The sequence below is a fragment of the Streptomyces sp. NPDC001700 genome (assembly GCF_053596435.1).
The window spans coordinates 111132-167285 of sequence record NZ_JBSFGE010000020.1; the positions used below are offsets into that span (position 1 = coordinate 111132).

59 protein-coding genes and 1 tRNA gene (2 of these 60 running past the window's edge) are annotated in these 56154 nt (G+C 70.0%); 39 read left to right on the forward strand and 21 right to left on the reverse strand.

What is annotated here, in order from left to right:
• A protein-coding gene (locus ACWC5C_RS30940) for a styrene monooxygenase/indole monooxygenase family protein (RefSeq protein WP_450880737.1) crosses the window boundary here: on the forward strand, nucleotides 1-73 show its 3' portion. Its footprint begins 1172 nt before the window's first position; only the last 73 of its 1245 coding nucleotides appear in the window; its start codon lies off the left edge, out of view; the stop codon is at nucleotides 71-73.
• A gap of 5 nt (nucleotides 74-78) precedes the next feature.
• Here the strand turns inward: ACWC5C_RS30940 and ACWC5C_RS30945 are convergent, their stop codons facing one another.
• The 4 genes from ACWC5C_RS30945 to ACWC5C_RS30960 form a co-directional block, all read right to left on the reverse strand.
• Nucleotides 79-1350 carry an NlpC/P60 family protein gene (locus tag ACWC5C_RS30945; RefSeq protein WP_450880739.1) on the reverse strand — a complete coding sequence of 424 codons (1272 nt, stop codon included), beginning with the start codon at nucleotides 1348-1350 and terminating at the stop codon, nucleotides 79-81.
• 149 nt (nucleotides 1351-1499) lie between these two features.
• Nucleotides 1500-1763 carry a hypothetical protein gene (locus ACWC5C_RS30950; protein WP_450880741.1) on the reverse strand — a complete coding sequence of 88 codons (264 nt, stop codon included), beginning with the start codon at nucleotides 1761-1763 and terminating at the stop codon, nucleotides 1500-1502.
• A gap of 10 nt (nucleotides 1764-1773) precedes the next feature.
• Nucleotides 1774-2601: a TetR/AcrR family transcriptional regulator gene (locus ACWC5C_RS30955; protein WP_450880743.1), complete on the reverse strand. Its 828-nt coding sequence runs from the start codon at nucleotides 2599-2601 to the stop codon at nucleotides 1774-1776.
• A gap of 74 nt (nucleotides 2602-2675) precedes the next feature.
• Nucleotides 2676-3602, reverse strand: coding sequence for an AurF N-oxygenase family protein (locus ACWC5C_RS30960; RefSeq protein WP_385440338.1), 927 nt, complete (start codon nucleotides 3600-3602; stop codon nucleotides 2676-2678).
• Between the two features lie 119 nt (nucleotides 3603-3721).
• On the opposite strand from ACWC5C_RS30960, the gene ACWC5C_RS30965 reads away from it, so the two are divergent.
• Entirely contained in the window at nucleotides 3722-4831 is a 1110-nt protein-coding gene (locus ACWC5C_RS30965) for a ferritin-like domain-containing protein (protein ID WP_450880745.1), read from the forward strand.
• Nucleotides 4832-4837: 6 nt separating this feature from the next.
• Here the strand turns inward: ACWC5C_RS30965 and ACWC5C_RS30970 are convergent, their stop codons facing one another.
• Nucleotides 4838-5374 (reverse strand): hypothetical protein, encoded by a 537-nt coding sequence (locus ACWC5C_RS30970; RefSeq protein WP_450880747.1) that lies wholly within the window; start codon nucleotides 5372-5374, stop codon nucleotides 4838-4840.
• 37 nt (nucleotides 5375-5411) lie between these two features.
• The gene (gene speB, locus ACWC5C_RS30975; protein ID WP_450880749.1) at nucleotides 5412-6419 is read right to left on the reverse strand and encodes an agmatinase; all 1008 of its coding nucleotides are present in this window, start codon (nucleotides 6417-6419) and stop codon (nucleotides 5412-5414) included.
• A gap of 320 nt (nucleotides 6420-6739) precedes the next feature.
• On the opposite strand from speB, the gene ACWC5C_RS30980 reads away from it, so the two are divergent.
• The 4 genes from ACWC5C_RS30980 to ACWC5C_RS30995 all read left to right on the forward strand — a co-directional run bounded on the left by ACWC5C_RS30980 (nucleotide 6740) and on the right by ACWC5C_RS30995 (nucleotide 10113).
• Nucleotides 6740-7252 (forward strand): GNAT family N-acetyltransferase, encoded by a 513-nt coding sequence (locus ACWC5C_RS30980; protein WP_450880751.1) that lies wholly within the window; start codon nucleotides 6740-6742, stop codon nucleotides 7250-7252.
• Nucleotides 7252-8112 carry a polysaccharide deacetylase family protein gene (locus ACWC5C_RS30985; protein WP_450880753.1) on the forward strand — a complete coding sequence of 287 codons (861 nt, stop codon included), beginning with the start codon at nucleotides 7252-7254 and terminating at the stop codon, nucleotides 8110-8112. Before ACWC5C_RS30980 ends, ACWC5C_RS30985 begins: the two co-directional genes overlap by 1 nt.
• Before the next feature lie 480 nt (nucleotides 8113-8592).
• Nucleotides 8593-9819, forward strand: a complete 1227-nt coding sequence (locus ACWC5C_RS30990; RefSeq protein WP_450880755.1) for an MFS transporter — start codon at nucleotides 8593-8595, stop codon at nucleotides 9817-9819.
• Nucleotides 9820-9882: 63 nt separating this feature from the next.
• Nucleotides 9883-10113 (forward strand): hypothetical protein, encoded by a 231-nt coding sequence (locus ACWC5C_RS30995; RefSeq protein ID WP_385440321.1) that lies wholly within the window; start codon nucleotides 9883-9885, stop codon nucleotides 10111-10113.
• 122 nt (nucleotides 10114-10235) lie between these two features.
• On the opposite strand, the gene ACWC5C_RS31000 is transcribed toward ACWC5C_RS30995, so the two are convergent.
• On the reverse strand, nucleotides 10236-12527 hold the full coding sequence (locus ACWC5C_RS31000) for an MFS transporter (protein WP_450880757.1): 2292 nt from the start codon (nucleotides 12525-12527) through the stop codon (nucleotides 10236-10238).
• A gap of 149 nt (nucleotides 12528-12676) precedes the next feature.
• Here ACWC5C_RS31000 and ACWC5C_RS31005 point away from each other — a divergent pair, with 149 nt between their 5' ends.
• The 4 genes from ACWC5C_RS31005 (at nucleotide 12677) to ACWC5C_RS31020 (ending at nucleotide 14529) form a co-directional block, all read left to right on the forward strand.
• Nucleotides 12677-13156, forward strand: coding sequence for a MarR family winged helix-turn-helix transcriptional regulator (locus ACWC5C_RS31005; protein WP_450880856.1), 480 nt, complete (start codon nucleotides 12677-12679; stop codon nucleotides 13154-13156).
• 31 nt (nucleotides 13157-13187) lie between these two features.
• A complete protein-coding gene (locus ACWC5C_RS31010; protein ID WP_385440318.1) occupies nucleotides 13188-13571 on the forward strand; it encodes a DUF427 domain-containing protein in 384 nt (127 codons plus the stop codon).
• A gap of 80 nt (nucleotides 13572-13651) precedes the next feature.
• A complete protein-coding gene (locus tag ACWC5C_RS31015; RefSeq protein WP_450880759.1) occupies nucleotides 13652-14134 on the forward strand; it encodes a hypothetical protein in 483 nt (160 codons plus the stop codon).
• Nucleotides 14135-14181: 47 nt separating this feature from the next.
• Nucleotides 14182-14529 (forward strand): hypothetical protein, encoded by a 348-nt coding sequence (locus ACWC5C_RS31020; protein ID WP_450880761.1) that lies wholly within the window; start codon nucleotides 14182-14184, stop codon nucleotides 14527-14529.
• 17 nt (nucleotides 14530-14546) lie between these two features.
• On the opposite strand, the gene ACWC5C_RS31025 is transcribed toward ACWC5C_RS31020, so the two are convergent.
• The gene (locus ACWC5C_RS31025) at nucleotides 14547-16442 is read right to left on the reverse strand and encodes a DNA/RNA helicase domain-containing protein (protein ID WP_450880858.1); all 1896 of its coding nucleotides are present in this window, start codon (nucleotides 16440-16442) and stop codon (nucleotides 14547-14549) included.
• A 208-nt stretch (nucleotides 16443-16650) separates the two neighbouring features.
• On the reverse strand, nucleotides 16651-16920 hold the full coding sequence (locus ACWC5C_RS31030; protein WP_450880763.1) for a hypothetical protein: 270 nt from the start codon (nucleotides 16918-16920) through the stop codon (nucleotides 16651-16653).
• A gap of 445 nt (nucleotides 16921-17365) precedes the next feature.
• On the opposite strand from ACWC5C_RS31030, the gene ACWC5C_RS31035 reads away from it, so the two are divergent.
• The gene (locus tag ACWC5C_RS31035; protein WP_450880764.1) at nucleotides 17366-19282 is read left to right on the forward strand and encodes a DNA/RNA helicase domain-containing protein; all 1917 of its coding nucleotides are present in this window, start codon (nucleotides 17366-17368) and stop codon (nucleotides 19280-19282) included.
• Nucleotides 19283-19318: 36 nt separating this feature from the next.
• Here the strand turns inward: ACWC5C_RS31035 and ACWC5C_RS31040 are convergent, their stop codons facing one another.
• From ACWC5C_RS31040 to ACWC5C_RS31070, 7 genes are all read right to left on the reverse strand, one after another.
• Nucleotides 19319-20176, reverse strand: a complete 858-nt coding sequence (locus ACWC5C_RS31040) for a hypothetical protein (RefSeq protein ID WP_450880766.1) — start codon at nucleotides 20174-20176, stop codon at nucleotides 19319-19321.
• A 118-nt stretch (nucleotides 20177-20294) separates the two neighbouring features.
• Nucleotides 20295-20963, reverse strand: coding sequence for a lytic polysaccharide monooxygenase auxiliary activity family 9 protein (locus tag ACWC5C_RS31045; protein WP_450880768.1), 669 nt, complete (start codon nucleotides 20961-20963; stop codon nucleotides 20295-20297).
• 111 nt (nucleotides 20964-21074) lie between these two features.
• Nucleotides 21075-21527, reverse strand: coding sequence for a hypothetical protein (locus tag ACWC5C_RS31050; RefSeq protein WP_450880770.1), 453 nt, complete (start codon nucleotides 21525-21527; stop codon nucleotides 21075-21077).
• A 424-nt stretch (nucleotides 21528-21951) separates the two neighbouring features.
• A complete protein-coding gene (locus tag ACWC5C_RS31055) occupies nucleotides 21952-22365 on the reverse strand; it encodes a DNA-binding protein (protein ID WP_450880772.1) in 414 nt (137 codons plus the stop codon).
• Nucleotides 22362-22625: a CopG family transcriptional regulator gene (locus tag ACWC5C_RS31060; protein WP_385440304.1), complete on the reverse strand. Its 264-nt coding sequence runs from the start codon at nucleotides 22623-22625 to the stop codon at nucleotides 22362-22364. Before ACWC5C_RS31060 ends, ACWC5C_RS31055 begins: the two co-directional genes overlap by 4 nt.
• Before the next feature lie 101 nt (nucleotides 22626-22726).
• Entirely contained in the window at nucleotides 22727-24046 is a 1320-nt protein-coding gene (locus ACWC5C_RS31065; protein WP_450880774.1) for a 7-cyano-7-deazaguanine synthase, read from the reverse strand.
• Nucleotides 24043-24693 (reverse strand): hypothetical protein, encoded by a 651-nt coding sequence (locus tag ACWC5C_RS31070; protein WP_450880776.1) that lies wholly within the window; start codon nucleotides 24691-24693, stop codon nucleotides 24043-24045. The genes ACWC5C_RS31065 and ACWC5C_RS31070 overlap by 4 nt, the downstream gene beginning before the upstream one ends.
• 403 nt (nucleotides 24694-25096) lie before the next feature.
• Between ACWC5C_RS31070 and ACWC5C_RS31075 the strand changes: the two genes are divergently transcribed.
• Together ACWC5C_RS31075 and ACWC5C_RS31080 are read left to right on the forward strand one after the other, a co-directional pair.
• Nucleotides 25097-25732, forward strand: coding sequence for a DUF6879 family protein (locus ACWC5C_RS31075; RefSeq protein WP_450880778.1), 636 nt, complete (start codon nucleotides 25097-25099; stop codon nucleotides 25730-25732).
• Between the two features lie 220 nt (nucleotides 25733-25952).
• On the forward strand, nucleotides 25953-26453 hold the full coding sequence (locus ACWC5C_RS31080) for an AAA family ATPase (protein WP_450880780.1): 501 nt from the start codon (nucleotides 25953-25955) through the stop codon (nucleotides 26451-26453).
• A 51-nt stretch (nucleotides 26454-26504) separates the two neighbouring features.
• Here ACWC5C_RS31080 and ACWC5C_RS31085 read toward each other — a convergent pair whose 3' ends face one another.
• From ACWC5C_RS31085 to ACWC5C_RS31095, 3 genes are all read right to left on the reverse strand, one after another.
• Nucleotides 26505-26846: a helix-turn-helix domain-containing protein gene (locus tag ACWC5C_RS31085; protein WP_450880782.1), complete on the reverse strand. Its 342-nt coding sequence runs from the start codon at nucleotides 26844-26846 to the stop codon at nucleotides 26505-26507.
• A complete protein-coding gene (locus tag ACWC5C_RS31090) occupies nucleotides 26843-27226 on the reverse strand; it encodes a type II toxin-antitoxin system RelE/ParE family toxin (RefSeq protein WP_450880784.1) in 384 nt (127 codons plus the stop codon). Before ACWC5C_RS31090 ends, ACWC5C_RS31085 begins: the two co-directional genes overlap by 4 nt.
• Nucleotides 27227-27543: 317 nt before the next feature.
• Nucleotides 27544-27615 (reverse strand) — tRNA-Arg (locus ACWC5C_RS31095).
• 212 nt (nucleotides 27616-27827) lie between these two features.
• Here ACWC5C_RS31095 and ACWC5C_RS31100 point away from each other — a divergent pair.
• The 26 genes from ACWC5C_RS31100 to ACWC5C_RS31225 all read left to right on the forward strand — a co-directional run bounded on the left by ACWC5C_RS31100 (nucleotide 27828) and on the right by ACWC5C_RS31225 (nucleotide 54600).
• Entirely contained in the window at nucleotides 27828-28259 is a 432-nt protein-coding gene (locus ACWC5C_RS31100; RefSeq protein ID WP_450880786.1) for a response regulator, read from the forward strand.
• A gap of 114 nt (nucleotides 28260-28373) precedes the next feature.
• On the forward strand, nucleotides 28374-29291 hold the full coding sequence (locus ACWC5C_RS31105) for an ArgS-related anticodon-binding protein NrtL (RefSeq protein ID WP_450880788.1): 918 nt from the start codon (nucleotides 28374-28376) through the stop codon (nucleotides 29289-29291).
• Between the two features lie 17 nt (nucleotides 29292-29308).
• Entirely contained in the window at nucleotides 29309-30700 is a 1392-nt protein-coding gene (lysA, locus tag ACWC5C_RS31110) for a diaminopimelate decarboxylase (RefSeq protein ID WP_450880790.1), read from the forward strand.
• Between the two features lie 95 nt (nucleotides 30701-30795).
• Entirely contained in the window at nucleotides 30796-32088 is a 1293-nt protein-coding gene (locus ACWC5C_RS31115) for a homoserine dehydrogenase (RefSeq protein ID WP_450880792.1), read from the forward strand.
• A gap of 70 nt (nucleotides 32089-32158) precedes the next feature.
• A complete protein-coding gene (thrC, locus tag ACWC5C_RS31120) occupies nucleotides 32159-33265 on the forward strand; it encodes a threonine synthase (protein ID WP_450880794.1) in 1107 nt (368 codons plus the stop codon).
• A 430-nt stretch (nucleotides 33266-33695) separates the two neighbouring features.
• Nucleotides 33696-34610: a homoserine kinase gene (gene thrB, locus ACWC5C_RS31125; protein ID WP_450880796.1), complete on the forward strand. Its 915-nt coding sequence runs from the start codon at nucleotides 33696-33698 to the stop codon at nucleotides 34608-34610.
• 400 nt (nucleotides 34611-35010) lie between these two features.
• The gene (gene rho, locus ACWC5C_RS31130; RefSeq protein ID WP_450880798.1) at nucleotides 35011-37161 is read left to right on the forward strand and encodes a transcription termination factor Rho; all 2151 of its coding nucleotides are present in this window, start codon (nucleotides 35011-35013) and stop codon (nucleotides 37159-37161) included.
• A 317-nt stretch (nucleotides 37162-37478) separates the two neighbouring features.
• Entirely contained in the window at nucleotides 37479-38600 is a 1122-nt protein-coding gene (locus ACWC5C_RS31135) for an LCP family protein (protein WP_450880800.1), read from the forward strand.
• A 160-nt stretch (nucleotides 38601-38760) separates the two neighbouring features.
• Nucleotides 38761-38985, forward strand: a complete 225-nt coding sequence (rpmE, locus tag ACWC5C_RS31140; protein WP_385440252.1) for a 50S ribosomal protein L31 — start codon at nucleotides 38761-38763, stop codon at nucleotides 38983-38985.
• A 156-nt stretch (nucleotides 38986-39141) separates the two neighbouring features.
• Nucleotides 39142-40212: a peptide chain release factor 1 gene (prfA, locus tag ACWC5C_RS31145; protein WP_385440250.1), complete on the forward strand. Its 1071-nt coding sequence runs from the start codon at nucleotides 39142-39144 to the stop codon at nucleotides 40210-40212.
• A 46-nt stretch (nucleotides 40213-40258) separates the two neighbouring features.
• Nucleotides 40259-41104: a peptide chain release factor N(5)-glutamine methyltransferase gene (gene prmC / locus ACWC5C_RS31150; protein WP_385440248.1), complete on the forward strand. Its 846-nt coding sequence runs from the start codon at nucleotides 40259-40261 to the stop codon at nucleotides 41102-41104.
• 49 nt (nucleotides 41105-41153) lie between these two features.
• Nucleotides 41154-41801, forward strand: a complete 648-nt coding sequence (locus ACWC5C_RS31155) for an L-threonylcarbamoyladenylate synthase (protein ID WP_179936762.1) — start codon at nucleotides 41154-41156, stop codon at nucleotides 41799-41801.
• Entirely contained in the window at nucleotides 41798-42460 is a 663-nt protein-coding gene (locus tag ACWC5C_RS31160) for an arsenate reductase/protein-tyrosine-phosphatase family protein (protein ID WP_385440247.1), read from the forward strand. Before ACWC5C_RS31155 ends, ACWC5C_RS31160 begins: the two co-directional genes overlap by 4 nt.
• A gap of 67 nt (nucleotides 42461-42527) precedes the next feature.
• Complete coding sequence (locus ACWC5C_RS31165) at nucleotides 42528-43808, forward strand: serine hydroxymethyltransferase (RefSeq protein ID WP_450880804.1); 1281 nt, start codon at nucleotides 42528-42530, stop codon at nucleotides 43806-43808.
• Between the two features lie 44 nt (nucleotides 43809-43852).
• Complete coding sequence (locus ACWC5C_RS31170) at nucleotides 43853-44521, forward strand: O-methyltransferase (RefSeq protein ID WP_450880806.1); 669 nt, start codon at nucleotides 43853-43855, stop codon at nucleotides 44519-44521.
• Between the two features lie 134 nt (nucleotides 44522-44655).
• Nucleotides 44656-46008, forward strand: a complete 1353-nt coding sequence (locus tag ACWC5C_RS31175; protein WP_450880808.1) for an MraY family glycosyltransferase — start codon at nucleotides 44656-44658, stop codon at nucleotides 46006-46008.
• Between the two features lie 232 nt (nucleotides 46009-46240).
• A complete protein-coding gene (locus tag ACWC5C_RS31180; protein WP_450880810.1) occupies nucleotides 46241-46696 on the forward strand; it encodes a hypothetical protein in 456 nt (151 codons plus the stop codon).
• Nucleotides 46697-46957: 261 nt separating this feature from the next.
• Nucleotides 46958-47767 carry a F0F1 ATP synthase subunit A gene (gene atpB, locus ACWC5C_RS31185; protein WP_450880812.1) on the forward strand — a complete coding sequence of 270 codons (810 nt, stop codon included), beginning with the start codon at nucleotides 46958-46960 and terminating at the stop codon, nucleotides 47765-47767.
• Nucleotides 47768-47845: 78 nt separating this feature from the next.
• On the forward strand, nucleotides 47846-48094 hold the full coding sequence (gene atpE / locus ACWC5C_RS31190) for an ATP synthase F0 subunit C (RefSeq protein WP_450880814.1): 249 nt from the start codon (nucleotides 47846-47848) through the stop codon (nucleotides 48092-48094).
• Nucleotides 48095-48137: 43 nt separating this feature from the next.
• Nucleotides 48138-48701, forward strand: coding sequence for a F0F1 ATP synthase subunit B (locus tag ACWC5C_RS31195; protein WP_450880816.1), 564 nt, complete (start codon nucleotides 48138-48140; stop codon nucleotides 48699-48701).
• Nucleotides 48698-49513, forward strand: coding sequence for a F0F1 ATP synthase subunit delta (locus tag ACWC5C_RS31200; protein ID WP_450880818.1), 816 nt, complete (start codon nucleotides 48698-48700; stop codon nucleotides 49511-49513). The genes ACWC5C_RS31195 and ACWC5C_RS31200 overlap by 4 nt, the downstream gene beginning before the upstream one ends.
• A 90-nt stretch (nucleotides 49514-49603) precedes the next feature.
• Entirely contained in the window at nucleotides 49604-51175 is a 1572-nt protein-coding gene (gene atpA / locus ACWC5C_RS31205; protein WP_450880820.1) for a F0F1 ATP synthase subunit alpha, read from the forward strand.
• Nucleotides 51176-51177: 2 nt separating this feature from the next.
• Nucleotides 51178-52092, forward strand: coding sequence for a F0F1 ATP synthase subunit gamma (locus ACWC5C_RS31210; RefSeq protein ID WP_450880822.1), 915 nt, complete (start codon nucleotides 51178-51180; stop codon nucleotides 52090-52092).
• 5 nt (nucleotides 52093-52097) lie between these two features.
• Nucleotides 52098-53540 carry a F0F1 ATP synthase subunit beta gene (gene atpD, locus ACWC5C_RS31215; RefSeq protein ID WP_450880824.1) on the forward strand — a complete coding sequence of 481 codons (1443 nt, stop codon included), beginning with the start codon at nucleotides 52098-52100 and terminating at the stop codon, nucleotides 53538-53540.
• 112 nt (nucleotides 53541-53652) lie between these two features.
• Nucleotides 53653-54030, forward strand: coding sequence for a F0F1 ATP synthase subunit epsilon (locus ACWC5C_RS31220; protein WP_385440221.1), 378 nt, complete (start codon nucleotides 53653-53655; stop codon nucleotides 54028-54030).
• 120 nt (nucleotides 54031-54150) lie between these two features.
• Entirely contained in the window at nucleotides 54151-54600 is a 450-nt protein-coding gene (locus ACWC5C_RS31225) for a DUF2550 domain-containing protein (protein WP_385440220.1), read from the forward strand.
• A 31-nt stretch (nucleotides 54601-54631) separates the two neighbouring features.
• Here the strand turns inward: ACWC5C_RS31225 and ACWC5C_RS31230 are convergent, their stop codons facing one another.
• The gene (locus ACWC5C_RS31230; RefSeq protein WP_450880826.1) at nucleotides 54632-55294 is read right to left on the reverse strand and encodes a response regulator; all 663 of its coding nucleotides are present in this window, start codon (nucleotides 55292-55294) and stop codon (nucleotides 54632-54634) included.
• A 27-nt stretch (nucleotides 55295-55321) separates the two neighbouring features.
• Nucleotides 55322-56154 carry the 3' portion of a sensor histidine kinase gene (locus tag ACWC5C_RS31235; RefSeq protein WP_450880828.1) on the reverse strand. Its footprint extends 376 nt past the window's final position, so only the last 833 of its 1209 coding nucleotides appear in the window; the start codon falls outside the window, past its right edge; it ends in the stop codon at nucleotides 55322-55324.

Below are 56154 nucleotides of genomic sequence, written 5' to 3' on the forward strand. Positions count from 1 at the left end.
CGACCCGTCCGACTTCGAGCACTTCTTCTACGAGCCGGAGCAGGCGTCGGCCTATCTGGCCTCCCTGGCCTAGGGCTGTCAGCGGCGGGCCGCGCCCGGACGGACCACGCCCTGCACCGGGTTGGACGCGAGCGGGGACAGCCGCACGGTGGTGCCGGGCCGGGGCGCCTGCACCACCTGGCCGCCGCCCGCGTAGATCGCCACATGGCTCGCGCCCTTGTTGTAGATCACCAGGTCGCCGGGGCGCAGCTGGCTGAGCGAGATCCTCGGCAGCTGGCGCCACTGCTCCTGGCTGGTGCGCGGAATGGTCCGTCCCGCGTGCGCCCACGCCTGGGAGGTCAGCCCCGAGCAGTCGAAGGAGTTCGGCCCCTCGGCGCCCCACACATACGGCTTGCCGATCTGGTTGAGCGCCCACCGCAGCGCCCGCTGCCCGGCCGACGCCGAGGCCATCGGGAGCCGCCCGGGGGTCTTGGGTCCCGCGCCGGTGGCGGGCGTACCGCCGCCCGTGCCCTGGGCGGGGCGGCTGGGCACCGTCCCGGCACCTTGCCCGCCGCCGGTGTCCTGCCCGCCACCCGTGTCCGTGTCCGTCCCCGTGCCCTGGGCCGGACCGGGGCCCGGGGCGGGCGGCGGCGGGGCGGCGCCCTGGGCGCGTTGCGTGGCGCCGCCGAGCACCCCGGAGGCGACCAGCTTGCGCTGCGCCTTGTTGGTCTCCTCGCGCTCCCGCTCCGCCACCTGGGTGATCTGGCGGGCGGTCAGCGAGGCGAGCATCTTCTCGATCTTCGTGAGCCGCTTCTTGACCTTGTCGCGCTGTTTCTTCTTCTTCGCGCTCAGCGACAGCTGCTTGTCCAGGGCGGTCCTGGCCTTGGTGGCGAGGGCGTCGGCGTGCCGCTCGCCCTTGGTCAGCCGCTCCACCACGGCGGCCTCCCGGCCCGCCGCCCGGTCCAGCTCGCGCGCCTGGTCGGCGGCGTTCTCCGGATGCGGGGTGAGCAGCGTCAGCAGGAAGGTGTACGAGGAGAGCTGGGTGTGGCCCTGGTACTGCTGGCGGGCCAGCCGCCCCGCGTCCTCCCGGCTGGCGGCCAGGTCGGTGCGGCTGTCGGCGAGGTCGTCGGTCAGATCGCGGGTCTTCGCCCGCTGTCTGCGCAGCTTCTCCTCGGTCGCGTTGTACGCCTCGGTCGCCTCCTCGGCCTTCCGGTACAGCGTCTTGAGCTGGGTGAGCAGCCCGGCGACGGACCGGTCGGCGGGCCGGTCGGGCTGCGCGGGGGCGGCCGTGGCCGCCGGGACGGGCGGGACGAGCGCGACGGTCGCGGTGATCGCCGCCGCGCAGACCGAGCCTACGATCCGTCCTGACACGGGCTCACACCTCCGGCTGCGGGAACGGGGTCCGACGACCACCTCAGCAGGAACGCGGCGTGACAGTCGTACTTTCGGGAGAATGATGGGCAAGTCGGCCCAACACGGTCACCCGTCCGGAGGGCGGCGGAGCAGCCTCCGCGCACGTCTCAGCCCCGTTTGGACCACGGCCATTTCGGTCCGCCGCGCGGCGTGCCCTCCGGGTCGTACTCGTACCGCCAGCCCCGGATCAGGCCCAGTCGGGACGTGCTCGCCGGGGTGCGGCGGTAGATGTGGACGGTCGGCGGGCCGCCCGCCTCGTCCGGGACCGGGACCTCGTACGTCTTCGGCGGCTGGCCCGTGGCGCCGACCAGGACCGGCAGCACCCGGCCGTCCAGCGGCCCGCCGACGAACGGCGTCTCCTCGCTTCTCACCGCACCACCCTCACAGCAGGTGCCGCGCCTCGCCGAACACCGGTGCCACGCGCCGCACCAGCGCGCCCACCGGACCGTGCGCGGGCTCCGCGGCGAGGGCCGCCCGTATCACCCGGGCCGCCTGCGGATCGGTGGCCGCGGTGGCGGACAGCAGTGCCACGAAGTGGTCCACCAGCCAGTCCCGCAGCTCCCGGGCCGACGGCTGCTTGTTCTCGTCCAGCCAGATCAGCGAGGCCGCCTCGACCGCCGTGATCCAGGTGCGCACCATCATCCGCAGCCGGGCGCCGGGCTTCTCGGCGGGCTCGTCGGCCGCATCTGCCGCGTCGGCCGCCACGTGCAGCAGGATCTGCTCGGCCGCGGCCCGCCGCACCTCGTCCACGATGGCGCTCGTCCGCGAGGTCTCGGCCACGCTGCCGCCGTGCAGCAGCGCGCTGAACCCCGCGTCGTGCTCGTCGACGAAGGTGAGATAGCGGTCCAGTACGTTGCCCAGGCGGGCGCTGAGCGGGCCGGTGCGCGGCTCCTCGAAGCACCCCTCCAGCTCGTCGGCGGCGCTGCGCAGCGCCGCCTCGTACAACTGCTGCTTGCCGCCGGGGAAGTAGCGGTAGACGAGCGGGCGGGAGGCGCCCGCGGCCGAGGCGACATCGTCCAGCGACACGTCCTCGGGCGCGTGGTGGGCGAACAGGCCGAGCGCGGCGGTGATCAGTTCGGCGCGCCGCGCCTCGACACTGAGCCTGCGGTACGCCCCGCGGCGCACGGTGGCCGGGGGCGCCGCGGTCGCCCGGTCCGCGTCAGCGGGGACGTCCGCTTCCGCCGGGGCGGTGCCACTGCTCGTCGTCATGCCTGGCAGCGTAACCGCCCCGGGGCGCACACCGAGGGGCGGCCCGTTGACGAAGACGCCCGCACGGACCCGCGCTACAGCAGGCCGCTGCTCTGCCACAGCTTGCGTCCCGCACCGCGCAGCACCCCGACGTCGTCGAGGAATTCGGTCAACCGCCGGGCCCCGCCGCGCATCACCTCACGGCGGTGGCCGCTCGCCCGCACCTGGGCGACGGCCGCCCGCCGGTCGAGCCCGACGTCCGTATACACCCGCGGGTTGACGAAGGCGAGCGAGAACACCCGGGCGAACTCGCCCGAGCCGACCCGGGTCAGCTCCTTCTCCCAGCGCGGCGCCCGCACCATCTGGCGGCGCAGCTCCTCCCGGGCGTACCGCACATGGCGCGCCTCCTCCACCACATGGATCCGGGTCACGCCGCGCACCAGCGGCTGGACGCGCTCATCGGGGAACGTCAGCCGCTGCATCCAGTCCAGCACCTCCTCGCCCAGCAGGGTGGCGGTGAACGAACCGGGCGTGGTGGAGAACGTCTTGAAGAACCGGCCCAGGTTCTGGTGGAGCCGGGACACCGGATACGCGGGGGTGCCGCACTTGGCGATCAGCCGCGCGAACATCTGGGAGTGGCGGCACTCGTCGGCGATCTCGGTGAGCGCGTAGCGGACATGGGCACTGGTCGCGGGCTTGTCGTAGATGTGCCGGGTGAGCAGCTGGATCAGGATGATCTCGAACCAGATGCCGAGCGAGGCCAGCGCCGCGGCCTCGTGCCGCGACAGCAGCATCCGCTGCTCCTCGGACATCCGCCGCCACATCGGGGTGCCGTAGAGGGAGACCAGCTCCGGCGGCCAGAACCACTTGTCCGGCTCGTGCGGCGCGTCCCAGTCCAGCTCGGTGTCCGGGTCGAACGAGTGCCGGGCGGAGGCCCGCAGCAGCCGCTCCGCCACCTTCTCCCGGTCCTTGAGGAGCCCGAGCGCGTCCCGGGGCGCGGCTGATTCGGTCGGGGTCGTCATCGCTGGGGAACACCTCGCGGAAGTGGTCGCGGCCGGACAACCCTTATGAGACTCTGTGTCAGCAAGCCCGTCAATCCCCCGCGGAAGTGTTGGTGCGCTAGCGAGGCGAAGGAGACGACGTGTCGACGCAGGACCTCTACGCCATGGACCCCGGCGACCCGATGTGGCAGGTGCCCGCGGGCGGCGCCGCCCGGTTCAGCTGGGAGTACGACGACCACCGGGCCCGGCTGCTCGCCCTGTACCAGAAGGGCAAGGACAAGCAGTGGGACGCGACCAAGCGGATCGACTGGGACCTTGAGGTCGACCCGTACGACCCGCTCGGCGCCCCCGACGAATCGCTGGCCCTCTACGGCACACCCCACTGGGACCGGATGTCCGGCCGGGACCGGGCCGAACTGCGCCGCCACGCCGCCTCCTGGCAGTTCAGCCAGTTCCTCCACGGCGAGCAGGGCGCGATGGTGTGCGCCGCCCGCATCGTCGAATCGGCGCCCGACCTCGACGCCAAGTTCTACTCCGCGACCCAGACCATGGACGAGGCCCGCCACGCCGAGCTGTACGGCCGCTTCCTGCACGAGAAGGTCGGCATGGTCTACCCGATCAACGACAACCTCCAGGCGCTGCTGGGCGACACCCTCCGCGACTCCCGCTGGGACATGGCCTATCTGGGCATGCAGGTCCTCATCGAGGGCCTGGCCCTCGCCGCCTTCGGCCTCATCCGCGACACCACCGACAAGCCCCTGCCCAAGCAGCTCCTCGCCTACGTCATGCAGGACGAGGCCCGCCACGTGGCCTTCGGCCGGATGGCGCTGCGCGACTACTACCGCGACCTGACCGACGCGGAGCTGCGCGAGCGCGAGGAGTTCGTCATCGAGGGCTGCTACCTCATGCGTGACCGGCTGCGCGGCACCGAGGTGCTGGAGAACCTGGGCATCCCGAAGGCCGAGGCCGAGGAGTACGCGGAGCGCTCCCCGTATCTGCACCTCTTCCGCAAGCTGCTGTTCAGCCGCATCGTGCCGTGCGTGAAGGACATCGGCCTGTGGGGCGAACGGCTCCAGCGCGCCTACGTCGACATGGGCGTCCTGGAACTCGGCGACAGCAATCTCGACCTGCTGATGAACCAGGACGAGGAGCTGGCCGAGGCCCTGGACGCCCAGCGCTTCGCCGCCGAGGAGACCGCCCGTACCGGCGAGGTCGAGGAGGCCATCGCGCAGGGCGCGGCGGACGGCTGAGGCGGCTCAGCTGTCCACTGGACCGGAGGGGCGGATGGCCTCCGCGGCCGCCGCCGCGAATTCGGCGAGGGCGCGGGGGCAGCGCCAGCGGGATTCCGCTTCGGCGGAGGAGAGTTCCCCGGCGTCGGCCCGGCCGGACCGCTTGGTGAGCTGGTCCCAGGACACGTCCTCGGCTGCGGGGTCGCCGATCAGCTCCAGGGCGGTGGGAAAGCACTCCAACTGCTCGATGTCGAGGCCCTGGTCGCTCGGGTGCCCCGGATGGCCGCAGGCCGCCCACGCCCCGTCCGCCGCGACGGCGCGCAGCGCGGCGGCGGCCCGGTCGGCCACCTCGGGGGCCGAGTGACACATTTCGTTCCCGTACATCAGCACCAGACCGAGGACCGGGAACGCCACCTCGGCGGAGCCGCCGCCGTGCGCCGCCCGGGCCTCTTCGAGCCGGTCCACGCACGCGGTCACCACCGCGTCGAGTTCTTCGTCGTCGCCCAGGTAGAAGCCGTGGAAGACGCACTCGTAGTCGTCGATCAGGTCCTGCAGCGCATTCATGATCGCTGCGACGCGCCGCCGGTCCCGCGCGGTTCCCCTACGCCTGCTGTTGTTGCTGCTGCTCCTCCACCCAGCGCAGGAAGGCGATCTGCCGGGACATGAGGGTGACCAGCTCGTACGCGGTGTGGGAGGCGGCCACGGAGGTGATGTCGGCGTGGTCGTACGCCGGGGCGACCTCGACCAGGTCGGCGGAGACCAGGTGGCAGTCGGCGAGCCCGCGCACGATCTCCAGCAGCTCGCGGGAGGTGAGGCCGCCCGCCTCGGGGGTGCCGGTGCCGGGGGCGTGCGAGGGGTCCAGGACGTCGATGTCCACCGAGATGTACAGCGGCCGCTTGCCTATGCGCTCCTTGAGCTGCTGGATGACCTCGTCCACCCCGCGCCGCATCACATCGGCCGAGGTGACGATCCCGAAGCCCAGCTTGGTGTCCTCGTCCAGGTCGCCCTTGCTGTAGAGCGGGCCGCGGGTGCCGACGTGGGAGAGGGCGGAGGTGTCGAGGATGCCCTCCTCGACCGCGCGGCGGAACGGCGTTCCGTGGGTGTACTGCGCGCCGAAGTGGTTGTCCCAGGTGTCCAGGTGCGCATCGAAGTGCAGCAGCGCCACCGGGCCGTGCTTGCGGGCCACCGAGCGCAGGATCGGCAGCGCGATGGTGTGGTCGCCGCCGAGCGTCATCAGCTGCGCGCCCGTGGACAGCAGCTCCTCCGCGCCCGCCTCGATGTTCTCGATGGCCTCTTCGAGGTTGTGCGGGTTGGCGGTGATGTCACCGGCGTCCGCGACCTGGACGTAGTGGAACGGGTACGCGTCCTGCGCCGGGTTGTACGGGCGCAGCTGCCGCGACGCCTCCCGGATCGCGTTCCCGCCGAACCGGGCGCCCGGCCGGTAGGAGACACCCGCGTCGAACGGGACCCCGACCACGGCGATGTCCGTGGTGCCGACCTGGTCCAGGCGCGGCACGCGGCCGAACGTCGCGGGCCCCGCGAAGCGCAGCGTGCGCTCGGTCTCCTCGGGCGGAACGGGCATGGCGGGGTCGCGATCGGTCGCGCTCATGGCGGAACTGGGCCTTTCACGTGGGGGGTTGCTCGGCAGTCGTCACCTACATCACCCATTCAATCCCCCGAATGGGTGATTGCCCACTGCGGCCTCCCCCTATAGAGGAACCACGCCCCTATGGGGCAGCCGGTATGCCCCTCCAACTTCGCCCCGATGCCCAGGTCTTGCTAGGTTCTTGATCACCGCCACCGGAAAGGCCGAGGTCATGTGGGGATGTCCCGGGCCGGGGGCGGTTATGTGAAGGAACGGCCAAAGGGTGCTCTCCACGGCGGTGGGGGGCACCCCTTTGCCGGGCGGTTCCGGAGGATGATGGTGGGGTGCGGATTCGAACGAGCACCATCGAGGAACTTCCCCATCTCCAGGACATAGAGCGCGCCGCAGGACGGTGCTTCCGGGACATCGGGATGGACGAGATCGCCGACGACGAGCCCCTGAGCCTGGCCGAGCTGGAGCGCTATCAGCGCGCCGGGCGGGCCTGGGTGGCGGTGGACGACACGGACCGGGCCATGGCCTACGTGATCACCGACCCCGTCGACGGCAACACGCACATCGAGCAGATCTCGGTGCACCCGGACAGCGCCCGCCGAGGGGTGGGCCGGACGCTGATCGAGTACGTGGCGGCGCGCGCCGCCGCCGACGGCGTCCCCGCGCTGACCCTGACCACCTTCGTGGACGTCGCGTGGAACGCCCCGTACTACGCGGCCCGCTGCGGCTTCCGTACCCTGGCGGACGCCGAACTCACCCCCGGGCTGTGGGAGATCCGCCGCAGCGAGGCCGGGCACGGGCTGGACCGCTGGCCACGGGTGTGCATGCGAAGGGAGACCCGCTGATGAGCACGTCAGGCCTTACGGCCACCGAACTGCTGGGCCTGCCCGCCGACGCCCGCGCGCTCCTCCTCAACGCCGACGACTTCGGCATGTACCCGGCGGTCAACACCGCCGTCATCGAATCCATCGAGGACGGCATCGCGGCCTCGTGCAGCCTGATGGTGCCGTGCCCGGCGGCGCCGCACGCGATGGAACTGCTGCGCGCGCGGCCGCACATCCCGTTCGGGGTCCACCTCACCCTCGTCCGCGACCTGCCCCACTACTCCTGGGGGCCGCTGTCGCCGAAGGAGCGGGTGCCGTCGCTGCTGGACGGGGCGGGGGAGCTGTACGCGTCCGCCGCCATCCCGGAGCTGCTGGCCCGGGCCCGCCCGGCGGAGGTCGAGCGCGAGTTCCGCGCCCAGATCGACGCCGTACGGGACGCCGGGCTCGCCCCCGCCCATCTGGACTGGCACTGCCTGGCCGACGGCGGCCGCGAGGACATCCGCGACCTGACGCTCGCGCTGGGCGCGGAGTACGGCCTGGCGGTACGGATCTGGCGCGAACCCGCGCGGGACGCGCTGCGGCGGCGCGGACTGCCCGCCCTCGACCACCCGTTCCTGGACAGCTTCGCCCTCGACATCGACGGCAAGGCGGACCAGTACGCCCGGCTGCTGCGCGACCTGCCGCCCGGGTTCACCGAATGGGCCGTCCACCCGGGGCTCGACGACGCCCACGCGCGGGCCGTCGACCCCGGCGGCTGGCAGGTCCGCAGCACCGACCACGCCTTCCTGACCTCACCGCAGGCCCGCGACATCCTCCGCGAGGAGGGCATCGCGGTGGTCGACTACGGGACGCTGCAACGGATCTGGACGGCCGCCGGATAGGACGGTGTGGGGGAGCGGCTGTTCGTGGGGGAGCGGCGGCCCGCACAGCTCGGCCACGGCCCCCCCGCAGCGCCCGTATCCGCGCCGTCTCCCCGCCCCGCCGCCACACCAGGCCGAGCATCGAGTCCGGCAACCCCTCCACCGGGACGAACGTGATGTCGCGGCGCCCGTGGTACTCGGCGGTCGGCGCGACCAGCGGGCAGCCCGCCAGCTCCTCGGCGTCCACCGCGCCCCGCCCCGCGAAGGCGTGCCCGGCGCGGACCACCAGCGTCCACCTCACCGCCGCGCACCGTGCCGAACGGATCGGCCATCGGGATCTTCACGGTCTCCGGCTCGCAGCCGGGATGCCGCTCCCGGAAGGATCTCCAGCCCGGACACCGGCCGCCTCCTGTGGTCCTCCACCGATCGATGAGTCCCGCTCAGAGAAGACTGAGGGCTTCGGCGTTGTTCCCGGCCGGGGGGCGGCGGTTCATTTGAGTCATGTCGAATTCCACGCCCCCTACCACGGAACTCACCACTCCGGCAGGCGCATCCGGGTCAGCCGCACCCGCGCACTCACCGCACTCGCCGCTCAGAGCCTGGCTCGCCGTCGTCGCCGTGGCGTTCGGCACCTTCTCCGTCGTCACCACCGAGATGCTCCCGGTCGGCCTGCTCACCTCCATCGGCTCCGCGCTGCGGGTCTCGCCCGGTACGGCGGGCCTGGCCATGACCGTCCCCGGGCTCGTCGCCGCGGTCGCCGCGCCCCTCCTCGCCGTCACCGTCGGCCGCCTCGACCGGCGGCTGGTGCTGTGCGGCCTGCTGGCACTCCTCGCCGCGGCCAACCTGGCCTCGGCCCTCGCCCCCACCTTCGCCGTGCTGCTGCTGTCCCGGGTGCTGGTCGGGGCGTGCATCGGCGGGGTGTGGTCCCTGGCCGCGGGGCTCGCCGTACGACTCGTACCGGAGAAGTCCGCGGGTACGGCCACTTCGCTGATCTTCAGCGGGATCGCCGTCGCCTCCGTCCTCGGCGTACCGGTCGGAACGCTCATCGGCGACCTGCTCCACTGGCGCGCCGCGTTCGCCGGGATGGGCGCGCTGGCGCTGGCGACCGCCGCGGTCCTCGCCGTCACCCTGCCGCCGCTGCCCGCCACCGAGACCATCCGGCTGCGCGAGGTGCCGGGGCTGTTCCGCAACGCCCGGCTGCGGGTCGGGCTGATCACCACGGCGCTGGTGGTCACCGGCCACTTCGGCGCGTACACGTACGTCCGCCCGGTGCTGGAGGACGTCTCGGGCGTACGGACGGGGCTGATCAGCACCCTGCTGCTGGCGTACGGCGTGGCGGGCATCGCCGGGAACTTCCTGGCGGGCGCCACCGCCCACCGCGACCCGCGCCGCACCCTCATGGTCATCTTCACCGCCCTGGCCACCGCGGTCCTGCTCGTCCCGGTCGCGGGCGGCACCCTCGGCGGGGCGGTCGCGCTGCTGGTGCTGTGGGGGCTGGCGTACGGCGGGGTCTCGGTGACCTCGCAGACCTGGGTGCTGCACGCGGCGCCGGAGACGCGGGAGGCCGCCTCGGCGCTGTTCGTCGGCGTCTTCAACATCGCGATATCGCTGGGCGCGCTGCTCGGCGGCCGGGCGGCGGACGGGATCGCGCTCGTCGGCGTCATGTGGTTCGGCGGGGCGCTCGCGGTGCTGGCGCTGGCGCACGTGGCGATCTTCGGAAGGCGGTAGCCGGGCGGTATTCGCGTGCCGTGAGACCCTGAAACCAGGGGGCTCGTCTTCGGGAGTGATCCGATGGCAGTGAGCATGCACGTGGTCTGGAGCAAGACCGAGCCGGGGCGCGTCATCTACGAGACGCACTCGATCGAGACGATCACCGACGGCAAGGGTGTCCACGCGACGGTCGACAGCCATACGTACGAGATCTCTGTCGGCAGCCGCGCGGAGGCGGAGTCGATCGCGGACGCGGAGGGATACGAGCTGTTCCGCAAGGGCGAGGCGTGGGAGAGCCTGCCCGAGGAATGAAGCCGGAGCGGCACACCCGCCGGGGGTGGGTCTGGCCTGTGCTCATTGCCCGTGCTCATTGCCCGTGCTCATTGCTGTGCCGCCCCGCGCGGGCGCGGGGCGGCACAGACATCACCTATGACTTAACCGTGGCTCAGCAGGAAGTCCACGTCCCGGGCGTCCGACGACGCGGCGCCGCCGACCGTGACCGGCTTGGTGGCCGGTGCGTAACCGCTGGCGACCACCGTGTAGTGCTCACCGGTCAGCCCCTCGAAGCCGAACGCCCCGTCCGTGCCCGTGACGCACTGCCCGACGACGTCGCCGGAGGCGTCCAGCAGCGCCACACGGGCGTCCTCCAGCGGACGTCCGCCCTGGTCACGTACGGTGCCGCCGACTCGGGCGGCGGGCCGCAGCGACACATCGACCCGCACCGGCTCACCGGCGGTCAGCTCGACCTGGGTGGCGTGCGGACGGTGTCCGTCGGCGCTGAGCGTCAGCGTGTACGTGCCAGAGCCCAGCTCCGGAAGCGCGAACTCACCCTTCTCGTCCGCCGTCGCCGAGCCCGCCACCTCGCCGTCCGCGCCGGTCGCGGTGGCGGTGGCCCCGGCCAGCGGCCCGCCGCCCTCGGCCCGGACGGCCCCGGTCAGCCCGCCGCCTCCGGCCAGCCGCAGGTCGCAGAGGACCGGGACGTCCGACACCAGCAGCGTGGCGGCCTGCGGCTGGTGGCCGGGCGCCGAGCCGATCAGGACGACGCTCGCGCCGCCCGGCGCGGTCACGGTGTAGCCGCCGTCGCGCCCGGTGACCGTACGGCCGAGCTGGCGGCCGCCGGTGTCGATCAGGGTGACGGCGGCGTCGGCCAGCGGGCTGCCGTCGGGGCCGAGGACCCGGCCGTGAATGACGCTGCCGGTGAGGCCGTCCTCGGCCTCCTCAACGGCGGGTTCCGGCGCGGGATCCGGCGCGGAGACAGCCGCAGGGGCGGATGTGACGGCGGCAGGACGCCGCCCCGGCAGACAGAAGGCGATGAGCAGACCCACGATCGAGGCCGCGCACGCCACCATGAACGACGTCTGGAAGCCCTCCTTGCTCGGCAGCGCGACCCCGCCGAAGTCCGTCGTCTGACGGGCCAGGATCACCCCCACCACCGCGCTGGAGGTGGACATGCCGATGGACCGCATCAGGGTGTTCAGACCGTTCGCCGCGCCCGTCTCCCGGGCCGGTACGGCGCTGACGATCAGGGTCGGCATGGCCGAGTACGCGATGCCGATGCCGACGCCGAGCGCGGTGGCCAGCACCACGATCTGCCAGATCTCGTCGATCATCACCAGGCCCGCGCCGTACGTCGCGCCGATCACGATGATGCCGCTGATCAGCGAGACCTTGGGGCCGCGGGCGGCGTTGATGCGTGCGGACAGCGGCGAGACCACCATCATCGCCACGCCCATCGGGGCGAAGTACAGACCCGCCATGACCATCGACTGGCCGAGCCCGTAGCCGGTGGCCTCAGGCAACTGCAGCAGCTGCGGAAAGATCAGCGACATCGCGTAGAACGAGAAGCCGACCATGATCGAGGCGAGGTTGGTCAGCAGCACCTGGCGGCGCGCGGTGGTCCGCAGATCGACCAGCGGCTCGGCGGTGCGCAGCTCGAAGACGCCCCACAGGAGCAGGATCACCACGGCCGCGCCGAACAGCCCGAGCGTCGTACCGCTCGCCCAGCCCCAGTCGCCGCCCTTGGTGATCGGCAGCAGCAGACAGACGAGCCCGGCCGTGAGCCCGAGCGCGCCGACCAGATCGAAGCGGCTGGGGGTACGTACGGCGGACTCCGGGACGACGGCGAGTACGAGCGCGATCGATATCGCGCCCAGCCCGGCGGCACCGTAGAACAGCACGTGCCAGCTGGTGTGCTGCGCGACGAACGCGGCGGCGGGCAGCCCCAGCGCACCGCCGATGCCGAGCGAGGAGCTCATCAGGGCCATCGCCGAGCCCAGCCGCTGCGGCGGCAGCTCGTCCCGCATGATGCTGATGCCGAGCGGAATGGCGCCCATCGCCCCGCCCTGGATCGCCCGGCCGATCACCATCACCACCAGGTCGGAGGTGACGGCGCAGGTCAGCGACCCGACGACGAGCAGTATCAGCGCGACCATCAGCATCCGGCGCTTGCCGAACATGTCCCCGAGCCGCCCCATGACGGGAGTCGAGACCGCCCCGGCGAGCAGGGTCGAGGTGACCACCCAGGACGCGTTCGAGCTGGTGGTGTGCAGCAGTTGCGGCAGCTCGCTCACGAGCGGGACGACCAGCGTCTGCATCACCGATACGGCGATGCCGCAGAACGCGAGCACTGCCACGAAACCGCCACCGACCTCGCGCTGCGGGAGCGAGGCGCCGACCGGCGCGGCTCTGGTGGGCTCCTCGACGCGGGCTGGGGCTGACTGGGCCATGCGGATGAGGCCTCCAAGCGGTACAACAGGGATGAGTGGGAGATGTGCATACTACACATGATGTGTATCGTGCACACTTCTGTTTCATGGAGCGCGGGCGACGAGGAGGAAGCGTGCTGGAGCGGTTGGAACTGCTGGAACGCGAGCTGATGCTGGTCGCCAGGTGTCACGTCCTGACCCCCCGTGACCGCAAGGCATCGGGCCCCGAGCCATGCGACCCACCCACTCCCGACCGCCTGGACCGCTCCGCCTACCTCCTCCTCTCCCGCCTGGACGCGGAGGGCGCGATGTCGATCGGCCAGCTCGCCGACGCGTTCCAGCTCGACGTCTCGACCGTCAACCGCCAGACCGGCACCCTGCTGCGCGGCGGCCTGGCCGAGCGCATCCCCGACCCCGACGGCGGCCTGGCCCGCAAACTCCGCGTCACCACCCTGGGCGCCGAACGCCTCACCGCCGAACGCGACTGCCGCCGCACCAGCCTGTCGCGCCTGCTCGAAGACTGGACCGAGGAGGACCTGTCCCGCTTCGGCGAGGCCCTGACCCGCTTCAACCGCGAGGTGGAAGCGCACGACGGCCGCCCGTGGCCCCGCGCGGAAGAATCGGAATCCCCGCCCGAGGGAACGCGTTGACCTGAGTACGCCCCTACTCAAGGAGAACGCGATGCCCACCCCACACCCCCACACCAACTCGACCTCCGGCCACCGAGTAGAGATAGAACGCGGCACCCAGCACATCAAGGTCACCATCGACGGCCAGGTAGTAGCCGAGACGGACCGCCCGCTGCTCCTGCACGAGACCGGCCTGCCGGTGCGCTACTACCTCCCCCCGGAGGACGTGGACCTCACCCTGTTCGAGCCCACCGACACCCGCACCACCTGCCCCTTCAAGGGCGAGGCGGCGTACTGGACGTACATAGGCCCGGACAGCGGCGCCGAACTGCGCCCCGACGTCGTGTGGACGTACGCACAGCCGATCGACGCGGTACCCGAGATCAAGAACCACCTCTCCTTCTACGACTCCGTAGCCAAGATCACGGTCTCCTGACCCCGGGGCTAACGCCCCTCCGTGCCCCCATCACCCCATCAGCGGACGTCCCCCTCCCTCCCCGGGGGAACGGCTGACGCGTGCACCTCCACGCGTACTCCTGGCTGGGCGAGAAGGAGCAGTTCGACCACGAAACCCTCCGCCGCCTCCCCGACCGCCCCCTGCCCCCGGTCACCCCGGAGGACGAGGAGCACTACCGCACCCTCCTCGACACCTTCCGCCGCTCCGAGCTGCCGCCCATGGAGACGGCGTACTGGCTCCTCAAAACCCCCGCCCTCATCCGCGCCACCTTCCACGAACCCAAGGACGCCGCCACCTGGCTGGGCCAACAACTCACCGACCACGCCCCCGGCTTCCTCTCCCGAGACGAAGCCAACACCGCCCGCCTCTCCCGCCTGGTAGCCACAGCTGCGGACCGTATGTCTGAAGGCGCCGACATCTCCCTGGGCTTCTACACAGGCCACACGTCCTTCCTCTCCCTAGCGGTAGTCACCTGCTCCCCGAACCCCCAGGCCCCCGACCTCCCCTGCCCCCAGCCGAGCCCTCCTACCCAGGGCAACTGAGTACCCGAGGCGATCCCTCCCCACCCCGCCCACGGTTGGGTGGACGAATGAACGAGACAGCTGCCACCGACCCGAACGCCGACGCGGCTCACGACCGAAGACTCCGCATCGCGGCAAAGATCGGCGTCGCCCTGCTGATCCCCACCGCCATCATCAGCATCGTCCTGTCCCTCATGACGGAGCGCGCCGCCGACTGCGTCATGTACGGCAACCAGTGCTCCTCAACCCCGGGTTCGGTGATCTGGGCCGCACTCCTCGCCTCGGCGGCGCTGGGCCTCTACGCCGCAACCTGCCCCCGAAAGCGCCTGCCGTTCCCCACGGCCCGCTCCTGGGCGGTCAAGCTGCAGTGGTTGGCTCAGCTGACGATGGCAATGCTGCTCCTCACCTCTCCCTGAGCCCCCGGGCCCGGCTGTCAGCCCACAGGCTCCGGCTCTGGAACCCGCGCCTCTTCCTGGATCAGCTCGCGCAGTTTGGCACGCGTCTCGGCGTCGGTGGAGTAGATCACCGTGCCCACCATTCCCCGGGTGAGCAGCACCTTGTAGGTGTTGCGGATCAGATCTGTCACCACGTCGTCGGGGGTGGATTTTCGGAATACCGGGTCTTTGGACTTCGTACGGTCGACAACCCAGCGGTCACCACGCCACACGAGGTCCGGCCCCAGGATGACACCGCTCCAGTCGTACTCGAAGCCCTGCGCCGTATAGACACAGCCGACCTGGCCGAACCCGGCCGGATCCGTGGCCCACAGCGCGGCAGGGGGCGCTCCCGCCACCGCCCGGTCCCCGTAGACGTTCCACGGCCGGGCCCAGTCCCCGATGACGACGTCCTCGGGGAGCGGCTGGCCCGGCGCCGTCTTCGTGGTCCACTTCCAGCAGTACCCGGCGGACATACGGGCGCTGTAGTCCTTGGCGCGTCGGTCATCGAGGAACTCCTCCAATTGCTGGGGGCTTTCCGCGACCGCGAGCTGCATCTTCCCGTCTGGCTCCCACTGGACCGGTCCGCCGTCCTCCAGCCCCAGCAACCGCAGCACCCACTGCAGGTAGGCGTCACTGCCCCCGCAGCGGAACTGACTGTCGAGTGACACCACGGTGCATCGCAGACCCTTTCGGGTCGCGGCCGCTTCGATCTCTCGCTGGGAGCCCATCTCACCGGGACGAACGATCTGGTGATCATCGAGCAGGAACACCGGCACACGGGCGGCGTCGATCAGCTCGTCCACCTGAGGCTTGTCGGTGCGGTTCGCGGCCGGCGTGTAGCGGTTGGCCGAGGTCAGGCGCATCCGATGCGCCTCGTCGCAGATGAGCACCTCGAAGTCGTTGGGTTCGGCGGTCATGAAGCTGTTGAAGTACTTGAAGAGGTCCTGCACTTCGCGCTTCCGGGCACCGGCCACCTTGCGCATGGTCTTGGTGAACGACGCGGAACCGGTGGCATGCAGCGCAGACCTGCCCTGCCGGTACAGCTCTCCCAGTAGGGACAGCGCGATGACGCTCTTTCCACTGCCCGGTCCGCCGGTGACGACGATGACTTCCTTGCTGTCGGAGCGCTGCGCGTTCCGTACGGCCCTGAGTACCAGTTCATACGCCAGCTTCTGCTCACTCAGCAGTTGGAACTGTTCCCGATCGCGGACCTCGTCCGCGGCCGCCTTGATGAGCTGGGTCGACGGCTTCACCGCCGCATTCCGGAAGGCGTCGGCGGTGAGAGCGCCGGGTTCCGCCGCAAGGTGATCCCGGAGGAACGCGATGAACTCGCCGCGCCTGTCGCCGGTGAAGAACCGCCCACGAGGGCTCTGCCCGGCGGCATCCAGTCCGCCGACACCGAACTCCGTCGCGTTGTGCAGATACGCGGCCCCGACGATCCGGTGCTCGTTCTTGTCGAGGCTCCCGTTGAACTGCGCGAGGTAGTCGCAGTAGCCCCGTACCTGTTCGATCGGATTGAGCACCGGCTTGGCGTGCATTCCGGCGACGTGGCAGAGGCGGGGGGAGTCCTCGTCGGGATAGGCCTCGGTCCACTGCTTGAGCTCGATGACGACGTAGGAGGGCTCGCCGGTCTTCGGATGAACACCGGCGAGTACCGCGTCTGCCCGCTTGCTGGTGAGCGGCAGCGTGTACTCGAGCATCATCTCGACGTCATCCAGACCAGCCTCCAGCAGCGCGCTCACCAGCGCGGGGATGGAGTGCCTCCATGAGCGGGCCTCAGCCTCGGAGGGATTGTGGCCGTGCAGGTGGACGAAGCGGTCCGTCAGATGGAAGTACAGCGCCTCGGAGTGCATCTCGGCGGCGACCGAGGCAACGGATTCGCGGATCAGCAAGGAAGGCCCCCAGGCAGCACGCAGTGGCTGGCGCGGGTGGGGGCATGTCCTCTGATTCCAGCCGGGGCGGTGCCCAGGAGGAGCGGAAGCCCGGCGGGCCGCGTGAATTTCGGTCTCAACTCTAGCTCTGTCATTCGCGGTGCTTTCGGCCCTTGGGGCCGGGAGCGGCACGTCGGCGACGTGCCGCTCCTCACCTCACCGGATTCCTTCACTGGCGCCGCCACCACGGCCTCAGGAAGTGCCGGAAAGCCGTGGCCAGCGCCCGGATGATCTGCGGGCGGTCAGTCGAACGACTGCCCCGGAGCGCGGAATTGGCGATCACGCCGAGCGTGACGCAGACGACGGCGCAGCAGATCACTGCTGCCACCGCACCTACGCACACGGTGACGAGAAGGGAAGAGGACAGCACGGCAAGCCTTTCGGACGCATACGTCGCCCAGTGGGACGAAACGTTTCCCCACGGCGCGGACGCAGTCATCGGGTGAGGAGATCGGATCAGGCAGAAGAGGAAGAGGGGGAAGGCCGGATCGGCCGACCTACGCGGTCCCGTTGCCTGGGTGCTGTCCGAGGGGCGACAGCCGAGAAGGGCGAGTCGCTGTCGCGCGACGACTGTCGCGGGGAGAAGAAGGCACGCACGTGCTCCACATCTAGGCGGGAAGGCATGTCCAGGTCACCCCTGGAAGCCTTGTCGTTGCCGAAAGAACGTCCAAAACCATACAGGATGGTTTCGAGTGCGATCAAGAACGTTCGCCAATCTGACCGAAATCCTTGACCGTGAGGGGTTCCGCATGGATGGTTTGCCGCGATATGTGCACCTCGGTTGGTGCCTTCATCGGCGATGGTCTCGGGATGCCATCATGCATATGATCTGATTTTTCCATGCCCCCTGGGGCTGCTCGGGGGCTCACCTGGGGTGGATAAGAGTGTCGGCAAGCGCTGGGACGGACGGCGGCCTGCAACTGTTCGGTGGAACCGTCGCGCAAGCAGCTGAACGGGTTCGCGACAATGGCTTCATAGCGGACTGCGCCCAGCGCTTCGCGGCTTTGCACGGTGCCCCACCCGGAGATGCCGAACGGCGGAGCTGGGAGCGCAGTTGGCCCGCGCTCCTCGACGCCCTCATGGCGGCGGGCCTGAGCGACCTTCATGTGCTGCTGGAGTACCCCCTCCCCGGCACGGGCGAGCGGGTCGACGCACTCCTGCTCGGCCGCCGGGCGGGAGAAGCGGGCTTGACCGTGGTAGCGATCGAACTGAAGCAGTGGACGCGCGCGTCATGGGACACGTCCCGTCCCCTGCTGCTTGATGTGGGCGACCAGCGGGTCAAGCATCCGGCGCGCCAAGTAGGCGGCTATGTGCACTACCTCGACAACTGGATCAGTGACTCCCTCGGTCTGACGGCCCGAGGAGCCGTCGTCCTGCACAACGCGGAGCCCGATCTTGTCACCGCGTTGCGCGAGTCCATCGCTGGCGGCGCGAGCGCGCCGTTTCCGATCGTCGGCCGGCAGGATCTCGACGCGTCCTTGCCCGCTCGCGAGATTGCCACACGGCTGGACTGCGCGGATCTGGAATTCGCTCCAGCCCCGCTCATAGAAACGTTCCTTCACACGCGGCACCGTCCCAAGGCGGGCCTGTTGTCCCGCGTCGCCGACCACATCAACGGAAGCGACCGATTCCCCCTCATCGGAGACCAGGACACGGCCCGCCTGGCCATCCTCGACGCGCTCGGCGCCGAGCGACGGAAGGACCGTCGCCATGTCGTCGTCGTCACTGGGGGGCCGGGCACCGGCAAGACCGCCATCGCCCTCAGGATGTTCGCGGACCTGGCCCGGCGGCCTGACGCGAACCCTCGCCTGCTCTGTCCCTCCGCGGCCCTGTCCAAACAGCTCACCCGTGCGGCGGGCGATGGGGCGAAGGGCATGATCAAGACCTTTACCAGTGGCCTGCCTGCCGGACTGACGGACGACAGCATCGTCCTGGTCGACGAAGTACACCGTGCGCATACCTATCCCGGGCAGCGCCGATCCGAATTCCCTCTCGTCCTTGAGCAACTCGTCAACCGATGTGCCGTCACGGTGCTCTTCCTCGACCAGCGTCAGATAGTCCGCCCCACCGAAGGCACCACGCTGGACGAATTGCAGCGTATGGCGGCGCGCTACGGCCACAGCCTCACCTCCATCGATCTGACCACCCAGTTCCGCTGCAACGGCTCCCAGGCATATCAGCGCTGGGTCGACACCCTCTTCAGTCGGGACGGCACGCCCCAGTCCTGGACGGGCGGTGAATACGACCTTGTCCTCGCCGACAACCCGCCACAGCTCGAAGCCTGGACCGCAGCCCACATCCACAACGGCCGCAGCGCCCGGATCACGGCGGGATTCTGCTGGCCATGGAAGTCGCCCGAGAGGCCACCTCTTCTCCCCGAGGTCAGCATCGGCTGGAAGGACAACGAGGGCGAACACCTCTGGGAACGCCCGTGGAACTCCAGGGCGACCAGCACGGCGGGTGACGACCAGGGCGTCCCGGCACGGGCCTTCTGGGCCACCGACCCCGGCGGCCACCAGCAGGTCGGATGCATCTACACGGCGCAGGGCCTGGAGTACGACTACGGCGCGGTCATCATTGGCGAGGACCTCATCCGTACGCCGTCCGGCTGGCGGGCCCAACCCGAGAAGAGCCACGACGACGCCCTGCGGCAGCTGCCCGCCGAGGAGTACCTCACCTACGCCCTCAATACGTACCGCGTCCTGGCGACCCGCGGCACACATGGCACACGCTTCTACTCCACGCATCCGGAGACGCAGGCCTATCTCGGCACCCTGCTGCCCCCTGCCCCGGCCGACTGACGACAAGCGCGATGCCTGAGGCGACGAGCGGCCCGCTCAGCCCTGCTGGTTGCCGAGCTTGCCCGTCATGTCGGTGGTCTGCCCGGCCGGTGGGGCGTCCGTGTCCACCTCGGTGCCGAAGTCCGAGAACTCGATCAGCGTGCGCACCGTCATCTTCCGCGGGACGGCGGTGGACTTGTCCGCCTGGTCCGTCGGCTTGAGGTTCATGGTGACCTGCTGGCGGCGGATGCGGCCCTGGTCGTCCAGCCAGACGTCCATGGGGACGGAGGGGCCTACCTGGTGCTTCAACGCGGCGGTGCCGGACAGCTTGTCGACGTCGACCGTGACCCGGTAGCGCGTGGTCTTCACCCCGTCGACCGTGGCCGTGCCGACCTTCTCGGTGTTCCGGTCGGTAATGCCCTTGGCGAGCGCGGCGGACTGCGCGGGGTCGTTGATCTGATTGCTGCTGCCGCTGTCCTGCTCGGCGGCGGCCTTCCGCAGGTCGACCTTGATCCACGGCTTGTCACCGGGCACCTGCGCCCGCTGCCGAGCGGGAAGCTTCTGGTAGAGCACCTGGTCGACGACGCGCTGCTCGACCTTCTGGCCCCCGGCCCGGATGGTCATGACGCTGTCGCCGTCCTCCAGGTCGATGACCCCCTCGCCACCCACGGCAGCCGACTTCCCCGCAGCCGACGTCTCCGTACGGAGCGTCATCCGCGCCGTCTCCTCCTCGGCGGTCCTGGCATACGCGGTACGCACCGCAGCCGTACCCCCGGCGCCACCCGCCTCCGACGAGGTCTGCCCGCCCTTGCCCTCGGAGCCCCCGTCGCCTCCGCACGCGGTCAGCACCCCGCACGCGAGCAGCCCCACGGTCCCGAACGCACCGGCCCGTATCCCGCTGGCTAAGTGAGCCATGTCTCCAACTCCCCTCAACGATGGGGATACCGAGTGCCCCGGATCGGCCGGACGAGACCGCCGAAGAGCGACCCTCGCCGGACGCGACGCATCCGGCGAGGGAGGCGGGGGCGGCGACTCAGGAGAAGTTCACGTCGCTGCACAGGAAGTACGTCTGGTCCATGTGCGAGGCCTGCCAGATCGTGTAGACGACGTGGCGGCCGGTGTAGCCGGAGGTGCTGACGTTGATCGAGTAGTTCTGGCTGGGGGCGTACTTGCCGGTCGTGGTGACCAGCTGCAGGTCACTCCACTTCAGCGGCTGCGTGGTGGGGTCGTAGCCCTGCCGGGTGACGTAGACCTTGAAGTAGTCCGCCCCGTGGCTGGCCTGGTCGTACAGCTTCACGGTGAAGTTGCGCCCGATGTTCGTGGTCTTCCAGGCGCCGGGCGTGTCGAGGGAGTTGTAGCGCCCACCCTCCGTACGCCCGCCGCTGCACAGCTGCCCGTCGGGGACGGCGGCCGGGAAGTTACCGGCGGAGCCGTTGCGGTAGAGGCCGTTCCAGTTCCACATGGCGTTCGCGTTGGCCTGCCAGGCCTGCCAGCACATGGGGTCTTTCTGGGCCATCTCCGGGTTCAGGTGGTCGCTGCCCCAGCGCAGCCAGCAGCCGTAGTTGCGGGAGGCGGGGTCGATGACCGATCCGTGCGCGCTGGCGGTACCCGACCAGGGGATCAGGCCGAGCAGCAGCGCGGAGAGCAGGCCGAGGGCGCGAGGGGCCCAGCGTAAGGAAATGCCGCGTTCATGACAAAACATTGCGCGATCTTCCTCCATCGTCCGTGGGGGAGTGGGAGAGATGTGGGAGCGCTCCCATGTGCCAGCTTGCCCGACGCCACCACTGCGAAACGTTCTCCCGCCCAGCTCGGACTACGTCGGCGATGACCCCAGCGAGGCCGTCACCACCACGGGCGCCACCCGCCCCGCCCCGCGCAGTCCGTCCGCGACCATCTGCACCAGCCACACCGCGATATCCGGTGACCACTCCCGCGTACGGCAGCGGAACCGCATCACCTCGCGCATCCCTTCCGTATGCAGCACACGATCGAGATCGAGCTCCACCCCCGGCGGGGGGCCTCCCGTCGCGGCCACGGAGACATCCACCGCCCCCTGCGCCATCTCCCGAACCGCGTCACAGACGGCCACCGCATCACGCCCGCCCGCCCCGCCGTCCTGGGGCTGGCGGGACACGGTGACCACCACCTCGTACCGAGCATCCGGATCCGCCAGACCGAACCACGGCGCCAACTCAATCTGATGGAAAGCGGTGTTGCGCGCGGCCGCCTGCAGCGGCAGCAGCGCATGCATGCCGGTGAACGTCACCGTACCCACCCGAGCCAAGGCCTCGGACAACACCAAAGAAATCGGCCGAACGGGAAGACCGGGCCGCGGAGGATCAGTCAGAACTCCAGCCTGCAGCCAGGCCAGCTGATGCACTCTGCCGTCCTGTGCCCAATTCCCGCCGACCTCCTCATGAGCCCAGGAAGTGGGCTCATGCCGAGCCGTGACCTTCCCGCCCTCATGGAGCCAGCCACTCACGGATTGCCACCCATACGCCCCGGCCCGATCAATCGCAAGGCTGAGGAGATCCTCCTCAACGGCACCCTCGTCGTCCTGCTCCACAACCCGGTCGAACCACGGATTGCGTTCGAGGACCCCATGAAGGCCAACAATGACGGTGGGCGGAAACACAGGCACTCCCAGAAATCAGGTGCAGTTCCTCTGCCCGGGTGGGCTAGGCGGGCGGTCAGATCTTGATGATGGTGACGCGTCCGCCGCACAGCGCCGTGAGGTCCTCCGGATCGGAGGTGAGTACGGTCACGGGTCCGGGGGCGGCGAGGGCGGTGGCGCTGAGCATGGCGTCGATGGCGCACTTGTGCCCGTGCAGGACGGCGTCGGCCAAGAGCGCGGCGGCGTGACGGGCGACATCCTCGGTGACCGGCTCGACGACGATGCGCGAGAGCGTCCACTCCAAGGCTGGCCGGTTGATCCGGGGGTGGACCACCTCCACGAGGGTGGCGGCGCTGGTGATCACCCGCATGTCGTCGGCGCGGGCCAGGGCGAGCCATCCGGTGACCGTGCGATCTCGCAGTACGGCCTTGGCCAGTCCCTCGCTGTCGAGGACCAGAGTGCCGCCGGGGACGGCGGCGGAGCGGGTCACGCGGCGTTCGCTCCGTCGTCCGTCTGCTGCCTGCGGGCCTGCTGGAGCTGGTCTCGGAGTGCTTGGACTTCCTCGTCGCCGATGGGCCCGTGCTCGGCCTCGGCGACCGCGATGAGTTCGTTGAGGTTGTCGCGCTCGATCTGTCGGGCTACGGCCGCGGCGACGTAGGCGGACAGTCCGGACGGCCCGCTGCGTGCGCGAGCGGCTTCCGCGATGTCCCGTGGCATCGTGATCGAGTACTTCTGCGTAGGCTCGCTCATGCCCTTCATGCTACCCCTCATGCTACCGGCGGCGCCTCGGGAACGAAGACGGGCGGAGCCGGAACAAGGCACCTCCTGGCCGAGTAGGGAACGGGCACGGGTCACGACGCTTTCCGCGCCGCCCTCCCGCCTGCCCACGCAACGAACGCCCGCAACTCCTCCCTGCCCCGCTCGACCACTTCCAGGAGCACGTCCGTCCGCGCATCGGGCGGTAGCGGAGCGTCGGCGACCAGATCGAGCAGACTCCACTCGGTATCCAGCCATCGCCGCAGGGCATGCCAGTTGCGGGTACGGTCCGCGTCCAGGGCCGGGTCCCAGGGATCGGCCGCGTACGGTGTGCGGTCGTCGCCGAACGCGCTCAGCAGGCCCGAGCGGCGTACCAGGCATGGGAAGCAGAGGCCGCAGTGGGCCAGTGCGGGCCCAGCGGGATGACGGTCCGGGGGAGTGCCGCAGCTCAGGGTGGCCTCCAGTACCCGCTGCGGCAAGCCCGCGTCACGCGCTACCGCGCAGACGTCGCCTTTGGTGAGCGTGGCGAAGGGATTCTCGACGCGTATCGCGGATCCAGGTTCCGCGACCTCGGAGATCACCCGGTTGAGGTGATGAAGTGTCCACGGGTGCACCGAACGGGTCGAGCAGGCCCCGGCGCGGGCGGCGGACAGCGGCGGATTGAGGGCGAGTTGACCGTTCTCCGGCAGGTGGACGACGGGGACGCGTTCCGCGGCAGCCGCGTGCACGGCGGTCGCCGCGTACAGCAGGCCGCGTGAGCGGGTGGTGCGTTCCAGCTTGATGCCGCTGCCCCGTGGCTTACGCACGGTCTGGCTCTGGGCGAGACGCCGAACCGGACGTCGCCGCAGGCCGCGTACGGCCTCGTACACCTGGTCCTGAAGCGCCTCGAAGTTCCGTTCCTCGAAGGAGACGAGCAGCAGGGCGCCGGAAGCGGGCAGGACCGCTTGCTGTGCTGCCCAACCGAGGGAGTCGAGACCGCCGGAGAACAGGGCGACATCGTGCGCGTACTCCTCGGCCGCGAAGGTGAGGGGCCCTTGCCGGACCGACGTCTCGTGCAAGGGCCGGAAGACGACCTCCCACAGATCGCCTGTCACGGTCCCCAGGACGGCCATCAGGGCGGGCACGGCGCGATCCCACCGCTCGGGGTGGGCGACCGGTACGGAGAGGGTGATGCTGCGAGTCCAGCGGTCGAAGCCTTCGACACGGCGGGTGTACCGGTCCGCCGCGAAGACGGCCCGCGCCACCCGCTGGAGATCGTCCGCCCAGTCCGGGGCCGGGGCGAACAACTGCCGCCGGTCCGGCCCGCGTGACGGGCGCTCCCAGTACACGGCGTCGTGGAGGGGCCGCCAGTGCGGTGGCGGTGCTTCGGCGTTCGGATGGGAGAGCCAGAAGAGCCGGGTGCGGGCTTCGGTCATGCGGCGGTGTCCCCCTCGTACGTCGTGCCGTCCTCGTACGTCGTGCCGTCCTCGTACGTCGTGCCGTCCGTATCCCCGCCCGGCTCGTCGGAGAGCAGCCCCAGCGCCCGCCCGGCCGCCCGGGGGACGAGCCCCTGCGCGAAGAACTGCAGGGAGCCCATCGGCTCCTCGACCGATTCTGTCGCCTGTGCGGCCTCCTCACACGGGTCCGGCAGCAGACCCAGAACGCGCTCGGCTACCCAGTCGGCGATGTGGTCCTCGGGATCGACCGCGGGCAACAGCGGCACCACGAGCTTGACCTTCTCGGCGACCGCCATACGCAGGAACTCGGCCACGACACCGGCGAAGAACCCCTGATACAGAAGGCAGAACACCTCCCCGGACAAGCCCCTGCCGCCCGGAGTACCAACCTCCGGATGCCGTTCCAGGAGCCGCCGTACGGACACTGCGGCGGCCCGTCGTACGGCGGCGTCCGCCACGGTGCCGCCTTCGCCTCCCACGGCGGTGATGAAGCGGGCGGCGAACTCATCACCGTCCCGGCTCACGGCCCAGTCGTCCACGGCGGTGGTCAGCCGTTCCCCGGCCGCGCAGGCCGCCTCGTACAGGCCGAATGCCGACGGCTCCTCCCGAAGGGTGCGGTGGAGCACGGCTAAGTGCTCCGCGGCGATGTCGTCTAGTCCTGCCGCTTCATCAGGCCCCGGCCGCCAGGCCGAGACCCGCCTGCTCGCCCGACTCCACTCACCCGCCACGCCCCTACGGCCACCCGGCCCCGGCCATCGCGACGATGTACCCATGCCTCACCTGCCCCCTCCGACCAGCGGCACGGTCGCTCTAACAGGAGAGCAAGAAACCGATGTCATGGACAGGGCGCGCATTGGCCAGACAGGAGCAGAGGGACGACCGTGCGACCCCTCACCTTCGGGTGCGGCCCTGGATACAGTGGGTAGCCACAGCGCGCTCGACTCCCGCAGGGCGTAAACCTCGCTCCGGACGAGCGGCTGGTCGTCATCCCAGGGAACATGCTCAGCGCCGCGAAGAAGGACATCCCCGATGCCTGATCTCCTCGCCCCTGTTCTCGTCCCCGAGCAGGGCGACCGGCTCACCCGGCCCGCCTACAAGGAGGACTTCCGGCAACGGGAGGACGCGATCCGGGACGGCAGTTCCTGGAAGCTGGAGCGCCGACAGCACTTCGAGGAGCAGGGCAGCCCGAGCCGGGACGCCCTGCGCCGCGGCGACTGGGAAGAGGCGCTTCGGCTCCTCGCCGCCCGGCGCGACACCCTGGCCGCGGCCGCTCAGAAGGAAGAACGCAGGGGCTACGCCTTCCACCGCGTACGGGTGGTCGAAAAGCCGCTGACACCGTATGTGCAGTGGGAACTCCACTCCCAGCGGCAGCGCGCCGAGCACGGCCAGCGGATCAGGATCGTCCCCGCCGAACAGGTGGCCGCCGCGGAGACCTCCGGCCCGCTCCCGGAAGGGGTCGTGCTCGGCGGCCACACCCTTTTCCAGGTCCTCTACACCGAGGAAGGCGTCGCGAACGGCGCGATCCGCTACACCGACCCCGACCTCGTCGAGCGCTGGGAGAGCTACATCAAGGCGCTCTACACCGCGGGCGAAGACGTGATCCCCTACTTCGACCGCGAGGTGGCACACCTTGATTCGCCGAAGCTGAGCGCAGAAGGGGAGTAGGCCGATCGCAGCGCCAGACGGTCAGGACGAGCACGTCGGCAGCACCCAAAACGAGCTGTCGGGGACCTCAGGTGACGTCGTCCAGGCAAGAGACGTCCACGGAGGCATCCACTTCCACGCGCAGGCCACACCGGACCCGGCCAGCCCCTCCAGCCCCGTCCCGCGCCAGCTACCGGCCGACGTAAGCGGATTCGTCAACCGAACCGATGAGCTGGGCCAGTTGAACGCCGTCCTCACCAGCGATGGCGGCAGTCCGCTCATCGTCTCGGTCTACGTGATCGCTGGCACCGCAGGAGCCGGAAAGACCTCGCTGGCACTGCGCTGGGCACACCAGATCCGGGAGCGCTTCCCCGACGGCCAGCTGTACGCCAACCTGCGCGGCTACGACCCCGGGGAGCCGGTAGCGGCACGCGAGGCCCTGCACCGCCTGCTGACCTCGCTCGGCGTGCCGGCCGATGCCGTACCGCAGGATCTCGACGCGGCCGCCGCGCTATACCGCTCATTGCTTGCCGACCGCCGGGTCCTGGTCGTCCTGGACAACGTGGCCACCGTCGGCCAGGTCAGGCCATTGCTGCCCGGGAGCGCACACAGCCTCGTGCTGGTCACCAGCCGCAGCCGCCTGTCCGGCCTCGCCATCCGTGACGGGGCCCGTCGGCTCACCCTGGGTGTGCGTCCGGAGGTCGATGGGATCCGCCGCGTCCCCGCTGGTCGGGATGGGTGAAGAGGTATGGGGGAGCGCAACGTCACGAATGCGCCATGTCTCGCTGAGCCATCAGGCCGCGTCGGTGCGGTGCGGGGTGAAGGTCACCTGTGTGTCGTCGTCATCGAGGGCGATATTGAGCGACGCGTCCAAGGCCTTGGCCAGCTTGGCGAGGAGCGGCAGCGTGGGGACGGTGTCGGAGCCCTCGATGCGCGAGACCTTGGCCTGAGTCAGTCCTGCGCGCACGGCTAGTTCGTTCTGGGTCAGAGCCAGCTCGGTGCGGCGTTCGTACACGGCGCGGGCCAGAGCCATGGACAGCGCGATCTGCTGCCGGGTTTCGGCCACGTCGTCCGGCTCGGTGAACCCCTCGGCGAGCTTCCGCTCGCGCAGAGTCTTCCAGCGGCTGTGGTTCATTGCTCAAGCTCTCCTTCCTCGATCACACGCGTGAACTCCTCGTGCGCGGGGACGTGTTCGGCTTCACACGTTTTCTGGGCGATCTTTGCCCGCCTGACCTCAGCTTCCTCTCTCATCTTCGTCTTCCGGAAGACGGTCAGCAGGACGGCCGTTCGATGGGGAGTGAGCCAGTACGTGATACGTATGTCGGCGCCGTCCAAGGTGGGCCGCAGCTCGCGGACTCCGTCGCCGAGGTGACGAGCGTACGGTTCGCTGAGCGCGGCGGCGTACTCGGCGAGGAGTCCGACGTACGCATCGACCTTGAGGAAGTGCTTGGCCGGTAGCGCCTCCAGCCAGTCGCGAACCTCGGGTTCGATCTCGATCGCGAAGAGCTCATCCACACCACAACGTTATATGTCGTACGCGACATATCCAAGCCGGTCCGCTGAGCGCGGGTGCAGGCCCGCGGGGCGTTCCGGGGTCTGTGTCTACTCGGGGCCTGCTGGAGGTCATGCGCAAGTCGACTTGCGCATGCACGAGCTGCGGCTACGCGCTGTCGACTTGCCGAGACCCCGACCCAAGATCATTCACGCAATGACAACGTGACCGGCATGGGGCTGCCTTGGGCGACCCCGGGGCTATGCATGCAAAAGGACCCCGAACTCAGCTTCGTCGCTGATCACGGGGTCCATAAGGCACTCACGTGGTGATCTGTAAGTGCCCCCGGCAGGATTCGAACCTGCGCACACGGCTCCGGAGGCCGTTGCTCTATCCCCTGAGCTACGGGGGCTTGCCTGTCGCTGATGTCTTGCGGCGACGGGTAGAACACTACCAGCTTGGTGAGGGTGGTCATGAACGTTTAGTGGGAGAGGGATGAGGGGGCGGAGGCGTATAGCGCATGGGGTGGGTGGGGTGTGGGGGAGTGGGGGAAAGATCCCTCGGACGTGGTGGAAGTGGGCAAAACGCGGACGCGGGGGCGGGGGCGCGCCTACTCTTCAGGGTGTGCCTGGCTTGTCCGGCCGGGTCCTTGTCGTCGACGACAACAAGGTCATCCGGCAGCTGATCAGGGTCAACCTCGAGCTGGAGGGTCTCGAGGTCGTGACCGCGGCCGATGGTGCCGAGTGCCTGGAGATCGTTCACCAGGTGCGGCCCGATGTGATCACTCTCGATGTCGTGATGCCCAGACTGGATGGGCTGCAGACGGCGTCCAGGTTGCGTGCTGATGCGCGGACCCGGCAGTTGCCGGTGGCGATGATCAGTGCGTGTACGCAGGCGGAGGTGGACCGGGGGCGGGCGCTGGGGGTGGATGCCTTTCTGGCGAAACCCTTCGAGCCCGCTGAGCTGGTCAAGCTCGTGGGGCGGCTGATGCGTGAAGGGGCTGCTGGGGCGGCGGCGCCCGGTGATGCTGAGCCGGCTGTGGGGCCCACCGGCTAGCCGAGGTCGTGGGTTGGTCGGTGGGCGCCGTCTGAAGGGTGGGGTGGGGGAGAGTTCGTCCGAGGGGCGAAACCGGTTCGCGGAGCTACCCCCCTCCTCCCATACGCTGGTGCCGTGACACCCGCCCAGCTCTCCCGCACTGTGCTGCACACCGTGCGTCGCGCCGTTGAGGCCGACGAGCTGTGCGTCGCCGTGCCGGAGCGGGTGAAGGTGCGGACTCCGCCGCGGCCCGGGTGCGGGGATTACGCCACGAATGTGGCGTTGCAGCTTGCCCGGGGGCGTGGGGAAGGGGCTGCCGCGCGGATCGCCGAGGTGCTGCGGCGGCGGCTTGCTGAGGCGCCTGGCATCGCGAGCGTTGATATCGCCGGGCCTGGATTCTTGAACATCACCCTTGATGCGCACTCCCATGAGCAGATGGTCGAGGCCATTCTTGAGCGGGGGGATGACTACGGTCTGGGGGACGGGCTCGCGGGGGTGCACGTGCGCTTCAAGCCCGCCGATGAGGTGCGGGCCGCGCTGGTGCTGCATGTGGTCGTGGGGCTTGTCGAGGGGTGTGGGGGATCGGTCGGCATAGACCCGAGCGGTGAGGTCATTGCCGTGCGGGGGGTGGGGGGCGATGGCCGCGAGCTGGTGACTCGGCTCGGAGCCGATGCCGCTCGGTGGGGGTTGTTGCGGGCCGCCGCTCATGATCTGCCCGATCTGGATCCGGCGCACCTCCTGGCGCAGCGGGAGGGGAATCCGCTCTTCCGGGTGCGGTATGCGCATTCCCTCGCCCATCGGGCCGTCGATGAGGGAGCCGAGCACACAGAGGGTCCCGACGACCTGGTGCTGCTCGGGCTGCTCGGGGATTTCCCCCGTACCGTCGAGGCCGCCGCACGGCACCGGGCGCCCGATCGGGTCGCGCGTCACCTTGTTGCCACTGCTGATGCCTTCCTCCCTGGTACGCAGCGAAAACGGCTGGCCGAGGCGACCCGCATCGTGCTCGCCAATGGCCTCCGCCTGCTTGGTATCAGCGCCCCGAAACGCATTTGATCAATGAGAGAGACAGCATGAGCCGTTCCGCCCACCCCGCCGGGCCCCGTCACGCCGATGTTCTGCCCGAGGGGCACTACGCCGCGCCGCCCGCCGATCTCAATCAGCTCGATGCTCGGGTCTGGTCCCGCACGGTGACCAGGAATGACGAAGGAGTGGTGAGCGTCGGCGGGATCGACGTCGCTACGCTCGCCGAGCAGTTCGGGACGCCCGCGTACTTCCTCGACGAGGACGACTTCCGCGCCCGCTGCCGGGCCTGGCGGGAGGCGTTCGGGGACGACGCGGACGTGTTCTACGCCGGGAAGGCGTTCCTCTCCCGCGCCGTCGTGCGCTGGCTGCACGAGGAGGGGCTGAACCTCGACGTCTGCTCCGAGGGGGAGCTGGCCACCGCGCTCGCCGCCGGGATGCCCGCCGAGCGGATCGCGCTGCATGGGAACAACAAGAGCGCGAAGGAGATCCACCGGGCTGTGGAAGCGGGCGTCGGGCGCATCGTGCTCGACTCCTTCCAGGAGATCGTGCGCGTCGCGCACATCGCGCACGGGCTCGGCAAGCGGCAGCCGGTCCAGATCCGGGTCACGGTCGGCGTCGAGGCGCATACGCACGAGTTCATCGCCACCGCGCACGAGGACCAGAAGTTCGGCATTCCGCTCGCGGGCGGGCTGGCGGCCGAGGCGGTGCGGCGGGCGCTGAAGCTCGACGGGCTGGAGCTGATCGGCGTCCACTCGCACATCGGGTCGCAGATCTTCGACACCTCGGGCTTCGAGGTCGCCGCCCACCGCGTCGTGGGGCTGCTCAAGGAGGTCCGGGACGAGCACGGGGTCGAGCTGCCCGAGATCGACCTCGGCGGTGGTCTCGGCATCGCGTATACGCCGGATGACGACCCGAGCGAGCCGGAGGACATCGCCAAGGCGCTGCGGGAGATCGTTCACCGCGAGTGCGACGCGGCCGGGCTCTCGGTGCCGCGGCTGTCCGTCGAGCCGGGGCGGGCGATCGTCGGGCCGACCGCATTCACCCTGTACGAGGTGGGTACGGTCAAGGAGCTGCCGGGGCTGCGTACGTACGTCAGCGTCGATGGGGGCATGTCCGACAACATCCGTACGGCGCTCTACGATGCGGAGTACTCGGTCGCGCTGGTCTCCCGGACCTCCACGGCCGAGCCGATGGTGTCCCGGGTGGTCGGCAAGCACTGCGAGTCGGGCGACATCGTCGTACGGGATGCCTTCCTGCCCGCCGATGTGGCCCCCGGCGATCTGCTCGCCGTCCCGGCCACCGGCGCGTACTGCCGCTCGATGGCCAGCAACTACAACCATGCGCTGCGGCCGCCGGTCGTCGCCGTCCGGGACGGTCAGGCGCGGGAAATCGTCCGGCGGGAGACGGAGGAGGACCTTCTCCGTCTCGATGTCGGTTAGCGAGAAGGAAATCTCGGATACTGGACCCGGGACAGGAAACCCCGGCCAGTGCAAGAGACTGGTGCACCACCTAGATGGATGAGAAGCGAGGTCGGATGATGCGTACGCGTCCGCTGAAAGTGGCGCTGCTGGGCTGTGGAGTCGTCGGCTCAGAGGTGACGCGCATCATGACGACGCACGCGGACGACCTCGCGGCGCGCATCGGCGCCCCGGTCGAGCTGGCCGGGATCGCCGTGCGCCGCCCGGGGCGCGTCCGTGAGGGCGTGCCGCCGGAGCTGGTGACCACCGACGCCACCGCCCTGGTCAAGCGCGGGGACATCGACGTGGTCGTCGAGGTCATCGGCGGCATCGAGCCCGCCCGCTCGCTGATCACCACCGCCTTCGAGCACGGTGCGAGCGTCGTGTCGGCCAACAAGGCGCTGGTCGCCAAGGACGGTGCGGCGCTGCACGCCGCCGCCCAGGAGCGCGGCGCGGACCTCTACTACGAGGCGGCCGTCGCGGGCGCGATTCCGCTGGTACGGCCGCTGCGCGAGTCGCTCGCGGGCGACAACATCAACCGCGTCCTCGGCATCGTCAACGGCACCACGAACTTCATCCTCGACCGGATGGACGGCAGCGGAGCCGGGTATTCCGAGGCGCTGGACGAGGCCACCGCCCTCGGGTACGCCGAGGCCGACCCGACCGCCGACGTCGAGGGCTTCGACGCCGCCGCCAAGGCCGCGATCCTGGCCGGGATCGCCTTCCACACCCGGGTCACCCTCGACGACGTGCACCGCGAGGGCATCACCGAGGTGACCGCGGCCGACATCGCGTCCGCCAAGCGCATGGGGTGCACCGTCAAGCTGCTCGCGATCTGCGAGCGCGCCGCCGACGGCCGGTCGGTGACCGCGCGGGTGCATCCGGCGATGATTCCGCTGGCCCATCCGCTGGCCTCGGTCCGCGAGGCGTACAACGCGGTCTTCGTGGAGGCCGACGCGGCCGGTCAGCTGATGTTCTACGGACCGGGCGCGGGCGGTTCGCCGACCGCCTCGGCCGTCCTCGGGGACTTGGTCGCGGCCTGCCGCAACAAGCTGGCGGGCACCGCCGGGCCGGGCGAGTCCGCGTACAGCCAGCTGCCCGTGAGCCCCATGGGGCAGGTCGTCACGCGGTACCACATCAGCCTCGACGTCGCCGACAAACCGGGCGTTCTCGCTCAGGTCGCGACAGTCTTCGCCGAACACGGCGTGTCGATCGATACGGTCCGGCAGCAGGGTAAGGACGGCGAGGCGTCCCTCGTCGTCGTGACCCACCGCGCGAGCGATGCCGCGCTCTCGGCGACCGTCGAGACACTGCGCCGGCTCGACACCGTCCGCGATGTCGCGAGCATCATGCGGGTCGAGGGCGAGTAGCGGACCGGTAGCGGGCCGACAGCGGCGGAGCAGAGGCCGAGTAGAGGGCGAGCGGAGAAAAAGGGAAATCATGAACGCAATTGCTGACGCCGGGACTCGCGTGTCCGGCACCCGCCAGTGGCACGGATGGCGGGGGATCATCGAGGAGTACCGCGACCGGCTCCCGGTCGGCGAGTCGAGCCCCGTCGTCACCCTCCGCGAGGGCGGGACGCCCCTCGTGCCCGCGCAGGTGCTCTCCGAGCGCACCGGCTGCGAGGTGCACCTCAAGGTCGAGGGCGCCAACCCCACCGGGTCCTTCAAGGACCGCGGCATGACGATGGCCATCAGCGCGGCCAAGGAGGCCGGTGCCAAGGCCGTCATCTGCGCCTCCACCGGAAACACCTCGGCCTCGGCGGCGGCGTACGCCGTACGGGCCGGGATGGTCTGCGCGGTGCTGGTCCCGCAGGGCAAGATCGCGCTGGGCAAGATGGGCCAGGCGCTGGTGCACGGCGCGAAGATCCTCCAGGTCGACGGCAACTTCGACGACTGTCTGACGCTCGCGCGCGGACTCTCCGAGAAGTACCCGGTGGCGCTGGTCAATTCGGTCAACCCGGCCCGTATCGAGGGGCAGAAGACCGCGGCCTTCGAGATCGTCGACATGCTCGGCGACGCGCCCGACATCCACGTCCTGCCGGTCGGGAACGCGGGCAACATCACCGCCTACTGGAAGGGCTACCAGGAGTACGCGGCCGAGGGCGGCCCGTCCTCCCGTACGCCCCGGATGTGGGGCTTCCAGGCGGCGGGCTCCGCGCCCTTCGTGCGCGGTGAGCCGGTCAAGGAGCCGGCGACCATCGCCACCGCGATCCGGATCGGCAACCCGGCCTCCTGGACGCAGGCGGTGCGGGCGCGGGACGAGTCGGGCGGCTTCATCGACGAGGTGACCGACCGTCAAATCCTGGCCGCCTACCGGCTGCTCGCCTCCCAGGAGGGCGTCTTCGTCGAGCCGGCCTCCGCGGCGAGCGTCGCCGGACTGCTGAAGGCGGCCGAGGAGGGCAAGGTCGACCCGGGCCAGCGCATCGTGTGCACGGTGACCGGCAACGGCCTGAAGGACCCCGACTGGGCGGTCGCGGGCGCCCCGCAGCCGGTCATCGTGCCGGTGGACGCCGACGCGGCGGCCGTACGGCTCGGACTGGCGTAACGGCGTAACGGCGTAACGGCGTAACGGCGAAAACGCGCGAGGCGGGCCGGGGTGCGACGACCGCACCCCGGCCCGGCCCGTAGAACCCCACGTCAGCACCCCCGTGTCCGGTTCCCGGCAGAACCTCCCGACATCGCTCGACGCCCCCGTCTAAAGATCCACTCGAGTGGTGGACGAGATGCGCGGGAACGATGAAGGCGCGCGAAACCCTCCAGTAGAGTGGACCTGGTCGACGACAGGGAGTGCGACACGCATCGTGCGCCTCCCGTGCGCCCTATGTCGCCACAGAACCTTCCTTCGATAGGCTGTACTGAATCCGCCCCGACGCAGAGCCTTCACCTCTGTGCGGCGTCGCCGTCCTGTCACGGCCCCCGCGGTGTTCCGTACGTCTTCGAGCAATCGCACGTCACACAAGGAGAGTCATCGAGCGATGGCCGGTCCAGCGTTCCGCGCCGCCGCCGTCCGAGTGCGCGTCCCCGCCTCGAGCGCCAATCTCGGTCCCGGCTATGACGCCTTCGGTCTCGCCCTGGGGCTCTACGACGACGTAGTGGTCCGGGTCGCCGACTCCGGTCTGCACGTCGACATCGCGGGCGAGGGCGCCGAGGGCCTGCCGCGCGACGAGAGCCATCTGCTCGTACGGTCCCTCCGCACCGCCTTCGACCTGCTGGGCGGGCAGCCGCGCGGCCTCGAGGTGGTCTGCGCCAACCGCATTCCGCACGGCCGCGGGCTCGGCTCCTCCTCCGCCGCCATCTGCGCCGGGATCACCGCCGCGCGCGCCGTGACGATAGGCGGCGCCGAGAAGCTCGACGACGAGGCGCTGGTCGAGCTGGCCACCGAGATCGAGGGCCACCCCGACAACGTCGCCGCCTGTCTGCTCGGCGGCTTCACCCTCGCCTGGACGGACGCGGGCGCCGCCCGGGCGATCAGAATGGACCCTGCCGATTCCATCGTTCCGGTGGTCTTCGTACCCGGGAAGCCGGTGCTCACGGAGACCGCCCGCGGACTGCTGCCGCGCACCGTCCCGCACGTGGACGCGGCCGTCAACGCGGGGCGGGCGGCCCTGCTCGTGGAGGCCCTGACCAGGCGTCCCGAGCTGCTGCTCGCGGCGACGGAGGACCGGCTCCACCAGGAATACCGCGCTCCGGCGATGCCCGACAGCGTGCGCCTGGTACACCGACTGCGTGCGGACGGCGTCCCCGCGGTCGTCTCCGGCGCGGGCCCCACGGTGCTCGCGCTGGTCGAGGACGGTGCGGCCGACAAGGTCGCACGGCTGGCAGGCGACGGGTGGGCGGCCAACCGGCTGGCTCTCGACGCCGGGGGGGCGAGCGTCCTGCCGCTCAGCTGACCCAGCCGCCCGGGGAATTCCCCGGGCACCGCACAACTCGATTGCCGGTTGGAGAGGGGGAATGTTTGTTGGATCCGGTAGTGTTAACCTCAAGTCTGCACTCGAAGCCTCTTGGATGTACTCGGAGGCGTAGTGCTCAGTGTCCCCCTCCGGGACCACCCTTCTTCCGGGAGCCTCCCACACTGCCTGAGCAGCCTGCCTGAGCAGTGTCGTGCACGCTCCGGAATCGGTGTGGCGGATTCAAGCGAACTTTTCTGCCTCGCCGGAACCATGAATGTTCTCTCCGCCGTACCGGCGGACCACCGCCCCGGCCCGGTCCGTAACGGAAGGACCACAGCCGGACAGCACAACCGGTCGCCGAGCCAGACAGGCCGACGCCCGCTCCAGGGAAGGACCCTTCGTGAGCGACACCACCGATCTGATGGGCGTGAACGCCTCCGGCACCTCCGACAGCGGTGTCGGCAATGCCGCCGCGCCCGCTACGGACGCTTCCGCGCCTGCCACCGGTGCTGCCACTGGCACTGCCCCGCGGCGACGCCGCTCGGGCACCGGCCTTGACGCCATGGTCTTGGCAGAGCTGCAGCAGCTCGCCTCGAGCCTGGGCATCAAGGGCACCGCGCGGATGCGCAAGAGCCAGCTGATCGAGGTCATCAAGGAGAAGCAGGCCGCATCCGGCGGCGGAGCCCAGGGCTCCGAGGCCGCCCCGTCCACCGCCGAGGGGGTGACCAAGCCGAAGCGCCGTACGACCTCCAAGGCCCGTACGGGCGACGACAGCGCGGACGCGGGCAAGCAGGAGAAGGCCGCCAAGGCCGAGAAGGACGACCAGGCCGCGGAGGCCGAGAAGTCCGGCAAGACCGGCCGGGGCGGCAAGGCGGACAAGACCGCCTCGCAGGGCCAGATCGACATCCCGGGCCAGCCCGGGGAGTCGGCCGCCGACGAGCAGCCGGCCGGTGAGCGCCGTCGCCGCCGGGCGACCGCGCCGGCCACCGCCACCGCCAACGCCGAGTCGGGGGGCACGGCGACCGCCGTCGACACCCGCACGGAGACCCGTACCGACGCCAAGGCCGACGCCAAGGGCGAGGCCTCGGCGGACACCGCCGAGGGCAAGGGCGCCAAGGGCGGCGACCGTCAGGACCGCCAGGAGCGCGGCCAGAAGGGCGACCGCCGTGAGCGCGGTGGCCAGCGTGACCGCGGCCGTGGCGGCAAGGGCGACGACGGCGGCCAGCAGGGCGGCGGTGGCCGTCAGCAGCGCGACGGCGGTCGTGGCCAGGGCCAGCAGCAGCAGCGCCCCGACGACGGCGACGACGACTTCGAGGGCGGGCGCCGCGGGCGCCGCGGCCGTTACCGGGACCGCCGTGGCCGCCGTGGCCGCGAGGACTTCGGCAACGAGCCGCAGGTCTCCGACGACGACGTCCTGATCCCGGTCGCGGGCATCCTCGACATCCTCGACAACTACGCGTTCATCCGGACCTCCGGCTACCTGCCGGGCCCGAACGACGTGTACGTCTCGCTCGCCCAGGTCCGCAAGAACGGTCTGCGCAAGGGCGATCACGTCACCGGTGCGGTCCGTCAGCCGCGCGAGGGCGAGCGCCGCGAGAAGTTCAACGCGCTGGTGCGGCTCGACTCGGTCAACGGCATGGCGCCCGAAACCGGCCGTGGACGGCCCGAGTTCGGGAAGCTGACGCCGCTTTACCCGCAGGACCGGCTGCGTCTGGAGAGTGAGGCCGGCGGCCTGACGACCCGGATCATCGACCTGGTCGCGCCGATCGGCAAGGGCCAGCGCGGTCTGATCGTGGCCCCGCCGAAGACCGGTAAGACCATGATCATGCAGGCGATCGCCAACGCGATCACCCGCAACAGCCCCGAGTGCCATCTGATGGTCGTCCTCGTCGACGAGCGGCCGGAAGAGGTCACCGACATGCAGCGCTCGGTCAAGGGCGAGGTCATCTCCTCGACCTTCGACCGTCCTGCCGAGGACCACACCACCGTCGCCGAGCTGGCGATCGAGCGGGCCAAGCGGCTGGTGGAGCTGGGCCACGACGTGGTCGTGCTGCTGGACTCGATCACCCGTCTGGGCCGTGCGTACAACCTGGCGGCGCCCGCCTCCGGCCGCATCCTGTCCGGTGGTGTCGACTCGACCGCGCTCTACCCGCCGAAGAAGTTCTTCGGTGCCGCGCGGAACATCGAGGACGGCGGCTCGCTGACCATCCTGGCCACCGCGCTGGTCGAGACCGGCTCGCGCATGGACGAGGTGATCTTCGAGGAGTTCAAGGGCACCGGCAACATGGAGCTGAAGCTCGACCGGAAGCTCGCCGACAAGCGCATCTTCCCGGCGGTCGACGTCGACCCGTCGAGCACCCGTAAGGAAGAGATCCTGCTGGCGCCGGACGAGCTGAACATCGTCTGGAAGCTGCGCCGGGTGCTGCACGCGCTCGACTCGCAGCAGGCGATCGAGCTGCTGCTCGACAAGATGAAGCAGACGAAGTCGAACGCCGAGTTCCTGATGCAGATCGCCAAGACCACGCCCAGCCCGGGCAACAACGGCGACTGACCGCATACGGATCAGCCACGTTCCGTCAGCCGAGGCCTCCCCGCACCGCGGGGAGGCCTCGGTTTTTGTGAGAGGTGAACCACACCAAATAGGACAGTCACGGAACGGTCTCGATGCCCTTATCACCTGCGAAAGCGCAGGTGAGAGCGGTAAGGCGGACGAACGGGACGAACGGCGTCCGGGCTGCCCCAGCTGAGAACGGGGGTGGCTTGATATGCAACCCTGGCGCTCGGCCTGTCATCTGTCAGGTCGGATCCGCGACGCCACGCCTGACCGTGACGGCAGGGGGTACCCGGGATACGAGGACTGAGGAGCACATGGCTGACGACCAGCAGAGCACGCCGGTGAACCCGGGCCGGCATCGAGCCCGCGGAAGCGCCTCGGGGCGCCGCCGCAAGCGTCCCAGCACACGCCGCAGGGCCACGCACATCACCGTCTGGTCGGTCGCCTCCGTCCTGATCCTCGGCGGCGCCGGGGCGGGCTATCTCTACTTCAAGCTCAACGGGAACCTCACCGGTGTCGACGTCGACGCGGCCCTCGGTTCCGACCGCCCCAAGAACGTCGACAACGGCTCGATGGACATCCTCGTCCTCGGCTCCGACTCCCGGGCCGGGAAGAACGCCAAGTACGGCACGGACGAGGGCACCTCGCGCTCCGACACCGCGATGATCGTCCACGTCTACAAGGGCCGTAAGAAGGCCAGCGTGGTCAGCGTCCCGCGCGACACCCTCGTCGAGCGCCCCTCGTGCGAGAAGGACGGCAAGGAGAGCCCCGCGGTCCAGGAGGCGATGTTCAACAGCGCCTACGAGACCGGCGGCCCGGCCTGCACCATCAAGACCGTCGAGGACATGAGCGGCATACGCATGGACCACTTCCTGGAGGTCGACTTCTCCGGCTTCCAGCAGCTGATCGACGACCTCGGCGGCGTCAACATCACGACCACCCAGGCGATCCACGACCCGAAGAGCCACCTCGACCTGGAGCCCGGCCCGCACACCCTCAACGGTGAGCAGTCGCTGGGCCTCGTACGGACCCGGCACGGCGTCGGTGACGGCAGTGACCTCGGCCGGATCAAGCTCCAGCAGGCGTTCGTCAAGGCGCTCCTCGACCAGATCAAGAGCGTCAACCTCTTCGGCAACCCGAAGAAGCTGTACGACCTCGCCAACACCTCCACGAAGGCGCTCACCACCGACTCCGAGCTGGCCTCCGTCAACAAGCTGTCGGGCTTCGCCAAGAGCCTCCAGGGCATCGGCTCGGGCAACATGGAGATGACCACGCTGCCCGTCCAGTACGACCCGAACGACCCGGCGCGGGTGCTGCCGATGGAGTCCAAGACCAAGCTGATCTGGAAGGCGCTGCGGGCGGACAAGCCGATCCCGAAGGCCGCCACCAAGGGCTCGGCGGGCGACGCGAACGACGCGGGCAACGTGGTCAAGTAGGACCGCTGGGCGGATGTCGGACGGGGCCGGGAATATCCCGGCCCCACCCCCGGTTTTGGGTGATGCGGCCAGTGCTGGCAAACTGGATCGTCGGCCCCGGTTCACGACGTGCAAACCCGCCCGTCGACCCGGCGCCCTCCCGAGACACCAGGAGACTCCCTTGAAGCGCGACATCCACCCCGAGTACGTCGAGACCCAGGTCAGCTGCACCTGTGGGGCGTCCTTCACCACCCGTAGCACCATGAGCGGCGGCACCGTCCGTGCCGACATCTGCTCCGAGTGCCACCCGTTCTACACGGGCAAGCAGAAGATCCTCGACACCGGTGGCCGTGTGGCGCGGTTCGAGGCCCGCTTCGGCAAGAGCGCAGGGTCCGCCAAGAAGTAGCGGCCCGCACGGCGCCGGTCCTCGGTCGCCCCCGCGCAGGGGCGACCCGGACCGGCGTTTTGCGTCAACGGCCCGTCGGCGTCCTGTCCGGTCCCGTCGGCCGTCCCGTCCGGCCCGTACCCCACGCGTCCACGCAGACCCACTCAGGGAGCCCTCATGTTCGAGGCGGTCGAGGAACTGATCGGCGAACACGCCGACCTCGAGAAGCGGCTCGCCGACCCCGCGGTCCACGCCGACCAGCGCGAGGCGAAGCGGCTCAACAAGCGCTACGCCGAGCTGACGCCGATCATCGGCACCTACCGCGACTGGAAGCAGACCGGGGACGACATCGGGACGGCCCAGGAGCTGGCCCAGGACGATCCGGACTTCGCCGACGAGGTCAAGGAGCTGGAGGTGCGCCGCCAGGAGCTGACCGACCGGCTGCGGCTGCTGCTCGTCCCGCGCGACCCGAGCGACGACAAGGACGTGATCCTGGAGGTCAAGGCGGGTGAGGGCGGCGAGGAGTCCGCGCTGTTCGCCGGGGACCTGCTGCGGATGTATCTGCGGTACGCCGAGCGGATCGGCTGGAAGACCGAGATCATCGACGCCAACGAGTCCGACCTCGGCGGCTACAAGGACGTCCAGGTGGCCGTGAAGGCCAAGGGCACCATCGAGCCCGGCCAGGGCGTATGGGCCCGGCTGAAGTACGAGGGCGGGGTGCACCGCGTCCAGCGGGTGCCCGCGACCGAGTCCCAGGGCCGTATCCACACCTCCGCCGCCGGTGTGCTGGTCACGCCCGAGGCCGAGGAGGTCGAGGTCGAGATCGGCCCCAACGACCTGCGGATCGACGTCTACCGCTCCTCCGGCCCCGGCGGCCAGTCGGTGAACACCACCGACTCGGCGGTGCGCATCACCCACCTGCCCACCGGCATCGTGGTCTCCTGCCAGAACGAGAAGAGCCAGCTCCAGAACAAGGAGCAGGCGCTGCGCATCCTGCGCTCGCGGCTGCTGGCCGCCGCCCAGGAGGAGGCCGAGCGGGAGGCGTCGGACGCCCGCCGCAGCCAGGTCCGCACGGTCGACCGCTCCGAGCGCATCCGTACCTACAACTTCCCGGAAAACCGTATTTCGGACCACCGGGTGGGCTTCAAGGCGTACAACCTGGACCAGGTGCTCGACGGAGAGCTGGCACCTGTCATCCAGGCGTGCGTCGACGCCGACGCGGCTGCGAAGCTGGCGGCGGCACAGTAGGACCTTCCTCTTCGCAACCACGGACGAGACCGGCTGGAGGAATTCAGTGAATGTGCTGCTCGCCGAGGTGGCCCAGGCCACCCAGCGGCTGGCCGACGCGGGTGTGCCCTCCCCGCGCTTCGACGCGGAGGAGCTGGCCGCCTTCGTGCACGGCGTCAAGCGGGGGGAGCTGCACGGCGTGCCCGACGCCGACTTCGACGCCCGCTACTGGGAGGCGGTCGCCCGTCGCGAGGCCCGCGAACCCCTGCAGCACATCACCGGCCGCGCCTTCTTCCGCTACCTGGAACTCCAGGTGGGCCCCGGCGTCTTCGTGCCCCGCCCGGAGACCGAGTCGGTCGTCGGCTGGGCCATAGACGCGGTCCGGGCCATGGACGTCGTCGAGCCCCTCATCGTCGACCTGTGCAGCGGCTCCGGAGCGATCGCCCTGGCCCTGGCCCAGGAGGTGCCCCGCTCCCGGGTGCACGCCGTGGAGCTGGACGAGGGCGCCCTCCAGTGGGCCCGCAAGAACGTCGAGGGGTCCCGCGTCGTTCTCCAGCGAGGAGACGCGTTGACGGCGCTGCCCGAGCTGGACGGGCAGGTGGACCTCGTCATCAGCAACCCCCCGTACATCCCGCTGACCGAGTGGGAGTACGTGGCGCCGGAGGCGCGCGACCACGACCCCCAGCTCGCGCTGTTCTCCGGTGAGGACGGCCTCGATGTGATCCGCGGCCTGGAGCGCACGGCCCACCGGCTGCTGCGTCCGGGTGGCGTCGTCGTCATCGAGCACGCAGACACCCAGGGCGGCCAGGTGCCGTGGATCTTCACGGAGGAGCGTGGCTGGGCGGACGCCGCCGACCACCCCGACCTGAACAAACGGCCCCGATTCGCCACCGCGCGGAAGGCCATGCCGTGACCGCGGCACCGCACCACACACTGGCCACGTACGAGGAGGACCGTTAAAAATGGCACGGCGATACGACTGCGGGGACGCGACCGACCGCAAGACCGGCCTGCGCGAGGCCGCGTCCGCCGTCCGCCGCGGCGAACTGGTCGTGCTGCCCACCGACACCGTCTACGGGATCGGTGCGGACGCCTTCAGCGCGGAGGCGGTCGGCGATCTGCTGGAGGCCAAGGGCCGGGGCCGCAATATGCCGACGCCCGTCCTGGTCGGCTCGCCGAACACCCTGCACGGCCTGGTCACCGACTTCTCCGAGCAGGCCTGGGAGCTGGTCGACGCCTTCTGGCCCGGCGCGCTCACCCTCGTCGCCCGGCACCAGCCGTCGCTGACCTGGGACCTGGGCGAGACCCGGGGCACCGTCGCGGTACGGATGCCGCTGCACCCGGTCGCGATCGAGCTGCTGACCGACTTCGGTCCGATGGCGGTCTCCAGCGCCAACCTCACCGGCCACCCGTCCCCGCAGGACTGCGACGCCGCGCAGGACATGCTGGGCGACTCCGTCTCGGTCTACCTCGACGGGGGCCCCACCCCGGCCGCGGTGCCGTCCTCCATCGTCGACGTCACCGGCAAGGTCCCGGTGCTGCTGCGGGCGGGCGCGCTCTCCGCGGAGCAGCTCCGTGAGGTCGTACCCGACCTCGAGGTGGCGAATTGACAGCCCCTGAGACGGGCCGTGGCATAGCGGAACACCGTGCGAAGCACGCCGAGACCTCGTTCCGCATCCTCCACGTCAGCACCGGCAACGTCTGCCGCTCGCCGATCACCGAGCGGCTGACCCGGCATGCCCTCACCCACCGGCTCGGCGTCGCCCGCACCAGCGGGCTGATCGTGGAGAGCGCGGGCACCTGGGGCCATGAGGGCGCGCCGATGGAGGCGCACGCCGCCACCGTCCTGACCGACTTCGGCGCCGACCCGGACGGCTTCATCGGCCGGGAGCTGCTGGACGAGCACGTCATCCGCGCCGACCTCGTGCTGACCGCGACCCGCGACCACCGGGCCCAGGTCATCTCGATGGGCCACTCGGCGGGGCTGCGCACCTTCACGCTCAAGGAGTTCACCCGGCTGGTACGGGCCATAGACCCCGCGACGCTGCCCGATCCGGAGGAGGCGGGCGGCGTGGTCGAGCGCGCCCGCTCCCTGGTCCAGGCGGCGGCCGCGCTGCGCGGCTGGCTGCTGGCGCCGAACGAGGAGGCGGACGAGGTGCACGACCCGTACGGGGCGCCGATCACCTTCTTCCGCTCCATCGGCGACGAGATCAACCAGGCGCTGGACCCGGTCGTGACCGCGCTGACGGGGGTTCCGGCCCCCGCGTAGTCCTGCCGCGCGCTGCCGCCGGTGCGGGCCTACATTGGGGGTGACGCCCGACGAAGGTGAGCACGCGATGGCCGTCAGCGCGGTTCCCTGGGGGCCCGACTTCGGCGAGCTGGCCCGGCAGGATCCGGAGCTGGCCGGGATCATCCTGGGCGAGCTGGAGCGGGTCCGGGACGGGCTGCAGCTGATCGCCGCGGAGAACTACACCTCGCGGGCCGTGCTGGCGGCCCTGGCCTCGCCGCTGGCCAACAAGTACGCCGAGGGCTATCCCGGGGCCCGTCACCACGGCGGCTGCGAGCAGGTGGACCTCGCCGAGCGGGTGGCGCAGGACCGGGCCGCGGCGCTGTTCGGCGCCGAGCACGCCAACGTCCAGCCGCATTCGGGTTCCTCCGCGGTGCTCGCCGCGTACGCCGCGCTGCTGCGGCCGGGCGATACGGTGCTGGCGATGGCGCTGACGCACGGCGGCCACCTCACCCACGGCTCCCCGGCGAATTTCTCCGGCCGCTGGTTCCACTTCGTCGGCTACGGCGTCGACCCGGCCACCGGGCTGATCGACTACGACCGGCTGCGCGATCTCGCGCTCACCCACCGCCCGAAGGCGATCGTGTGCGGCTCGATCTCGTACCCCCGGCATCCGGACTACGCCGCCTTCCGCGCCATCGCGGACGAGGTGGACGCGTACCTCGTCGCCGACGCCGCGCACCCCATCGGGCTGGTGGCCGGGAAGGCGGCGCCGAGCCCGGTGCCGTACGCGGACGTCGTGTGCGCCACCACGCACAAGGTGCTGCGCGGGCCGCGCGGCGGAATGCTGCTGTGCGGGGCGGAGCTGGCCGAGCGGGTCGACCGCGCCGTGTTCCCCTTCACCCAGGGCGGCGCCCAGATGCACACCGTGGCGGCCAAGGCGGTCGCGTTCGGCGAGGCCGCCGCGCCCGCGTTCGCCACGTACGCCGGGCAGGTCGTCGCCAACGCGCGGGTGCTCGCCGACGGGCTGGCGGCGGAGGGGCTGACGGTGGCCACCGGGGGCACCGACACCCACATGATCACCGTCGATGTGTCCCCGCTGGGGCTCGACGGCCGTACGGCGAAGGCCCGTTGCGCGGCCGCCGGGATCATCCTGGACACCTGCGCGCTGGCCTCCGCCACCGAACCCGGCGGCTGCGTCCGGGGGTTGCGGCTGGGCAGTGCGGCGGTGACGACGCAGGGCATGGGGGAGGCCGAGATGGCGCGGATCGGCGCGCTGCTGACGACCGCTCTGCGCGCGGACGAGTCGGCGCCCGGCGCGGGCGGGGGCGGGGTGCGCGCGGAGGTCAGGGAGCTGGCCGCCGCTTTTCCGCCATATCCGCAGCCGTAACCCCGGTATTGCGCCGTCGTGAGGTCCGGTAATACTTTGAGCGCATGGCGAATCAGGTCGAATCCTCATCGGAAATTCTGTCCTATGTACGCGACGTATCGCTGCGGGAAGACGATATTCTGCGCGACCTTCGAGAACTCACCGGTGAACTGCCCATGGGGCAGGCCATGCAGGTGATGGCCGAAGAGGGACAGTTCCTGGCCTTTCTGGTCGGCCTGATCGGCGCCCGGAACGTCCTGGAGGTCGGGACGTTCACCGGCTACAGCACGCTGTGCATGGCGCGGGCCATCCCCCTGGATGGGCGGCTGGTCACGTGCGACATCACCAGCAAATGGCCCGATATCGGCGCCGAGTACTGGGCCAAGGCGGGCGTCGCCGACCGTATTGACGTCCGTATCGGCAATGCCGCCGAAACGCTTTCCGGGCTCCTTGCCGAAAGCGGGGCGAACTCATTCGACTTCGCGTTCATCGACGCCGACAAGGCGAGCTACCGTACGTATTACGAGGCGGCTCTCGACCTGGTGCGGCCCGGCGGACTCATCGCCGTCGACAACACGCTGTTCTTCGGCCGGGTGATCGACCCCGCCGCTCAGGACCCCGACACCGTCGCCATTCGTGAGCTGAACGCCTTCCTGCGCGACGACCACCGGGTGGAGCTGTCGCTCCTGCCGGTGGCCGACGGCGTCACCCTGCTGCACAAGAAGGCGCTCTGAGGCAGCGCCCGGGTGGCGAACGTCACCTGGCGGTCACCTCCGCTGGTCCCCGGCACACCGGGAACCGGAGCAGGCTAGGGTGAGGTCTCCTAGGGTGTGGTTCCCTGATCTGCCTCGCGACGTCTGGGGAATAGGTGCGTGAATACCTGCTGACTCTGTGCATCGTGGCTGCGGTGACGTATCTGCTCACCGGGCCGGTGCGGAAGTTCGCCATCGCCGCGGGTGCGATGCCGGAGATCCGGGCCCGCGATGTGCACCGCGAGCCGACTCCGCGGCTCGGAGGCATCGCCATGTTCGGCGGCCTCTGCGCGGGGTTGCTGGTGGCCGCTCACCTCACCAACCTCAAGGACGTCTTCGAGACGTCCAACGAGCCGCGCGCGCTGCTCTCCGGCGCCGGGCTCATCTGGCTGCTCGGGGTGCTGGACGACAAGTGGGGCGTGGACGCGCTCATCAAGCTGGGCGGCCAGATGATCGCCGCCGGTGTGATGGTGCTCCAGGGTCTGACCATCCTGTGGCTGCCGGTGCCCGGTGTGGGGCCCGTCTCGCTGACCCCCTGGCAGGGCACGCTGCTGACGGTGGCGCTGGTCGTCATCACCATCAACGCGGTCAACTTCGTTGACGGGCTGGACGGTTTGGCGTCCGGGATGGTGTGCATCGCCGCCGCCGCGTTCTTCATGTACGCGTACCGCATCTGGTTCGGCTACGGGCTGGAGGCCGCCGCCCCCGCGACCCTGTTCGCCGCCGTCCTCATGGGCATGTGCCTGGGCTTCCTGCCGCACAACGCCCACCCCGCGCGGATCTTCATGGGCGACTCGGGCTCGATGCTCATCGGGCTGGTGCTCGCCGCGGGCGCGATCTCCATCACGGGCCAGGTGGACCCGGACGCGATGAAGCTGTTCGCCGGTTCGGAGACGGCCGCGGTGCACGCCACCGTGCCGGTCTACATCCCGCTGCTGCTGCCGCTGACCGTCATCGCGGTGCCCTTCGCGGACCTGGTGCTCGCCATCGTCCGGCGCACCTGGCGCGGCCAGTCGCCGTTCGCGGCGGACCGCGGCCATCTGCACCACCGGCTGCTGGAGATCGGCCACTCGCACAGCCGGGCCGTGCTGATCATGTACTTCTGGTCGGCGCTGATCGCCTTCGGGGCGGTCGCGTACTCGGTGAACTCGGCGGGTGTGTGGTTCGTGCTCGCGATCGTCGTGCTGAGCGCGGTGGGCCTGGTGCTGTTGCTGCTGCCGCGCTTCACTCCGCGGGTGCCGCGGTGGGCGGAGGCGTTCGTACCGCCCCGCTACCGGCGCCGGGCGGCCGCGCCGGAACAGGCCGCGCAGCCTGCCGAGGCCGTTCAGACCACCGAGCCCGCGCCGGTGGCCCGGCCGGAGGAGCCCGAGCCCGCCCCCGAGCCGGTTCCGGCCGGGCTCAACGGCGCCACCGCGATCGGCGACCGGTCCCGTTTTCCGCACCGCAGGAAGATCGGAACCCCCCAGTGATGGCTACGCACCGCGTCAACTCCTACACGTTGTGTAACCCACTCGTGTGACGTGCAGCACAAGATGCGGGTAAAGACCTCATCAAATAGTTTGTGATACCGTTCACTAAACCCGGTGCTAGAGCCCAGGGACCGTAGTGCGACGGTCCTTCGCCGTGAGGTTCTTCCCTTCCCCGGGGATACGCTCGTCCACGACGAATCGTTGCTTCCGACTCTTGCCGGAGAAACCCTTCATGCAGTCCAACGACGCCAGAACGCTGCTCAGTTGCGCCGCGCCCACCGCCGTGGTCGGTGTTGTCGCGGTCGTGCTCAGTGCTGTGCTCGCCGGTGGCAAGGGTGTGTTGGGAGCCGTCTTCGGTACGGTCCTTGTGGCCGCGGTCATGACAGTGGATCTGATCGTGCTGCTGCGGACGGCGAAGCACATGCCGCATCTCTTCCAGATGATGGGGCTCGCCCTCTTCGCGGTGCAGTTCCTGCTGATCGCGGTCGTGCTCGCCGTCTTCAAGGACACCACCCTGTTCAACACCAGGGCTTTCGCCTTCGCGCTGCTCGCCGCGACGCTGACGTGGGTTGCCGCGCAGACCCGGGCGCATATGAAGGCCAAGATTCTTTACGTGGAGCCGGAAGCCGAGGACGAACGGAAGCCGGCGGGGGAGAAGAATGCCTCCCCTGCCGGGTCTCCGTCGTGAGCTGTAGGGCCGGTATAAAAGCACACGCGCTCACCTGCTATCGTCCGGTGCCATCTGAGGCACAGCGGGCGCAGGTGGCTGAACCCCTGGATTCCACGGGACGGAATCGGCCGCCCATGCAGCTGCTGCCCACCAAGACCGCCTGGCTTGCGTCGACAAGCCGCCCCACATTCGTAAGACGTCCAGTGCCGTTCCGCGGCAATGCCCCGCGCCGACACAACGAGGTTGCCGTACCCATGCGCCACGCAGAAGGAGCTCGCGGTGAGTTCTGACCAGACGCTCGCCTTCGAGACCGATTGCCACATCTTCGATGGGTGCGGCTTCCCGGCCCCGGGGCTTCATTCCTTCACCTTCGAGCCGCTGTTCACCGTCGCCGGCATCGAGATCAACAAGCCGATGCTGCTGGCCCTCCTCGGGACCGCTGTCGTCGTGGTGTTCTTCTGGGCCGCGTTCGGCAAGGCGAAGGTCGTCCCCGGCAAGCTCCAGATGGTCGGCGAGGCGGGCTACGACTTCGTGCGCCGCGGCGTCGTCTACGAGGCCCTGGGCAAGAAGGAGGGCGACAAGTACGTCCCCCTCATGGTCTCCCTGTTCTTCTTCATCTGGATCATGAACCTCTGGTCCGTGATCCCGCTGGCCCAGTTCCCCGTGACGTCGGTCATCGCCTTCCCGGTGGGACTCGCGGCGATCGTCTACATCCTGTGGGTCAGCCTCACCTTCAAGAAGCACGGCTTCGTCGGCGGCTGGAAGAACATCGCCGGCTACGACAAGTCGCTCGGCCCGGTCCTGCCGGTGGTCATGGCGCTGGAGCTGCTCTCCAACCTGATCATCCGGCCCTTCACCCACGCCGTTCGGCTGTTCGCCAACATGTTCGCCGGTCACGTCCTGCTGCTGATCTTCACGATCGCCAGCTGGTACCTGCTGAACGGCATCGGGATCGCCTACGCGAGCGTCTCGTTCGTGATGGTCATCCTGCTGACCGCTTTCGAGCTTTTCATCCAGGCCCTTCAGGCCTACGTCTTCGTCCTGCTGGCCTGCAGCTACATTCAGGGCGCTCTCGCCGAGCACCACTGAGTACCCAGTCAGCTCCCGTCCCAAAGGGCGTCCGGTGGCCAACCCCCACCGGTCCTTGAAAGAGAAGGAAGAAACGGCATGTCCGCTCTCCAGACGACCCTCGCCGCTGTCGAGCTCAAGGGCAACCTCGGCTCGATCGGCTATGGCCTCGCCGCCATCGGCCCCGGTGTCGGCGTCGGCATCATCTTCGGTAACGGCACCCAGGCCATGGCCCGTCAGCCCGAGGCTGCCGGTCTGATCCGCGCCAACCAGATCCTCGGCTTCGTGCTCTGTGAGGCGCTGGCCCTGATCGGTCTGGTCATGCCGTTCGTCTACCCGACCAGCTGACGCCACGGCGTACGCCCAGCCCTATCCGACGAAAGGCAATGATGTGAACGCCCTGGTAAACCTGGCGGAGGAGGAAGCGCAGAACCCGCTCCTCCCGCCGATCCCAGAGCTTGTCATCGGCCTGATCGCCTTCGCCATCGTTTTCTTCTTCTTCGCCAAGAAGCTCCTCCCGAACATCAACCGTGTTCTGGACGAGCGTCGCGCGGCGATCGAGGGCGGAATGGAGAAGGCCGAGGCAACTCAGGCCGAGGCGCAGCAGGTCCTCGAGGACTACCGCGCCCAGCTCGCCGACGCCCGCCACGAGGCCGCTCGACTGCGCCAGGAGGCGCAGGAGCAGGGCGCCGCGCTCATCGCTGAGATGCGCGCGGAAGGCCAGCGGCAGCGTGACGAGATCGTCGCGGCCGGTCACGCCCAGATCGAGGCAGAGCGCAAGCAGGCCGGTACGGCGCTGCGCCAGGACGTGGGCAAGCTCGCCACCGACCTGGCCGGCAAGATCGTCGGCGAGTCCCTCGAGGACGTCGCCCGGCAGAGCCGCACCATCGACCGCTTCCTCGACGACCTCGAGGCCAAGGCGGCCGACGGCTCGAAGGCTGAGGCCGGACGATGAACGGAGCGAGCAGGGAGGCACTGGCTGCCGCGCGCGAGCGCTTCGACGCGCTGACGGACAACACGTCCGTCGACGCGGGGAAGCTCGCCGACGAGCTGGCCGCCGTCACCGCGCTGCTCGACCGTGAGGTCTCGCTGCGCCGGGTCCTCACCGACCCGGCGCAGTCCGGCGAGGCCAAGGCCGAGCTGGCCCAGCGGCTGCTGAGCGGGCAGGTCGGCGGCGAGGTCCTGGACTTGGTCTCCGGCATGGTCCGCTCCCGCTGGTCGCGCTCGCGCGACCTCGCGGACGCGGTCGAGGAGCTGGCGAGCAGCGCCGACCTGGTGGCGGCCCAGCGGGCCGGCAGCCTCGACAACGTAGAGGACGAGCTGTTCCGGTTCGGCCGGATCGTCTCCTCCTCGTCCGAGCTGCGGTCGGCGCTGGCCGACCGGCGCGCGAACGGTACGGCCAAGGCCGGACTGGTCCGCGAGCTGCTGGGCGGCCGGGCCGACCGGGTCACCGAGCGGCTTGTCGTGCGTCTGGTCACCCAGCCGCGCGGACGTAGCCTGGAGGCGGGTCTCGACGAGCTGTCCAGGCTCGCCGCGGCGCGCCGGGACCGGATGGTCGCGGTCGTCACCTCGGCGGTGCCGCTCAGCGACCGGCAGAAGGAGCGCCTCGGCGCCGCCCTGGCGGGGCTGTACGGACACCAGGTGCACCTCAACCTCGACGTGGACCCGGAGGTCCTCGGCGGAGTCGTGGTACGCATCGGCGACGAGGTCGTCAACGGGACCATCGCGGACCGCCTCGAAGAGGCGAGCCGACGGATGGCCGGCTGACTTAAGCCACCAACTCAACAAGCATGTAAGCGGCCCGAGTTGGGCCGTAGTCACTTACTTCGGGCCCAACAAGGAGAGCAGGGAACCCAGATGGCGGAGCTCACGATCCGGCCGGAGGAGATCCGGGACGCGCTGGAGAACTTTGTCCAGGCGTACAAGCCGGACGCGGCCTCGCGCGAGGAGGTCGGTACGGTCAGCGTTGCCGGCGACGGCATCGCGAGGGTCGAGGGTCTTCCCTCGGCCATGGCGAACGAACTGCTGAAGTTCGAGGACGGAACCCTCGGCCTCGCCCTCAACCTTGAGGAGCGCGAGATCGGTGCCGTTGTCCTCGGCGAGTTCAGCGGCATCGAAGAGGGCCAGCAGGTGCACCGCACCGGCGAGGTTCTCTCGGTAGCTGTCGGCGAGGGTTACCTCGGCCGCGTCGTCGACCCGCTGGGCAACCCGATCGACGGCCTCGGCGAGATCGAGACCGAGGGCCGCCGCGCCCTCGAGCTGCAGGCCCCCACGGTCATGGACCGCAAGTCGGTCCACGAGCCGATGGAGACCGGCTACAAGGCCGTCGACGCCATGACCCCGATCGGCCGTGGCCAGCGTCAGCTGGTCATCGGTGACCGGCAGACCGGCAAGACCGCGCTGTGCGTCGACACGATCATCAACCAGCGTGACAACTGGCGCTCCGGCGACCCGAAGAAGCAGGTCCGCTGCATCTACGTCGCCGTCGGCCAGAAGGGCTCCACCATCGCGTCCGTGCGCGGCGCGCTGGAAGAGGCCGGTGCGCTGGAGTACACGACGATCGTCGCCGCCCCGGCGTCCGACCCGGCGGGCTTCAAGTACCTGGCCCCCTACACCGGCTCGGCCATCGGTCAGCACTGGATGTACCAGGGCAAGCACGTCCTGATCGTCTTCGACGACCTGTCCAAGCAGGCCGACGCGTACCGCGCCGTGTCGCTGCTGCTGCGCCGCCCGCCGGGCCGTGAGGCCTACCCGGGTGACGTCTTCTACCTGCACTCCCGGCTGCTGGAGCGCTGCGCCAAGCTCTCCGACGAGATGGGCTCCGGCTCGATGACCGGTCTGCCGATCGTCGAGACCAAGGCGAACGACGTGTCGGCGTTCATTCCGACCAACGTCATCTCCATCACCGACGGTCAGTGCTTCCTGGAGTCCGACCTGTTCAACGCCGGTCAGCGCCCGGCCCTGAACGTCGGTATCTCGGTCTCCCGAGTCGGTGGCTCCGCGCAGCACAAGGCGATGCGCCAGGTGTCCGGCCGCCTCCGTGTGGACCTCGCCCAGTACCGCGAGCTGGAGGCGTTCGCCGCCTTCGGTTCCGACCTGGACGCGGCCTCGAAGGCGTCGCTGGAGCGCGGTGCGCGCATGGTCGAGCTGCTGAAGCAGGGCCAGTACGCCCCGTTCTCCACCGAGGACGAGATCGTCTCCGTCTGGGCCGGCACCAACGGCAAGATGGACGACGTCCCGGTCGAGGACGTCCGCCGCTTCGAGCGTGAGCTGCTGGACTACCTCCACCGTGAGCACAAGGGCCTGCTGACCAGCATCGTCGAGGGCGGCAAGATGTCCAGCGACACGATCCAGGCGCTGGGCGAGGCCGTGGACGGCTTCAAGAAGCAGTTCGAGACCTCGGACGGCAAGCTGCTGGGCGAGGGCTGAGTATGGGTGCCCAGGTCAAGGTCTACAAGAGGCGGATCAAGTCCGTCTCCGCGACCAAGAAGATCACCAAGGCGATGGAGATGATCGCCGCCTCGCGCGTCGTCAAGGCGCAGCGGCAGGTGGCGGCGTCGACCCCGTACGCCACCGAGCTGACCCGCGCGGTCGGCGCCGTGGCCAAGGGCTCCACCACCCAGCACGCGCTGACCACGGAGTCCAAGAACCCGACCCGCGCCGCGGTGCTGCTCATCACGAGCGACCGTGGTCTCGCGGGTGGCTACTCCTCCAACGTCATCAAGGCGGCCGAGCAGCTCACCGAGCGGCTCACCGGCGAGGGCAAGGAGGTCGACACCTACATCGTCGGCCGCAAGGGCGTCGCCTACTACACCTTCCGTGAGCGCAAGGTCACGGAGTCGTGGACGGGCTTCACCGACAACCCGACCTACGCCGACGCCAAGAAGATCGGCGGACCGCTGATCGATGCCGTGCTCCAGGAGACGGCCGACGGCGGCGTGGACGAGCTGCACATCGTGTCCACCGAGTTCGTCTCGATGCTGACGCAGACCCCGGTCGCGGACCGGCTGCTGCCGCTCAGCCTCGAGGAGAAGGCGGAGGAGCAGAAGAAGAAGGGCGAGATCCTTCCGCTCTTCGAGTTCGAGCCGTCGGCCGAGGACGTCTTGGACGCCCTGCTGCCGCGGTACGTCGAGGCACGCATCTACAACGCCCTCCTGCAGGCCGCCGCCTCCAAGCACGCGGCCACCCGGCGGGCGATGAAGTCGGCCACCGACAATGCCGATGAGCTCATCAAGTCGCTCACGCGGCTTGCCAACGCGGCCCGCCAGGCCGACATCACCCAGGAAATCAGCGAGATCGTCGGTGGCGCGAGCGCTCTGGCCGACGCCTCTGCGGGGAGTGACTGACAACTATGACCACCACTGTTGAGACGGCCACGGCGACGGGCCGCGTCGCGCGGGTCATCGGCCCGGTCGTCGACGTGGAGTTCCCCGTCGACGCGATGCCGGAGATCTACAACGCCCTGACCGTCGAGGTCTCCGACCCGGCCCAGGACGGGGCGAAGAAGACCCTGACCCTCGAGGTCGCGCAGCACCTGGGCGAGGGCCTGGTCCGCGCGATCTCCATGCAGCCCACCGACGGCCTGGTCCGCCAGGCCCCGGTGACCGACACCGGCAAGGGCATCACCGTGCCCGTCGGCGACGTCACCAAGGGCCGGGTGTTCAACACCCTCGGCGAGATCCTGAACGAGCCGGAGGCCGAGTCCGAGGTCACCGAGCGCTGGGCGATCCACCGCAAGGCCCCGGCGTTCGACCAGCTCGAGTCGAAGACCGAGATGTTCGAGACCGGCCTGAAGGTCGTCGACCTGCTGACCCCGTACGTCAAGGGCGGCAAGATCGGTCTGTTCGGCGGCGCGGGTGTCGGCAAGACCGTCCTCATCCAGGAAATGATCATGCGTGTGGCCAAGCTGCACGAGGGCGTTTCCGTGTTCGCCGGTGTCGGCGAGCGCACCCGTGAGGGCAACGACCTGATCGAGGAGATGGCCGAGTCCGGCGTGCTCCCGCAGACCGCGCTGGTCTTCGGCCAGATGGACGAGCCCCCGGGCACCCGTCTGCGCGTCGCCCTCGCCGGTCTGACCATGGCGGAGTACTTCCGCGATGTGCAGAAGCAGGACGTGCTGTTCTTCATCGACAACATCTTCCGCTTCACCCAGGCCGGTTCCGAGGTCTCGACCCTGCTCGGCCGCATGCCCTCCGCGGTGGGCTACCAGCCGAACCTGGCCGACGAGATGGGCACCCTCCAGGAGCGCATCACCTCGACCCGTGGTCACTCGATCACCTCGATGCAGGCGATCTACGTCCCCGCGGACGACCTCACCGACCCGGCCCCGGCGACCACCTTCGCGCACCTCGACGCGACCACGGTGCTCTCCCGGCCGATCTCGGAGAAGGGCATCTACCCGGCGGTGGACCCGCTGGACTCGACGTCCCGGATCCTGGACCCGCGCTACATCTCGCAGGACCACTACGACTGCGCCTCGCGCGTGAAGTCGATCCTGCAGAAGTACAAGGACCTCCAGGACATCATCAACATCCTGGGCATCGACGAGCTGGGCGAGGAGGACAAGCTCACCGTCTTCCGCGCCCGCCGCATCGAGCGCTTCCTGTCGCAGAACACCCACGCGGCGAAGCAGTTCACCGGTCTCGACGGATCGGACGTGCCGCTGGACGAGTCGATCGCCGCGTTCAACGCGATCGCCGACGGTGAGTACGACCACTTCCCCGAGCAGGCGTTCTTCATGTGCGGTGGCCTGGACGACCTGAAGGCCAAGGCCAAGGAGCTGGGCGTCTCCTGAGCCCGGTGCTCATGGGGGAGGGGTGGGCCCGGTCCCGCCCCTCCCCGCACGCCCGTTATTCTTTGACGAAAGCCCTGTCGTACCCGGCAGGTTTCAGACCCGAGGAGCCACGTTGGCTGCTGAGCTGCACGTCGAGATGGTCGCGGCGGACCGTAGTGTCTGGTCCGGCACGGCCACCTTGGTCATCGCGCGCACCACATCGGGTGACATCGGCGTCATGCCCGGCCACCAGCCGCTGCTCGGTGTGCTGGAGTCCGGCCCGGTGACCATTCGTACGAGCGACGGCGGGACGGTCGTCGCCGCGGTGCACGGCGGGTTCATCTCGTTCGCGGAGGACAAGCTCTCGCTGCTGGCCGAGGTCGCGGAGCTGTCCGACGAAATCGATGTCAAGCGCGCGGAGCGGGCGCTGGAGCGCGCGAAGTCGGCGGCGGACGCCGCCGCCGAGCGGCGCGCCGACGTCCGGCTGCGTGCGGTGGCGGGAGTGCACTGAGCCTGTCACGTTACGGTCGGAAACCTCAGCCGCGGACCTCGCTGGAGCTCCTCTTCAGCGGTCCGCGGCTGAGGCGATGCAGGTGCGGTTTTTCCGGATGAGGCGAGGAGGTCGGTGAAGATGGTCCTCGCTCTGCTCGTGAGCGGCGTGGTCGTCGCGCTGGTGGTGGCGGGACTCTTCGTCTTCGGGCTGCGGCGGAGGCTGATCCAGCGGTCCGGCGGCACCTTCGACTGTTCCATGCGCTGGGGCGCGCCCGGACCCGAGGCGGAGCCCAGCGGCAAGGGGTGGGTGTACGGCATCGCCCGCTACAACGGTGACCGGATCGAGTGGTTCCGGGTCTTCTCGTACGCGTTCCGCCCCCGGCGCACGCTGGAGCGGGCCTCGATCGAGGTGCTGGAGCGGCGTACGCCCAAGGGCGAGGAAGAGCTGGCCCTGCTCTCCGACGCGGTGATCCTGGCCTGTCGGCACACCGGTACGCGGCTGGAGCTGGCGATGAGCGAGGACGCCCTGACCGGCTTCCTGGCCTGGCTGGAGGCCGCCCCGCCCGGCCAGCGCGTCAACGTCGCGTAGCCGGGCCTTTTCTGTTTTAGACGCCCATGCTTTAGACGCCCAGTTCCTGGGCCAGGACGGCGGCCTGCACCCGGCTGCGCAGCTCCAGCTTGGCGAGCACCCGGCTGACGTGGGTCTTCACCGTCGCCTCCGCCATGGTCAGATGCTCCGCGATCCGCGCGTTCGACATCCCCTGGCCCAGCGCGCCCAGCACCTCGCGCTCGCGCGGGGTGAGCACGGAGAGCACCGAGGGGTCTGCCGTCTGGGCCCCCGAGCGGGCGAACTCCGCGATCAGCCGCCGGGTCACCGCGGGCGCGATCAGCCCCTCGCCGCGCGCGACCGTACGGACCGCCTCGACCAGCTGTGCCGCGTCGCTGTCCTTGAGCAGGAACCCGGCCGCCCCGGCGCGCAGCGCCCCGAACACGTACTCGTCGAGGTCGAAGGTGGTCAGTACGAGGACGTCGGCCAGCCCCTCCTCGACCACCTGCCGGGTCGCGGAGACCCCGTCGAGGCGCGGCATCTGGATGTCCATCAGCACCACGTCGGGGCGCAGCTCCCGGGCCAGCTCCACGGCCTGCTGACCGTCGACGGCCTCGCCGACCACCTCGACGCCGGGCGCCGACCGCAGGATGAGCACGAGCCCGGAGCGCACCGAGGCCTGGTCCTCGGCGACGAGCACTCTGGTCGTCTCCGGCGTGGGCTGTAGCTGATTCACCGCTGCTCCTTGTGGATGGTGGATGGCTCAGGCCCCGTCGGCCAGGGGCAGCGCGGCGCGGACCCGCCACACGGTGCCGGAGGGTCCGGGGACGGGGCCCGCGTCGAGGGTGCCGCCGAGCAGCGTCACCCGTTCCCGCATCCCGATCAGCCCGGTGCCGGAGCCGGGCACCCGTGGCGCGGGGCGGTCGCCGCCGTACGGGCTGGTCACCCTGACCTCCAGGGCGCCGCCGTCCGTACCGCTCGCGGGGTGGGTCAGCGTGACGTCCACTCTGCCCGGCCCGGCGTGCTTGAGGGCGTTGGTCAGGGACTCCTGGACGATGCGGTACGCGGCGAGTTCGACCGGGGCGGGCAGCGGGGCGGAGCCCGCCGGGCGCTCGTCGTACAGGACGAAGTCCTGGCCGCCGGGCGGCGGCGGGCTGCTGGTTCTGGCCTGCTCCAGCAGGGAGTCCAGCGCGCCGAGGGTGGGCGCGGCGGACGGTGCGTGGTCCTCCTCGCGCGCGTCGCGCAGCAGCCCGATCAGCCGCCGCATCTCGGCCAGTCCGCGCACGCTGTTGTCCCGGATGACGCCGAGGGCCTCCTCTGTCGCGGCCGGGTCCTTGAGGGTCTGCGCGGCGGTGGAGTGGATGGCGATGGCGGAGAGGTGGTTGGCGACCATGTCGTGCAGCTCGCGGGCCATCCGGGCGCGCTCGGCGGTGATCGCCTCCCGGCGGTCCAGTTCGGCCAGCAGCGCGGTGCGTTCGGCCTCCAGGCGGGCGGCGGCGGCCTCTTCGCGGTGGTTGCGGACCAGTACGCCGGTCCACGCCGGGCTGATGGTGAACACCGCGACGAGCATGCCGATCAGCAGCGTCCACGGCTCGC

Coding starts and splice junctions, on each gene's coding strand:
- ACWC5C_RS30955 (WP_450880743.1), bottom strand. CDS start 2,601: ATGACGACGAGCAGTGGCACCGCCCCGGCGGAAGCGGACGTCCCCGCT.
- ACWC5C_RS30960 (WP_385440338.1), bottom strand. CDS start 3,602: ATGACGACCCCGACCGAATCAGCCGCGCCCCGGGACGCGCTCGGGCTC.
- ACWC5C_RS30970 (WP_450880747.1), bottom strand. CDS start 5,374: ATGAATGCGCTGCAGGACCTGATCGACGACTACGAGTGCGTCTTCCAC.
- speB (WP_450880749.1), bottom strand. CDS start 6,419: ATGAGCGCGACCGATCGCGACCCCGCCATGCCCGTTCCGCCCGAGGAG.
- ACWC5C_RS30985 (WP_450880753.1), top strand. CDS start 7,252: ATGAGCACGTCAGGCCTTACGGCCACCGAACTGCTGGGCCTGCCCGCC.
- ACWC5C_RS30990 (WP_450880755.1), top strand. CDS start 8,593: ATGTCGAATTCCACGCCCCCTACCACGGAACTCACCACTCCGGCAGGC.
- ACWC5C_RS30995 (WP_385440321.1), top strand. CDS start 9,883: ATGGCAGTGAGCATGCACGTGGTCTGGAGCAAGACCGAGCCGGGGCGC.
- ACWC5C_RS31000 (WP_450880757.1), bottom strand. CDS start 12,527: ATGGCCCAGTCAGCCCCAGCCCGCGTCGAGGAGCCCACCAGAGCCGCG.
- ACWC5C_RS31005 (WP_450880856.1), top strand. CDS start 12,677: ATGCTGGTCGCCAGGTGTCACGTCCTGACCCCCCGTGACCGCAAGGCA.
- ACWC5C_RS31010 (WP_385440318.1), top strand. CDS start 13,188: ATGCCCACCCCACACCCCCACACCAACTCGACCTCCGGCCACCGAGTA.
- ACWC5C_RS31020 (WP_450880761.1), top strand. CDS start 14,182: ATGAACGAGACAGCTGCCACCGACCCGAACGCCGACGCGGCTCACGAC.
- ACWC5C_RS31030 (WP_450880763.1), bottom strand. CDS start 16,920: ATGACTGCGTCCGCGCCGTGGGGAAACGTTTCGTCCCACTGGGCGACG.
- ACWC5C_RS31040 (WP_450880766.1), bottom strand. CDS start 20,176: ATGGCTCACTTAGCCAGCGGGATACGGGCCGGTGCGTTCGGGACCGTG.
- ACWC5C_RS31045 (WP_450880768.1), bottom strand. CDS start 20,963: ATGTTTTGTCATGAACGCGGCATTTCCTTACGCTGGGCCCCTCGCGCC.
- ACWC5C_RS31060 (WP_385440304.1), bottom strand. CDS start 22,625: ATGAGCGAGCCTACGCAGAAGTACTCGATCACGATGCCACGGGACATC.
- ACWC5C_RS31065 (WP_450880774.1), bottom strand. CDS start 24,046: ATGACCGAAGCCCGCACCCGGCTCTTCTGGCTCTCCCATCCGAACGCC.
- ACWC5C_RS31075 (WP_450880778.1), top strand. CDS start 25,097: ATGCCTGATCTCCTCGCCCCTGTTCTCGTCCCCGAGCAGGGCGACCGG.
- ACWC5C_RS31085 (WP_450880782.1), bottom strand. CDS start 26,846: ATGAACCACAGCCGCTGGAAGACTCTGCGCGAGCGGAAGCTCGCCGAG.
- lysA (WP_450880790.1), top strand. CDS start 29,309: ATGAGCCGTTCCGCCCACCCCGCCGGGCCCCGTCACGCCGATGTTCTG.
- ACWC5C_RS31115 (WP_450880792.1), top strand. CDS start 30,796: ATGATGCGTACGCGTCCGCTGAAAGTGGCGCTGCTGGGCTGTGGAGTC.
- thrC (WP_450880794.1), top strand. CDS start 32,159: ATGAACGCAATTGCTGACGCCGGGACTCGCGTGTCCGGCACCCGCCAG.
- thrB (WP_450880796.1), top strand. CDS start 33,696: ATGGCCGGTCCAGCGTTCCGCGCCGCCGCCGTCCGAGTGCGCGTCCCC.
- ACWC5C_RS31135 (WP_450880800.1), top strand. CDS start 37,479: ATGGCTGACGACCAGCAGAGCACGCCGGTGAACCCGGGCCGGCATCGA.
- prfA (WP_385440250.1), top strand. CDS start 39,142: ATGTTCGAGGCGGTCGAGGAACTGATCGGCGAACACGCCGACCTCGAG.
- ACWC5C_RS31155 (WP_179936762.1), top strand. CDS start 41,154: ATGGCACGGCGATACGACTGCGGGGACGCGACCGACCGCAAGACCGGC.
- ACWC5C_RS31165 (WP_450880804.1), top strand. CDS start 42,528: ATGGCCGTCAGCGCGGTTCCCTGGGGGCCCGACTTCGGCGAGCTGGCC.
- ACWC5C_RS31170 (WP_450880806.1), top strand. CDS start 43,853: ATGGCGAATCAGGTCGAATCCTCATCGGAAATTCTGTCCTATGTACGC.
- ACWC5C_RS31180 (WP_450880810.1), top strand. CDS start 46,241: ATGCAGTCCAACGACGCCAGAACGCTGCTCAGTTGCGCCGCGCCCACC.
- atpE (WP_450880814.1), top strand. CDS start 47,846: ATGTCCGCTCTCCAGACGACCCTCGCCGCTGTCGAGCTCAAGGGCAAC.
- ACWC5C_RS31200 (WP_450880818.1), top strand. CDS start 48,698: ATGAACGGAGCGAGCAGGGAGGCACTGGCTGCCGCGCGCGAGCGCTTC.
- atpA (WP_450880820.1), top strand. CDS start 49,604: ATGGCGGAGCTCACGATCCGGCCGGAGGAGATCCGGGACGCGCTGGAG.
- ACWC5C_RS31210 (WP_450880822.1), top strand. CDS start 51,178: ATGGGTGCCCAGGTCAAGGTCTACAAGAGGCGGATCAAGTCCGTCTCC.
- atpD (WP_450880824.1), top strand. CDS start 52,098: ATGACCACCACTGTTGAGACGGCCACGGCGACGGGCCGCGTCGCGCGG.
- ACWC5C_RS31225 (WP_385440220.1), top strand. CDS start 54,151: ATGGTCCTCGCTCTGCTCGTGAGCGGCGTGGTCGTCGCGCTGGTGGTG.